The organism is Dokdonella sp., from assembly GCF_017744955.1.
Lineage (GTDB): Bacteria > Pseudomonadota > Gammaproteobacteria > Xanthomonadales > Rhodanobacteraceae > Dokdonella_A.
Genome location: NZ_JAGIAG010000009.1, coordinates 55910 through 112313, shown reverse-complemented (window position 1 = coordinate 112313; position 56404 = coordinate 55910). Strand labels below are relative to the sequence as shown.

Here is a 56404-nt window from a genome sequence, read left to right as displayed (position 1 = left end):
CCGCGGCTCGTGGCTGTCGACCGCCTTGCGCCGCTCGCTCGCATTCGCTCGGCATCTCACGCGTGAGCACGAGCTCTTCGTCGGATACGGCTTTCCGGCGGGATTGGCACTGTTGCTGCTCGCCGCCGGAGCCTTGTCGTTGGCCGGTCTCGGTAATTTCATCGCGGGCGAGGTGCGTGTCGTCGGCTTCGCGGTCTACGCCGTCGTTGTCGCGCCGCTCGCGCACATCGTGCTGGTGAACCGTACGCTGCGCGCGCTGCTTGCGGACGCGCGCGTGGCGCGGCGGCGCGAAACGTCTCCTTCCGTGCCGGCGGCCGCCGAGGACGCTTCCGATGCCGCGCTGTTACCGCCTGGCATCAGTCGCGCGGAACTGGACGCGACCCTGCTCTGCGCCGCGCACTCTTCGCAGGTCGATCTGGCAATGGCCGCGCTCGAACGCGGCGCCGACCCGAACGCCGTACCGGGCGTCGATCTGCGCGACCAGCGCAGCGCGCTGATGGTCGCGGCGACCCTGCCGGATCTCCGTCTGCTGCGTACGCTGATCGCCAAGGGCGTCGACGTCAATCGCGCCCAGGGCGGCATCACGCCGCTGCTCGCGGTCACGCGCGACAGCTACCAGGGTCGCCCCGACGCAGTCATGACCCTGCTTGCCAACGGCGCCGACGCACGCATGGCTGACGCGGCCGGCAATACACCGCTGCATCACGCCGCACGCTGCGCCGAACCGGGTATCGCGGCCCTGCTGCTCGACGCAGCAGCCGACGTCGACGCCGTCAACGCGGAAGGCACCACGGCGCTCGCGATCGCCTGCGGCAATGCGAACTGGAAAGTCGCGGCGTTCCTGCTCGAGCGCGGCGCCAAGCCGGATGTCGAACGGGCGCAGCCGGCCCTGCTGCTGGCCGCCGGCATCGCCGAGGATGATCCTGCCGGCGTCAAGCTGCTGTTGAAACAACGTGCGAATCCCGACGCGCGCGGCGCCTTCGAACGGACGCCGCTGATGGCGGCCGCGCTGGCCGGCCATGCACGCATCGTCGAAGCGCTGCTCGCCGGGAATGCCAGCCCCGATTTGGCCGACCAGCGCGGCACGACCGCGCTGATGGAAGCCGCGCGATCCGGTACGGTCGCGGCGATCTACGCGCTCGGCAAACGCAAGGCGAATCCGGACGCCGTCGACGGCAGCGGCCGCTCGGCTCTGATCGTCGCCTGCCAGTCGCGCCACGCCAGTGAGGAAACCGTGCGCGCGCTGCTTTCGCTCGGCGCCGATCGCGCGCTCGCCGGCGCGGACGGCAAGCGCGCCCTCGATCATGCGGCAGCTGCCGGTCGCTGGCACGTGGTCGCGCTGCTGGACCCGGCCTACCCGTTGCCCAGCAGCCTCGGCGTCGGCGCACCGCCGGCGCACGGCGCCAGCGCCGACCATCTGCTCGATGCGTTGCGCTTCGGACACTGGAACGTCGCCGCCGAATTCACCGGCGTGCTGACCGAATGGCCGACGTCCGCGTTGGCCGATCTCTACTTCGATCTGGCCGATCCCGAACATGCCGACGCGCGCGCCTGGCTGCTGAATCGCGGCCTCGGCGGCGATGCGGCGACCGGCGAAGGGCGCCCGCTCGTCGACGCGCTGGTCGATGCGCTGCCCAACTCCGCCGCGGCGCTGGCGCAGTGGCTGCAGCACGGTGCGCCGACCGGCGGCGCCGGTCTCTTCGCGCGGGTGCTCGCGCAAGCGCCGCTCGGCGCGGAAGGCGAGGAGATGCGCGCGCTGGCCGCATCACTGATCGAACGTGGTGCCGACTGGTGCGGTCGCGCCGGTGGGCAGCGCAGCGCGCTGCATCTGGCGGCGGCGCAGGGCGATCTCGCGCTGACCGGGCGCCTGCTCGAACGCGGTGCCGACCCCAATGCGCGCGACGCCCAAGGACGTACACCGCTGCACGCCGTGTTGAAACTCGACGCCGAGCGCGCACTGCCGTTGCTGCAGCGCCTGCTGGTCGCCGGCGCCGATCCGGAAATCGCCACCGCGAACGGCGAAACACCGCTCGGTCTCGCGCTCGCGCGCGAAGAGCGCACGTTCGTGCGCTGGCTGAGCTGGACGCAATGGCGTCTGCCGGGAAGGCCGCTGCGCGCCGACGATTTGCCCGCGGCGGCGGCGATCGGCGACCTCGACGCGGTCGAACGCCTGCTGGCGCTCGGTCTTCCGCTCGAAGCCGAGGACGCGAAAGGCGCGACGGCGCTGATCCGCGCCGCCGGCAACGGCCACGCCGCTTTGGCCGTGCGTCTGCTCGAATCCGGCGCCGATCCCGCGCATGTTTCGCGTTCCGGCATGCATTGCCTCGCCGCCGCCGTCGCGGCGCAGCGCGAGTCGATCGTGCGTACCCTGCTCAGTCACGGCGTCGCGTCGGATACGCGCCTGGCCGGAGGCGGCACCGCGCTGATGATCGCCGCGGCGATCGGTCAACGCAGCATCGTCGAAGCCCTGCTAGAGGCCGGCGCGAACGCGAATGCGGCCGACGATCAAGGCGCGACGGCGCTGCACGCGGCCGCGCAGTACGCGTTCGACCACGGCGACACGGCCGCCGCGCACGCCTTGCTCGACCGCCTGCTGCGCGCCGGCGCGCAGCTCGACGCGCGCAACCACGCAGGTCAGGATGCGCTGCTGATCCTGCTCGGCTCGCGTTCGGCTCCCGGTTCGTCCTGCGACGCCGAACACCTGGCGCGCCTCACCGAATTGCTGTTGGGTTACGGCGCCAAGCTCGACACGCAGGACCAGCGCGGCGTCGGCGCCCTGCACGCCTGCGCGCTGCACGGCCTGCTCGGCTGCGCGCGCATGCTGAAAGTGCACGGCGCATCGCTCGATCTCGTCGACGGATTCGGGCGGACCGCCGCCGACGTCGCCAGCCTGCTCGGCTACACCGAAGTCGCCGCCGAACTCGGTGCCGCGCATCTGCCGTTGCCGAGCGCGCGCCAGACCCTGCGCCGTCCCGCGCGCACTCCGGATTGATCGGAGTGCCTGCGATCGGGTCGGCGGTTCGCCGAATCCCGGTCGCCGGTACGGCTTTCTATCCCTTCATCCGCCGGTACAGGAACCACGGCAGCATGCGCACGATCAGTGCGATCAGCTCGAATTTCTCCGGCAGATAGCGCAGCGAGGACTTGCCGCGCAGGCGTTTGACGACCGCTCTCGCGATCACCGCCGGCTCGGCCGGTGCCGTCGGCAGGCGCATGCCGTGGGTCAGATTGGTGGCGAGAAAGCCGAGCTGGTAGAGCTGCACGCGCAGCTCCTCCGGGCGATAGCGCTGGCGCAGGCTCTCGTAGAACGAGACCAGGCCGCGCTTCGCGCTGGCGTAGACGACGTTGCGCCCGCGCCCGCGCACCGCGGCGATGCTGCCGAACAGGACCACGCTGCCGCGCGACTCGAGCAGACGCGGCAGCAACGCATGCGCGATCGCCAGCGGCGCGTGCAGATTGATCGCCAGCAGCTGGCCGATCGCGGCGGGATCGAGCGAAAGCTCGTCGTCGTCGCGCGACATCCCGATCGGCAACAGCAGGGCGTCCGGTGCCGACAGGCCGTCGAGCGCCGCCAGGATGGCGGCGCCGGGATCGGGCTCGCGACCGAGGTCGAGCGCGAGTGTGCGCACCGCGACGTCGTGGCGCAGATTGAGGTCGGCGGCGAGCGCTTCGAGGTCGCGCGGATCGGAAGCGACCAGCAGCAAGTCGTGTTTCTGCGCGGCGAGTTCGCCGGCGAGTGCGCGTCCGAGCCCGCTCGACGCGCCGATGACGATCGCGCTCACAGGCCGATCCTCCGCGCCAGTTCGGACGTGTGCAGCCCGCCGGGATTGTGCGCGGCGAGGCGCGCCCGCGCGGCGTCGAAGCCGGTCAGCGCGCGACGTACGGTGTTCGCGTCCAGCGTCGACTCCTTTATCAGATTCGGGCGTCCGCCGTGGGCGAGCGCGAGTTCCGCCAGCGCTTCGAGAAACGCGCGCTGCGACGCCTGCGCCGGGGCCGGAACCTGGATTGCCAGCGAAATGCCGTTGCCGTCGAAGCAGAAGCCGTCCGGCGCCCCGGCGAACAGCTTGCTCGCGATCAGCGCGATGCGCGGGCGCGTGCGTTCGACCAGCTCGCGCAGCGCGCCGGCGAAGGCGTCGAAACGCACGTGGGGCAGCAGCCACTGCGCTTCGGCCATGCCGGCCTTGCCGTAGCCGGCGAAATAGGTGCGCGCGTCGTTGAGCGGGAACAACGCCTCGGCCAGCGCCATCGGCGACTGTCCGGGCTTGCACCAGCGCATCGTCAGCCAGGTATTCGCGGCGGCGATGCCGGCGCGGTTCCACAAGGCGATCGGCAGCGGCTTCGGCGCCGCCGGCAGGTCGCGTGTCGCGTCCGGCAGCTTCGTCGTCCGCGCCGGCTCGTCGCCGACGAGTCCGATGCGGACCACGCCACGGCCGAACCGGCCGGGTCGGCCGTCGTGCCAGCCGTACAGCACCGGTGCATTGGCGGCGTCGCGCAGCACCTTCGCCGCTTCGGCCAGATCGCGGACCGGGACGCGTCGCAGCACCAGGGCGTTCGGCGGGCGCGCCAGGCGCAAGGTGGCGCGCGTGATCGTGCCAGTCAGGCCGAAGCCGGCGAACGTGGCGGCGAACAGTTCCGCGTTCTGGCGCTCGCTCGCGATCGCGTACGAGCGCGCCGGCGACTGCAATTCGATCGCCTCGACCCAGGCCCGGAACGTACCGTCGCGCGCCGGATTCTTGCCGTGCACGTCGGCCGCGATGCAGCCGCCGACGCTGGCCTTCGGATGCCCCGGCGTGACCGGCAGATACCAGCCGTGCGCGAGTGCGAAGCGCTGCAGGTCGCCGACGCGCGCGCCGGCCTCGACGGTGAGCAGGCCGCGTTCGGCGTCGAACGCGAGCAGGCGGTCGAAGGCGCCGAGCTCCTGGCTGATCGCGCCGTTGCCGAAACTCGCGCCGACGTAGGAGACGCCGCCGCCGCGGGCGACGCGCGGCGCATCCGCCGGCAGCGCCTCGAGCAGGCGGTAGCGGTCCGGCCGCTGCACGCGGCAGCGCTCGTGGAACTGCCGATCGAAACTGGTCAACTCGCTTTCGGCGAGTGCGTAACCTCGCATCTTCAGGGGGTGTCCTCTTGTTCGGTATCCGCGCGGAACAGACGTTCCAGATCCGCGCGTGCCTCCTTCGCCGACTGCAGCAAGGCAGCCTCGTCATCGTAGATCGGATACTGGTTCGCCAGCACGCGCTCGTCGTGCTGGCGGAACCGTTGCACGTAGTCGTCCGCGCCGGCCTTGTCGTAGCCGAGCGCCTCGAACACCCCGCGTGCGATTTCCAGGCTGGAGAAGAAGGTGTCGCGCACGATGCTGTCGAGGTTCAAGTCCATGAGCTTGAACACGTGCTGGCGGTTGCGCGCGCGCGCGAACACCTTCAGATGCGGGAAGTGGCGCTTGAGCAGGCGCGCGGTGCGCAGGTTGGCGTCCGGGTCCTCGGTCGCGATGACGAAGATCTCGGCCTTGTCGGCCTGCGCTGCGCGCAGGACTTCCAGTCGCGAAGCGTCGCCGAAGAACACCATGTTGCCGAAGTGGCGCATGAAGTCGACCTGCTCCGGATCGACTTCGAGCGCGGTGAACGGGATCTTGTTCGCGTTCAGCATGCGCGCGACGATCTGGCCGACGCGCCCCATGCCGGCGATGATCACGCGCGGCGTGGCGATGTCGAGACGATCGAACTCGCGCACCGGCTTGGGTTTGCCGGTCGGCGCGAACTCGGCGCGCAGGCGCACCAGCAGCGGCGTCGCCGCCATCGACAGGGTGATGACGAGCGCGAGCATGTTTCTCTGATCGGCCGAGATCAGGCCGTTCGAGGCGGCCAGCGTGAACACGACGAAGGCGAATTCGCCGCCTTGCGCGAGCAGCGCCGCCAGCGCCACCGACTGCTGCTGGTCTTCGCCGGCGGCGAAGCGCGACACCGAATACAGCACCAGCGCCTTCAGCGCGATCAGCGCGGCGAGCAGGGTCGCGACCAGCTGCGGCTGCGCCAGCGCCATCTGCATGTCGAGCGACATGCCGATGCTTACGAAGAAGAGCCCGAGCAGCAGGCCGCGGAACGGCTCGATCTGCGCCTCGATCTCGTGGCGGTATTCCGAGTCGGCCAGCAGCACGCCGGCGAGGAACGCGCCGAGCGACATCGAGATGCCGCCGAGCTGCATCAGCCAGGCGGTGCCGATCACGACCAGCAGCGTCGCCGCCGTGAACACCTCCGGTGTGCCGACCTTGGCCACCGAGCGGAACAGCGGTCGCAGCAGGTAACGGCCGCCCACCACCACGGCGGCAATGGTCAGGATCACGCGCAGCGCGGCGAGGACGTCGGCGCTGCCGTGTGGACTGTCGTGGCCGGCGCCGAGGATCGGGATCAGGGCGAGGATCGGGATCGCCGCGACGTCCTGGAACAGCAGGATCGCGAAGCCGAGGCGTCCGTGCGCGCTGGTCAGCTCCTTGCGTTCGGCGAGCAGCTGCAGATCGATCGCGGTCGAGGACAGCGCGAGGCCGAGGCCGATCACCATGGCGCTCTTCCAGCCGAGCCCGAAGCAGTAGACCACGCCGCCGATCAGCGCCGCAGTCGCCAGCACCTGCAGGCTGCCGTGGCCGAACACGCTGCGGCGCATGACCCACAGGCGCTGCGGCGACAGCTCCATGCCGATCACGAACAGCATCAGCACCACGCCGAGCTCGGACGCTTCCTTGATCTGCTCGGTATTGTCGATCAGGCGCAGCCCGGACGGGCCGATCAGCGCGCCGGCGCCGAGATAGCCGAGCACGGCGCCGAGCTGCCAGCGCTTGGCCAGCGGCACGGCGACGACGGCGGCCAGCAGCAGCACGACCGCGTATTGAAGGAAGCCGTGGTCCTGCACGTGCGCTCCGTCGATGAGGCCGGAATTATGGCACGCGCGAATCGCTCCGCAGCCCGACGCCGCCGGACGTCGCAGTCGCTGAGATCGACGAGTCGCAAGCTCCCGTCAACGCCATTGCTGGAGCCCGCCGATGCTGCTGTCGCCGCTGACCCTGCCGGAATCCGTGTCCCGCCGTCGCCGCGAGGGAGTTGAACGCCAATCGGCGTGCCCGCACCGGCCTGCTGCGCCGTCGCAGGACAGTGCTTCAACCGTGAAAGCAGTACTGATCGCCTGGCTCGCACTCGGCACGATCGTCCTGCTGTGGGTGCCGGCGGCGCGCGGCGGCGGACTGCTCGGCGCGAGCGTGCCGTTCTGGCTGGTCGGCGCGCCGCTGATCGATCTCACGTGGATCCTGCGCCGCCGCTGGATGCCGGCCTTGCGCATCACCGTCGGCTCGTTGCTGCGGCGGCCAAGCCAGCGAGGAAACCGCTCGCTGCGGCCGGTGCGGCGCAGCGGCACTGCAACGATTTCGCGCTGACGCTGCATCAGCGCGAGGCGAGCCGCACAGGAGTCGGGCTCGCCTGAGAGGCCAGCGCAGACCGCATGGATGCGGCCTGCGCTGTACTAGAATGCCCGCCGTTTCGCCGGCAGCATCCGGGGCGTCGTACGGCCCGTTGAGGCCCGCGCGTTCCCCGAATCTGCCCGGGAGGCGGAATGGCCTTGCTCCGAAGGCTGGCATTCGCAGCGCGTCTGGTCGCGCTCATGGCAGCCGTCGTCATCCTCTTCGACGCGCTGGTATTCCGCAGCAGTTTCTACCTGCGCTGGCTCGAACCGCAGTCGGTCGCGGGGTCCACGCGCAACGCCGTGCATCGCGTCGAGGCGACGATTTCGCCGGGACGCCGCAACGTCCTCGTGATGGGCAACTCGAAGATCGGCGAGGGACTGTCGACCGCACTCGCGGATGCGACCACGGAGGGCAGCGGTCTGCACTTCGTCAGCGGATTCATCCCCGGATCGGCGTTGCGGATCTGGTACTACCTATTGCGCGAAATCGATCCGCAGGCGAATCGCTTCGCGGCCATCGTTCTGGCGATCCCGCTCTCCGCCGACGAAGATCTCGGGACCATGGCCGAGCGCGTCGCCGACATCAGCTATCTGGCGCCGTTGCTGCGCCTGCAGGATCTGGCGACGTTCTCCTCCTCGTTCGACAGCCCGGCGCTGCGCGACCAGGCTCGCCGCGCGATCCTGTTTCCCGCGCAGGCGCTGCGACGGGACATCGCCGCCTTCCTGGGCTCGCCGAGACATCGGTACGAGAAGGTGCGCCGGACCGAGGAGAGATCGGTGGCGGAATTCCTGAGCTACCGAGGAAACGGCGTGGCGCTTCCGGATCTGCCGATCGATCCGGCGACCCGTCTTCCGGTGCACTGGAACGGCGTGGACGAGCGCACGAAGCGCGGACTCACCGAGCACTATTTCCGCTGGCTGCACGCCGTGCCGTCGCCGGCGGTGGCCGCCAGCAACGAGCGCTACTACCGCGAATGGCTGACGCGGATCGTCGAGCGCTATCGCGCCAGCGGGACGCCGATCATCCTGATCGAGGTGCCGCGCGGCCCCTGGCACGGCACGGAAGCGCCGGTTCCGCGGCCGACCGGCGCCGTGGCCGAGCTGATCGCTGCGGGCGCCGTTTCCGCGCTGCCTGGCGATACCTTCGTCGACATCGAGCGGCCGCGCAACTTCTTCGATCTGGAGCACATGAACAAGTCCGGCCGCGAGCAGTTCACCGTGCGCCTGGCGCGACGCGTCGCGGCGCTGCTGCACTGAAGCGCCATGCTGTTCGACACGCTCGCCTACTGGCTTTTCTTCGGTTTCGTCCTCGTCCTGTGCGCGGCATCGAGCGCCGCGCGCGCGCGCATCGTGCTGGTCATCGCCAGCTACGTGTTCTACGCGTTCTGGGACGTGCGGTTCGTCCTGCTGCTCGGCGGCGCGACGCTGGCGAACTACCTGTTCGGTCTGTGGATCGACGCGCGCGCGGGAGCTGCGCGCCGCGCGGCGGTCACGCTCGCGATCGTCGCCAATCTGCTCGTCCTGGGATTCTTCAAGTACTTCAACTTCTTCGTCGAATCGTTCGCGGCGCTGTTCGGGCTCGCCGCGGACAGCCTGACCTTGCGTATCGTGCTGCCGGTCGGCATCAGCTTCATCACGTTCGAAGGCATCGCCTACGTCGTCGACGTCTACCGGCGCGACCTGCGCGCGATGCGCAACCCGCTCGACTTCGCCTTGTTCGTTTCCTTCTTCCCACACCTGGTAGCCGGCCCGATCATCCGCCCGACCGATTTTCTGCCGCAGGTCGGACAGCCGTTCTCCCTGCCGGACACGGCGGCGCGCTGGGGGCTGCGCGAGATTCTGAAGGGCTTGTTCAAGAAGGTCGTGCTGGCGAACTACCTAGCGCCGATCGCCGACGCCTATTTTTCCGGCAAACCCTACGACGGCGCGGCCGTGCCGGCCTGGATCGGCGTGCTCGCGTTCTCGCTGCAGATCTACTTCGACTTCTCCGGCTACACCGACATCGCGCGCGGCTGCGCGCGCTGGCTGGGCTTCCGTTTCCCGCCGAACTTCGAGCGGCCGTATCTCGCCACCAGCATCACCGACTTCTGGCGGCACTGGCACATCTCGCTGTCGACCTGGCTGCGCGACTACCTGTACATCCCGCTCGGCGGCAATCGCGGCGGTCCGGCGCGCACCTACGTGAACCTGCTGATCGTGATGGGGCTCGGCGGACTCTGGCACGGCGCGAGCTGGAACTTCGTCGTCTGGGGTCTCTACCACGGCGCCCTGCTCGGCCTGCATCGTTTCGCGCGGCGCCTCGCCGACGGCAGCGCCTGGGCCGCCGCCCTCGACGCGCCCGCGCTGGCGCCGCTGTGGATCGGGCTGACCTTCGTGCTGGTGACGCTCGGCTGGGTACCGTTCCGCGCACCGGACTTCCCGTCCACGTTGGCGACGCTGAAAGCGCTGTGCGCGTGGCCCGATCTCGGCTTCGTCGCCGCTCACCCGGGTGTGCTGATCATCGCCTCGGGCAGCCTCGCCTGGTGCCTGCTCGACCGCTCGCGGCGCCTGCAAGATTGGCTGGTCGAGCGCGCACCGTGGCAGCTGGCGGCGCTCGGCGCGGGCGTGGTCTGTCTCGCGATGGAATTCTGCGCGAACGTGGACATCCAGATCCCGTTCGTCTACTTCCAGTTCTAGCCGATCGAACAGCCGATCGGCTCAACTGCGCAGGCCGAGCCGCTTGCGCTCCATCCGGCGCAGGAACTCGTCCATGATGCGGCGGTACAGATCCTCGCCGAGATAGGCGTCCTCGACGCCGGCGTCGATCGACGGGTTGTCGTTGACCTCGATCACCGCGATGCGCTCGCCCGCCTGCTTGATGTCCACGCCGTACAGGCCGTCGCCGATCGGCGCGGTCGCCTTCAGCGCGAGCTTGAGCACCTCGGCCGGCACCGCGCGCACCGGCATCGTCTCGAAGCCACCGGATTTCGCCGCGCCCTTCGCGCCGTGGTTGTAGATCTGCCAGTGCCCGCGCGACATGAAGTACTTGCACGCGTACAGCGGCTCGCGGTCGAGGATGCCGATGCGCCAGTCGAACTCGGTGAACATGAACTCCTGCGCCAGCACCAGGGCGGTGTGCTGGAACAGGTCGTCGGCGGCGGCCTTCAGGCGCTCGACATTCTCGACCTTGACGATGCCGCGCGAGAACGAGCCGTCCGGGATCTTCAGCACGATCGGGAAACCCAGCAGATCCGGCAGCTCGGCCAGCTTCTTCGGCTCGTCGCGGTACAGGATCTCGGTGCGCGGCGTCGGCAGCTTACGCGAGCGCAGCAGGTCGTGCAGGTAGATCTTGTTGGTGCACTTCAGGATCGAGCTCGGGTCGTCGATGACGACCATGTCTTCTTTCTCCGCCTTGTTGGCGAAGCGGTAGGTGTGGTTGTCGAGCGCCGTGGTCTCGCGGATGAACAGGCCGTCGTACTCGGCCAGCTTGGTGTAGTCGTTCTTGGTGATCGTGTCGACCTCGATGCCGAGTTCGGCGCCGGCCTCGACGAAGGCTTTCAGTGCGCGCTTGTTCGACGGCGGCATCGGATCGCCCGGGTCGGCCAGCATCGCCAGGTCGAAGCGGAACTTCTTGCGCGCGCGCGGCTTGCGCCAGAGCTTCTTGGAGAACTTGTCGAGCGCCTGCGCGAAGGCGTCTTCCTGCGGATCGGACAGCGTGTGCAGTCCGGTCGGCTTGATCGCGGCGATCTGCCAGACGCGCTCGCGCTCGAACTCGATGCGCAGGATCGGGCACGGGAACAATTCGAACACCTGCCGCGCGATGTCCTCGAGGCTCTCCGAGGCGGTCTGGCCGAAATAGACCAGCACGCCGAAGTCGGTCGTGTCGCGGCCGCCGTCGGGCAGGAACTTCGACAGCTTCAGGTTCAGGTCGTCGATGTCCAGGCCGTACAGCGAGCGCCGGCGCAGATCGTTGATCGCGCGCACCGACGGAATCACCTTGTGTCCGCGCGCCTCGGCCAGCAGCGAGACGTAGTAGCCGGTGCCGAGGTACTTGTAGCTGCGGCAGAGATTGATGACCTGCGTGCGCTCGTCGTCGGCGCCGATCGGTTCCTTCAGATAATCCTGCGCGGTGACGACGTTGTCGGACGGATAGTACGAGCCCCAGTCCGAGGCTTTCTCTACGACGATGACGAGCCGGCTCATGCGGGAGGCTTGGCTGCGGAGTTCGGGGCCGTGCCGCGGCGCTGCTGCGCAGGGAGGCGCGTGGCGGAACGGCTGCGGAGCGGTTGGAGGCACATGCGAGGGCGCGCAGTGTGACACAGCCGCAGGCGTGCGTGCAGTGCGCCGTTGCGGACTGTCGTGCACTGGCCTAGGCTGCGCGCCGTGCCGGTGCCGCCCCCCGAAAACCCGCCTTTCGCAGCCGCGACGAACGATCTGCGCGTACGGCGCGCGACGGTCGACGATCTCGCCGCCGTGGTCGAGCTCGAGAACGCCAGTTTCGCCGTCGAGCGCATGAGCGCGCGGCAGCTGCGCCGGCATCTGGACAGCGCGAGCGCGCTGATCATGGTCGCGACCGCGCAGCGGCGCCTGCTCGGCGCGGCGGTGCTGTTCCTGCGCTCGCGCAGCCGCGTCGGACGCCTGTACTCGATCGCGGTCGCCGCCGGCGCGCGCGGCCGCGGCATCGGCGAAGCCTTGCTGCAGGCCGTCGAGCGGGCGGCGGCGAAGCGCGGCTGCGATCGCCTGCGGCTCGAGGTACGCGTCGACAATGCGGGCGCGCAGCGCCTGTATGAGCGTCACGGTTACCACCGCTTCGGCCTGCGCCGCGGCTACTACGAGGACGGCCACGACGCGCTGCGTTACGAGAAGCCGCTGGCCTAGAGCGTGGACAGCTTCTCGCGCGTGGCCTCATCGGCCGGCCGCGCGACCAGGCCGCCGGCGGCCGCCAGCGTGACCGTGTAGTGTCCGCCGTCGACCAGCGGCAGGTAGGCCGCGCTGCCGTAGTCCGCGTCGATCCACGGCAGCCAGCGCGGGTAGCGCTGCTTGAGCTGCCACAGGTCGAGCGCCGGCAGCGGCGCCAGGGCGACGACGCTTCTCGGCGCTTCGCGCTCCTGCGCGATGTCGCGATAGCGTCCGCCGATGCGGTCGAGCTGGTACAGCGGCGGCGCGCCGAGCGCGACCGCGGCCGCTCGCCACTTGATCACGCGCGCGTCGATCTGCCAGTCGTCGCCGGCCAGTTCGATCCGGCGCCGGCTGCCGTCCGCCGTGGTCACCGAAACGGCGAAGCGCTGCGGCGCGATCCGCGTCGCCTCGACCGTGGCGACCGGCGCCTCGGCCGTCAGGCGGCGGTAGCCGAGCAGGCTGGTCGCGGCGAGCGCGGCGAGCAGGGCCAGCGCGACGCAGACCAGGCTCCACAGCGTCCGATGAGTCGCCGCGAAACGGCGCCGCTCGCGCCAATGCCGCCGCGCGCGCCGGAGGTGTGCCAGCGCGAGCAGCGCGCAGGCGGCGGCGAAGACGAGCAGTGCGACCAGATACGGCGTCAGCGACATGCGAGGCAGCATAGCGCGCAGCGCTATACTGCGGGCGGTTTTCGCAGGATTCCGCCATGTCTCGCATTCTCGTTCGCATCGTTCCGTTCGCGCTGGTCGCGCTGCTCCTGGCCGGCTGCGGCAACAAGGGCGACCTGGTCAAGCCGACGCCGCCGAAGCCGGCCGAGTCCGCGCAGCAGGCGCAGGACGCCGGCCAGCGCTGACATGCGCTTCAGCAAGATGCACGGCCTCGGCAACGACTTCGTCGTCGTCGATTGCCGCACGCAGCCGCTGCCGCTCGACGCCGCCGCGATCCGCCGCTTCGGCGACCGCCATTTCGGCGTCGGCTTCGACCAGCTGCTGACGATCGAAGCCGCGCGCGACCCGGGTTGCGCATTCGCCTACGGCATCTGGAACACCGACGGAACGACGTCCGGCCAATGCGGCAACGGCCTGCGTTGCGTCGCGCGCTGGCTCGCGCGCGCCGGTGCGCTCGGCGAAGGCGCGGCGCGGCTGGAAAGCCCGTCCGGCCCGGTCGCGGTCGAGCTGCTCGCCGACGGCGAGGTGCGCGCCGACATGGGCGAGCCGCGCTTCGCTCCCGAGCGGATTCCGTTCCTCGCCGAAGAACAAGCCGAGCGCTACGCGATCGACGTCGTCGGTCGCGAAGTCGAGATCGGCGCGGTCTCGATGGGCAATCCGCACGCGGTCGTCGAAGTCGACCGCGTCGATACGGCGCCGGTCGCCGTGCTCGGGCCGCAGATCGAGCACGTGCCTGAGTTCCCGCAGGGCTGCAATGTCGGCTTCGCCGAAGTCGTCGCGCGCGACGCGATTCGCCTGCGCGTGTGGGAGCGCGGCGTCGGCGAAACCCTGGCGTGCGGCAGCGGTGCCTGCGCCGCCGTTGCAGTGCTGCGTCGACGTGGCTTGGTCGACGCCGAGGTTCGCGTCACGCTGCCGGGTGGCGAGCTGACCATCCGTTGGGACGGCCCCGGCAGCACGTTGTGGATGACCGGCCCTGCCGCGTTCGTGTTCGAAGGCGAGTATTGCGTTTAGGATGGCCGGAATCGTCCGGTGCGATGCACATCCGGACTGAAAGCGCCGGGTCCGCGAGCATCGAACTCGCGAAACGGCTGCGCATGAGGCAAGACGAGGAAACCATGAGCGAACTCAGCGTCAAGGAAGGTCTGACCGCGATGGAAGTCGCGAGCTATCTGCGCCGCCATCCGGAATTCCTCAACGAATTTCCGGACCTGGCCATGGCCCTGGTGCTGCCGCGTGAGCAGGGCTCGGCGGCCTCGCTGGCGAGCTATCAGCTCGAAGTGCTGCGCGACAAGAACCGCGAGCTGAACCGGCGTTTGCAGGAGCTGATCGAGGTCGCGCACGAGAACGAGACGCTGATGGTGCGCGTGCACACGCTGACCTTGGCGTTGATGCGCGCGAAGACCCTGCCGGAAACCGCGAACGCGATCGTCGCCGCGCTGACCGAGGACTTCCACACGGATCTGGTGCGGCTGGTCCTGTTCCGCGCCGACCCTGACCTGCCGGCGGCCGAGTGGCTGATCTGCGAGCAGGCCGGCGTCGCTGGGATGCCGGCCTTCGCCGAGTTCTTCAAGCGCGCCGAGCCGCTGTGCGGTCGCGTGCAGCAGGACAAGCTCGACGCGCTGTTCGGCGACAAGGCCGGCGAGGTGCACTCGACCGTCCTGCTGCCGATCGATTCGCTCGGCCTGCTGGCGATCGGCAGCCACGACGAGAACCGCTTCCATCCCGGCATGGGCACGGTATTCCTGAAGCTGATCGCCGAGGCGGTGGCGACGGCGATCGGGCGCTTCAAGAACTGACATGAACGCGGCTCTGGCCAGCCGCGTCGACGGCTTCCTGGCCTATCTTCGCGACGAGCGCCGTTATTCGCCGAGCACGATCGAGCACTACGCGGTCGGCCTGGCGCGTCTGGCCGACTACGCCGACGAGCGCGGCATCGCGCGCTGGCGCGACCTGCAGGCCGATCAGGTGCAGTCCCTGCTCGCGCACGAGCATCGTGCGCGCGGCTATTCGCCCTCGACGCTGCGCGGCCTCGCATCGGCCTGGCGCAGTTTCTTCCGCTACCTCGCGCGCGAAGGCGAGGTGACGACGAATCCGGCGCTCGGCCTGCGCGCGCCGAAGCTCAAGCGCAAGCTGCCCGAGGTGCTCGACGCGGACGAGATGACCCAGCTGGTCGAAGTGCCCGGCGGCGACCCGGAAGCCGTGCGCGACCGCGCCCTGCTGGAGCTCCTGTACTCCAGCGGCCTGCGCGTGGCCGAGCTGTGCGGCGTGCGCTGGCGCGACTTCGACGCCGACGGCGCGATGCTGCGCGTGACCGGCAAGGGCTCGAAGACGCGTCTGGTGCCGGTCGGCACGAAGGCACGCGAAGCGCTCGCCGCGTTGCGCGAGCAGGATCGCTGCGGCGACGAGGATCCGCTGGTGCGCGGCGCGCGCGGCCGGCCGATCACGCCGAACGGCGTGCGCGCACGGCTGAAGCGCCGTGCGCAGGAGCAGGGCGTGTGGAAGCGCGTCTATCCGCACCTGCTGCGCCATTCCTGCGCCAGCCACCTGCTCGAATCCTCCGGCGATCTGCGCGCCGTGCAGGAATTGCTCGGCCATGCCGACATCGGTACCACGCAGATCTACACGCACCTGGATTTCCAGCACCTGGCCAAGGTCTACGACGCGGCGCATCCGCGCGCGCGGCGGAAAGCCGGGGCGGGGGAGTAGCTGGAAGGGGTGCGCAAGAGCGGTGCTCTCGCAGAGGCGCAGAGAACGCCGAGAAAAGAAAGCGAAACGGGTTTTCCTCTGCGTTCTCTGCGCCTTTGCGAGAAATCCTTCTTCTCCGGCCCCAGTCTTGCAAAGCCAGGGCGCGATCCCTACCTCGTTTCCCTCGACGAACAGAGCCGATCATGGAAAGTTTCCACGCCACCACCATCGTTTCCGTCCGCCGCGGCGACAAGGTCGTCATCGGCGGCGACGGCCAGGTCACGCTCGGCAACACCGTGATGAAGGCGAACGCGCGCAAGATCCGTCGCCTCGGCAAGGGCGACGTGCTGGCCGGCTTCGCCGGTGCGACGGCGGACGCGTTCACCCTGTTCGAGCTGTTCGAACAGAAGCTCGACAAGCACGGCGGCAACCTGACCCGCGCCGCGGTCGAACTGGCCAAGGACTGGCGCACCGACCGCCGCCTCGGCCGGCTCGAAGCGATGCTCGCGGTCGCCGACAAGTCGACCTCGCTGCTGATCTCCGGCAACGGCGACGTACTCGAACCGGAGCAGGGCATCATCGCGATCGGTTCCGGCGGTCCGTTCGCGCTGGCCGCGGCGAAGGCGCTGTTCGAGAACACCGAGATGGAGCCGCGCGCGATCGTCGAGAAGGCGTTGAACATCGCCGGCGACATCTGCATCTATACCAATCACAACGTCACGATCGAAGAGCTGTGAGCGGGTAGCGGTGAGCGGTCAGCGGAAAAGGCAAAAGCCTGTCACGCTCTTCGCGCTCACCGCTCACCGCTCACCGCTCACCGCTCACCGCTCACCGCTCACCGCTCACCGCTCACCGCCGACCCACGACATGTCCGAACTCACTCCCCGCGAAATCGTCAACGAACTCGACCGCTACATCATCGGCCAGAAGGCGGCCAAGCGCGCGGTCGCGATCGCGCTGCGCAACCGCTGGCGGCGCATGCAGCTCGATCCGTCGCTGCGCGACGAGGTGACGCCGAAGAACATCCTGATGATCGGTCCGACCGGCGTCGGCAAGACGGAGATCGCGCGCCGCCTGGCGGCGCTGGCGAACGCGCCGTTCATCAAGGTCGAGGCGACCAAGTTCACCGAGGTCGGCTACGTCGGCAAGGACGTCGAGCAGATCGTGCGCGATCTCGCCGACGCGGCGGTCAAGATGGCGCGCGAGCACGCCAAGACGCGCGTGCGCTCGCAGGCCGAGGACCGTGCCGAGGACCGCATCCTCGATGCGCTGCTGCCGCGCCGTCAGGGCGTCGGCTTCGCCAACGAGCCGCAGCCGGTCGACACGCGCGACGCCGAAACGCGCCAGAAGCTGCGCAAGCAGCTGCGCGAGGGCGCGCTCGACGATCGCGAGATCGAGCTGGATTTCGCCGTGAACGTCGGCGTCGAGATCATGGCGCCGCCGGGCATGGAAGACATGACCAACCAGCTGCGCGGCATGTTCCAGTCGCTGGCCGGGCAGAAGACGCAGTCGCGCAAGCTGTCGATCGCGCAGGCGCGGCCGCTGCTGATCGAGGAGGAGGCCGGCCGGCTGGTCAACGACGAGGAGATCAAGACGCAGGCGATCACCAACTGCGAACAGAACGGCATCGTCTTCATCGACGAGATCGACAAGGTCGCCCAGCGCGGCGAATGGAGCGGCGCCGGCGTCTCGCGCGAGGGCGTGCAGCGCGACCTGCTGCCGCTGGTCGAAGGCTCGGCGGTGTCGACCAAGTACGGCATCGTCAAGACCGACCACATCCTGTTCATCGCCTCCGGCGCGTTCTCGCTGGCCAAGCCGTCGGATCTCGTTCCGGAGCTGCAGGGTCGCTTCCCGATCCGCGTCGAACTCGCCGCGCTCAGCGCGGAGGATTTCAAGCGCATCCTGTCCGAACCGCATCACGCGTTGACCAAGCAGTACACGGCGCTGCTCGGCACCGAGGGCGTGACGATCGAGTTCACCGACGACGGCATCGCGCGACTCGCCGAGATCGCCTTCCAGGTTAACGAACGCACCGAGAACATCGGCGCGCGCCGCCTGCATACCGTGCTCGAGCGCCTGCTCGACGAGGTGTCCTACGAGGCGTCGGACAAGGGCGGCCAGCGCTATCGCATCGACGCCGCCTACGTCGACGCACACCTGGGCAACCTGGTTAAGGACGAGGACCTGTCGCGTTACATCCTGTGAGGCCGGAAACAGGGGCTTTTGGAGACGTGAAGCCCCGGATTCCCCGTCACGGCGCAGGCCGCCATCGCGCTCGTGCGCGGGCGGGCCGGGACGTCGGACTCCGCTCCGCAGGATGACGCCGAAGAGCCGCCTTTCCCGCACCAGCTTGCACCGACTGCCCCGCTGCCCGACCATATCGCCATGACCACCGTCGTTCCGTTCAAAGCCCGCGGCGCCCGCGCCGATCTTCGCGAAGCGCTGGAACAGCGCATTCCCATGCGCATCCAGCGCGAACGGTTGCAGCCGGGCGTGATCCACGGCTACGTGGTCGGTCTGTCGCGCGACTTCTGCCTGATCGCCGAAGTCGGCGACGCGATGCGCTTCGACGGCTACGTCGTGATCGCGGTGGCCGACATCAGCTCGCTCGAGGCGGATCCGTCGCGCGAGTTCGTCGACAGGGCGCTGGCCCTGCGCGGCGAGCAGCTGGTCGTTCCGGAAGGTTTCCGCCTCGACGACTGGGTCGCGATCGCGCAGTCCGCCGCCGCCTGCGCGCCGTTGATCTCGATCAACATGATCGAGGACGACGAGGGCGAGATTAGCTACGTCGGCCAGCTCGCCAGCGTCGAGCACGACGCGCTGGTGCTGCGCGAGCTCGATCCGAACGCGCAGTGGTATCCCGATACCGGTGCCTACGAATTCGAGGCGATCGGCTCGATCGGCTTCGGCAGCGGCTATCTCGACGCGCTGTGGCAGGTGGCCGGGTCGCCGGGTGATCCGCAGCGGCCGCGCGCGCCGCTTTCCGATACGGTGCACTAGTGCGCTCGTCCTTGAGCGCTGCTTCGTGAGGCGGAGTGGGGCTTCGGGGGTGTGTGCTTTCTTGTGAGTCCAGAGCGGCCATCCATGGCCGCACTTTTCATGAACAGCTTGCCTTCGGTGAAGGTTCCTGCGGCGTCGATCGGAACAGCGCTCAGTATCGAGCTGATGTCATGCTCGCGAATGCGGGCATCCACTGAATACCGCGCGACGGACGACCGATGAACTCCCCGATTCCGACCACTCTCACCTTGCACCGCGCCTCGCATGCGCTCGAAGTCGCGTTCGACAGCGGCGAGACGTTCCGCCTGCCCGCCGAATACCTACGCGTGAATTCGCCGAGCGCGGAAGTGCAGGGTCACGGTCCGGGGCAGAAGGTGCTCGTCGCCGGCAAGGCGCGGGTGAACATCACCGCCGTCGAGCCGGTTGGCAACTACGCCGTGCTGCTGCGCTTCGATGACGGTCACGCCAGCGGCATCTACTCCTGGGACGTACTGTACGCGCTCGGTCGCGACCAGGCGCGCAACTGGCAGGAGTACCTCGATGCGCTCGCGGCGGGCGGACTCGCGCGCTGAGCGCGATCACCAGCCGCCGCCGCCACCGCCCCCTCCGCCGCCGCCGGACGAACCGCCTCCACCACCGCCCGACGACGAGCCCGGCGCGCTCGACGAGGACGAGATCGCGCTTCCGAACGAGGCGCCGAGATCGCTCGCGAAGCCGCTGAAGTCGCCGCCCGACGCACCGTGGTACCAGCCGGCGCCGGCCACCGCCGCGGCCGCTGCGGCTGGGCCTACGGCGGCGGCGAAGCGATTGGTCCAGTTTTCTTCGACGTCGAGCGCGAGCGCGTACGGCAGCAGCCGATGGAACTCCTCGGCGTTCACCGGCGGCGCCTTCTGCGCGGCGAGTTCGTCGCGTTCGGCGACGCCGAGATAGAGCCGCAGGCCGTCGATGCGGTCGAGCAGGTCGCGTCCGGTCGCCGTCGGCGCCCTCATCAGCCAGGCGAACAGCAGGTTCGTCGCGATCAGCGCGACGATCGCGATCGCGAATCCGACACCAGCGAGCATCACGAGCATGCCGATGCCGAACAGCTCGCCGGCGACGAACGGCAGCGCGAACACGGTAATGAAGATCGCGCCGATGGTCGCCGCGGCCCGCTTGCCGAGCGATCCGCGGCGCACCGTGCGCCACGCGCTGACGACCTTCGAGCACAGCGCGAACACGCCGACGCTCCAGCCGCCGAGCCAGATCAGCATGAATGCGGCGCCGGCGGTCCGCCCGGCGTCGCCGACGAGCAGCGCCGCGCCGACGACCGCGGCGAGGGTGATCAGCACGCCGATGACGACGAGGCCGGTGTTGGTGCGGAAATGGCTGTCGGCATAGGCCGTCTTCAGCGCCTTGCGATGCGCGTCGAGCGCTTTGGCGACGCGCGCGTGCTGCGATTGCTCGAAGGTGAATGCGTGGGCGCCGGCGAGCAGGTCGGCGACCAGGCGCGATTCGACCGGCGGCAGCGCGGCGTCGCCGACGCGCTCGATGCGATAGTCGCCATCGTCGTCCGCGATGCGGATCGTGCCGCGCACGGCGGCGTCGACGAGGTCGGCGGCGACGCAGCGGTTGTCCCAGCCCATGCGCTCGACGTAGCGCAGCGCGCCCGGCGTGTGCCCGGCCGGCGGCTCGTACTGCGGGATGATCGTGCCGGGTTTCGGATCGCGACCGACACGCGACCACTGCGCGAGATAGTAGGCGAGCACCAGCAGCAGCCCGGCGGCGAGCGCGAGCACGCCGGCGTTGTCGCCGAGGAACCAGGCGACGCGCTGGCGCTCGCCCGGCGCGGCGACGAGGCCCTTGGGAAAGCTCACCGCGATCGTCAGTCCTTCGCGCGGATCGAGCGGCCGCGTGGTCGCGAACACCGCGCGCGAATCGCCGTCGGCGCGTGCGGTCCAGTCTGCGCCCCTCGCGCCGTCGGGACCGGTGTAGGCGTCCAGGCGCAGGTCCGATCGCGCGACGGCGCCGGGCAGCGCGACGATCGCGACCGCCTCGTCGATCGGAAAATCCCAGCCGTTGCCGGTGACGTTCCAGTACAGCTCGTCGTGGTCGGCGAAGAAGCCGAGCTGCCGGTTCGTGTGGTAGCCGAACGACCAGGTGTACTCGCCGGGCGCGAGCGTGGTGTCCTTCGATCCGAAGTAGACGCGCACGCCGTTGAATTGCCGCTCGACGTGGAACGGCTCCGTCCGGCCGTCGCGCGTCAGCGCGCGCGGCTCGAACGCGACGCGCACGGCGTTGCCGAAGCGGTCGCGATAGTCGGTCGGGAAATCGCGGTAGATGCCGTGGCGGATGTTCCGTCCTTCTGCGCGCACGCGCACCGTCTCGGTCACGTCCATGCCGCCGTCGGCGGCGACGTCGATTGCGCTGTGGAACGACAGGATGCGCTCGTCGGCCATCGCCGCGAGCGGCCAGGCGAGCAGCGCGACGAGCCATCCGAGGACCAGGGGTCCGGCGCGCGTCATCGCGGCCTCTCGGGCTGGCGGAAGAACTCCGCCGGGCGGAAGTTCGCCGCGCGCGCGACCAGCAGCGAAGGAAACGTCCCGATCCGGTCGTCGAGGTCGCGCACCGCGCCGTTGTAGAAGCGGCGCGCGTACTGCAGATGGTCCTCGATCGCGACGAGGTCGCGCTGCAGCGCGATGAAGTTCTCGCTCGCCTTCAGGTCCGGATAGCTCTCCTGCAACGCGAGGATGCGCTGCACCTGGTCGGCGAGCTCGCCTTCCAGTTGCGCCTTCTCGCCCAGCGACGCCGCCGCCATCGCCCGCGCGCGCAGCTCGGCGGCCAGCGTCAGCGTCGCGCGCTCGTGGCCGGCGTAGCCCTGCACCGCCGCGACGAGCTGCGGCACCAGGTCGTGCCGGCGCGTGAGCTGCACGTCGATGTCGCTCCAGGCGGCGCGCACCTGGTTGCGCGCGGCGACGAGCCTGTTGAACAGCACGATCGCCGCCGCCGCCACGAGCAGCCCCGCGGCGCTCACCCACCAGACCAGCATGTCGACACTCCCCGGACCCGCGGCGGATCGCCGCGCGCTCGCGCTCGCGGCGGGCCGCCAGAGCGCATTATGCGAGCGGCGCGCTCCCGCGCAACGCGGGCCGGCGGCGCCTGCGGTAGGATGCGCGCCATGATCGAATCGACCGACGACCAGGCCGGCGTCACCCATTTCGGCTACCGCGACGTGCCCGAGGCCGACAAGGCGCGCCTCGTCGGCGAGGTGTTCACCTCGGTGGCGAAGAAATACGACGTCATGAACGACCTGATGTCGTTCGGCGTGCATCGCCTGTGGAAACGCTACTTCGTCGCCACCAGCGGCGTGCGCGCGGGCGACCGCGTGCTCGACCTCGCCGGCGGCACCGGCGACATCGCCGCCTTGCTGCTGCCGAAGGTCGGCGAGCGCGGCAGCGTGGTGGTCGGCGACATCAACGGCGACATGCTGCGCGTCGGCCGCGACCGCCTGCTCGACCGCGGCATGTCGCGCGGGCTGGACTGGTCGCAGATGAACGCCGAGGCGCTGCCGTTCCCGGACCGCAGCTTCGACTGCGTCACGATGGCGTTCGGCCTGCGCAACGTCACGCGCAAGGAACGCGCGCTGGCCGAGATCCACCGCGTGCTGAAGATCGGCGGCCGCGCCCTGGTGCTGGAGTTCTCCGCGGTACGCGCGGAATTCCTCAAGCCCCTGTACGACTTCCATTCCTTCCAGGTGCTGCCGCGCATCGGCCGGCTGATCGCCGGCGACGAGGCGAGCTATCGCTATCTCGCCGAGTCGATCCGCAAGCATCCGGACCAGGAAACGCTGAAGGCGATGATGGAAACGGCCGGCCTCGCGCGCGTCGACGTGCGCAACCTGTCCGCCGGCATCGTCGCGATTCACCGCGGCTATCGCGTTTGAGCGCCGGACGATGAATCGCGAGGTCGTTCCGTCGATCTTCGACGAATGGCTGTCGCGCTGGAACCTGCACCCGGACGGTGCGTCGATCTCGACCCATTGCAGCGATCTGCTGCCGGTGCGGTACGCCGGCGCGCCGGCGATGCTGAAGATCGCGCGCGAGCCGGACACGCGCTGGGCCTGGCTGCTGATGGAATACTGGGGCGGCGAGGGCGCTGCGCGCGTGTTCGCGCACGAGGGCGACGCGCTCCTGCTCGAGCGCGCGATGGGCACCCGTTCGCTGGCGCGGATGACGCTCGAAGGCCGGGACGGCGAAGCGATCCGCATTCTCTGCGCCGCCGCCGCGCGCCTGCACGCCCCGCGCGCGCGGCCGCTGCCGGAACAGTTGCTGCCGTTGCGGGATTGGTTCGCCCCGCTGGCTCCCGTCGCGCGTACGCACGGCGGCATCCTCGCACGCGCCGCCGCAATCGCGGACGAGCTGTTCGCCGCGCCGCGCGAGATCGTCACCCTGCACGGCGACCTGCATCACGACAACGTGCTCGACGGCGCCGAACGCGGCTGGCTGGCGATCGATCCGATGCGCCTTCACGGCGAGCGCGGCTTCGACTTCGTCAACATGATGCGCAATCCGGACCCGCACGAGGACGTCGATCTGAAGCGCGAGCTGTTCGCCGGTCGCGTCGATCTCATCGTCGAAGCCGCCGGGATCGACCGCGAACGGCTGCTGCAATGGACGCTCGCCTTCGCCTGCCTGTCCGCCGCCTGGATCATCGGCGACGGCGACGAGCCGGAGGCCGATCTGGCGGTTGCTGAAATGGCGTTGGCGGAGCTCGGGTGAATCCAGACGGCGGGGGTGTCGTCGGAACGGAACGCGCCTCTCCGCGAGTCCTCCTGGTCGGCGCGCACGGCTTCATCGGCTCGGCGATCGACGCGGCGTTGCGCGTGCACGGTTGCGAAGTGGTCCGCTGTGTCCGTCACGCTCGCATGGGTGCACCAGCGGCAGACCAGTCCGTCGTCGTCTGCGACATGGCTGAGGACGTGGACGAGGCCGTCTGGTCGCAGCGACTGGACGGAATCGACGCTGTTGTGAACGCGGCTGGCATCCTGCGCCCGCGTGGTGCCGACACGTTCGAGGCGGTGCACGTGGAAGCGCCGTTGGCCTTGTTTAGCGCTTGTTCCAAGGCCGGCGTGCGGCGCGTCGTCCAGATCTCCGCGCTCGGCGACCCTGCGGACGGCGAGTTCGTCGCGTCCAAGCATCGCTGCGACACGGACCTCTTGCGCCTCGATCTCGATGCGCTGGTGCTGCGGCCATCGGTAGTCTGCAGTCCGCGTGGTTCCTACGGCGGGACTTCCCTGTTGCGTGCGCTGGCCGCGTTGCCGGGGATGCTGCTGCTGCCGAGCGGCGGAGCTCAACGCTTGCAACCGGTGTTGCTGGAAGACCTCGGCCGGATCGTTGCTGCGGCAATCGTGCGAAAGGAGCCGCAGTGCGGAGTCATGGAGATCGGTGGCCCGCAGGTCGTGACGCTGGCCGAATATTTGCGCATCTGGCGACGTTGGCTCGGCTTTCCGGCTGCGCGTGAGTGGCGGATTCCTGTCGGCTTGGTCCGGGTCGGCACGCGTATCGGCGAGCATTGTTTCCGTGGGCCGCTCGGCCTGACGATGCAGCGCATGCTCGAGCGCGGCAATGTCGCTGCACCGGATGCATGGACGCAGGTGCGCGACCGCCTGGGTGTCAGCGCGCGTGCGCTGGAGGTCGCCTTGGCGGAGGTTCCGGCACAGACGCAGGATCGCCTGGCTGCAAGGCTGTACTTTGGGTTGCCGTTATTGCGTATCGCCTTGGCGTTGCTGTGGATCGGTTCCGGAGTGGTCGGCTTGACGTCTTCTGCCGCCGATGTCGCCGCGGCGATCGGAGGGCCGGCCAGCGCATCGGTACTGTGGCTGGCGCGAGCGAGCGGTGCGGCCGACCTGCTGCTGGGTGGACTGTGTCTAGCGCGCTGGCGACCGCGCTGGGTACTCGGCGCGATGCTGACGATGCTCGCCGGCTACACGGTCGTGATCGGCTTCCTCTGGCCGAAGAGCTGGCTCGATCCGTTCGGCGGCCTACTGAAGAATCTCCCTCTGTTCGCCGCGCTGGTCCTGTTGCTGGCGACGGAGGAGCGCCGATGAATACCTATGCCTTGCTGAAGACGCTTCACATCGTCTCGGCCGCCCTGTTGTTCGGGACCGGGCTCGGCACGGCGTTCTTCCAGTGGTTCACGTATCGCAGCGGCGATGTCGCCGCGATCGCGCGCGTGGCGCGGCTGACCGTTCGAGCCGATTGGTGGTTCACGACGCCGGCGGTGATCGTGCAGCCGCTGAGCGGCTTCGCGCTCGCGCATCTGGCCGGTTTCGATCTCAGTTCCTTCTGGATCGTCGCGACGCTGGCGCTCTATCTCGTCGCCGGTGCATGCTGGATTCCGGTCGTCGTGCTGCAGTTCCGGCTGCGCGATCTCGCGGTTGCCGCCGTGCGCGAAGGTGGTCCGTTGCCGCCGGAATACCACCTCACCATGCGACGCTGGTTTCTGCTCGGGTGGCCTGCCTTCATCGCGGTCGTTGCGAGCTATTGGCTGATGGTGGCGAAGCCGAGCCTGTGAACGCGCGCACGCATTCAGAGTGAAATCATCTGCAACGCGATCGCCCGCGCCGCCGCCTGGCGGCGGCCGAACACGCCGAACTTGCGGGCGGCGTTCTCGAGATGGAACACGACGGTGCGCTCTGAGATGCCGAGCACCTGGCTGATCTCCCAACCGGTCTTGCCGCCGGCGGTCCAGCGCAGGCATTCGCGTTCGCGTTCGGTCAGGCGAACGTGCTCGCTCTCGATCGCGTTGGCGAGACGATGGCCGGCCTCGTGCACGAAGGTGGCGAACAGCTGCGCGTCGGCGAGGCGGCGCATCGCCGTGCGCGGCGGCGCCTGCGAGCTGGCCAGCGCGAGCACGCCCCATTGGCAGCCGAAACCGTGGATCGGCACGCTGACGCCGTAGCGCAGGCCGATGTCGGCGGCGTCCCGGAAGAAGACCGGGCAGTCGGGATCCTCGTCGTCCCGGACGTTCTCGACGTTCCAGATCAGCGGCGTCAGATGACGCCGGCAGTGCGCGAACACCGGATCGGCCGCACCGTGGCCGTGCTTGAAATGGTCGGAGTACCAGGTCGAGGGCAGGGAGCCGCACAGATACGGCACCTCCGCTCCGCCGGCCGGCATCATCGCGTACACCCAGGCGTCGTAGCCGAGCCTGCGAGCGCACTCGCTGCCGCTGTGATGGAGTTGCTCGTGCGAATCGCACACGAGCAGGGTCTGCATGAGTTGAAGAGTCGATGCCATGGCTCTGCGCAACGTTTCGGCTCTGCGCGCCCCCGCGCGCCTTCCTACCTTGAAAGGACGTGCGTGATCCGCGCGTGAAAAATTCGGAAACCGGCGATCTTTTTTGTTTCGCGAAAATCACCGATGCGAAATTTTCCAGTTTTGCAATTCGTGGAACCGGGCTGCCTTCGTCATTCGCAGCCGGGCATTGCAAACAAGTGTCGCGCCGGCCCGGGATCGCGGCGAAAAAGCGCCGGTCGCGCAGCCGCCGCCGGACGCGGCAGGCGGTCGGCCTGCGCGGCCGGCGGCTTTCGGCGACAATGCGCGGACCTCGCGACGCCGAGCGCGTCGCCGTTCTCCCGCATCGACTACGAGGAATGTCCGTGTCCTGCCTGCGTCTCGCTTTCTTCTCGGTCCTGGCCGTCGCCGCCACGGCCGTCCACGCCGCCGATCCCCACAGCTACGCCAACGTCGACGCGGTGCGCACGCGTTCGCTCGCGCTCGACCTGGACGTCGACTTCAAGCGCCGCGAGCTTTCCGGCAGCGCGGAACTGCAACTGGAATGGAAGGACCCGGCGGCGCGCACGCTGGTGCTCGACACGCGCGACCTGACGATCGAACGCGTCGAGGCACTCGACGCGAAAGGCGAGGCGCACGCCGCGCGCTACACGCTCGACAAGCGCGATGCGGTGCTCGGCTCGGCCTTGCGCATCGCGCTGGACGAGCAGGCGCCGCGCGTGCGCGTGCACTACCGCAGCGCGCCGACCGCATCGGGCCTGCAGTGGATGACGCCGGCGCAGACGGCGGGCAAGAAGCATCCGTTCATGTACTCGCAGTCGCAGTCGATCCATGCGCGCAGCTGGGTGCCGCTGCAGGACACCCCGGCAGTGCGCTTCACCTATACCGCGCACGTGCGCGGCCCGAAGGAACTGCGCGTGGTGATGAGCGCGAACAACGACGTCAAGCACGCGCTCGACGGCGACTTCCGCTTCGCGATGGAGCAGCCGATCCCGTCGTACCTGCTCGCCATCGCGGCCGGCGACATCGCCGTGCGCGAGACCGGACCGCGCAGCGCGGTCTACGCCGAACCGTCGGTGGTCGAGGCGGCGGCGAAGGAGTTCTCCGACACCGAGAAGATGATCGAGACGACCGAGAAGCTGTACGGACCGTACCGCTGGGGCCGCTACGACATCCTCGTGCTGCCGCCGAGTTTCCCGTTCGGCGGCATGGAAAATCCGCGCCTGACCTTCGCCACGCCGACGGTGATCGTCGGCGACAAGAGCCTGGTCTCGCTGGTCGCGCACGAGCTGGCGCATTCCTGGTCGGGCAACCTCGTCACCAATGCGAGCTGGAAGCACATGTGGCTCAACGAGGGCTTCACTACCTACGTCGAGAACCGCATCGTCGAAGCCGTCTACGGCAAGGCGCCGGCCGATGAGGAATTCATCACCGCCGCCGACGCCCTGCGCCGCGAGATGAAGGAAACCCCGCCGGCGCAGCAGCGCCTGGTTTCCGACGTCGACGACGCCGACGACGCGGCGTCGAACTACGCCTACGTCAAGGGCGCCTGGCTGCTGCGCACGCTGGAAGCGCGTTTCGGCCGCGAGGTGTTCGATCCGTACCTGCGCGACTATTTCGACCACTTCGCGTTCCAGAGCATCACCACCGAACAGATGCTCGAATACCTGCAGGCGAACCTCATCGACAAGCATCCGGGCAAGATGAGCCTGGACGAGGTCAAGCAGTGGATCTACCAGCCGGGCGTGCCGGACGACGCGCCGGTGCCGACCTCGCAGCGCCTGGAGGCGATCGCCGCCGCGCGCAAGGAGTGGCTGGCCGGGACGCGCAAGGCCGCCGATCTCGGCGCGAAGGACTGGAACACGCACGAGTGGATGTACTTCCTCGACGGCCTGCCGGAGAAACTGACGACCGAACAGCTCGCCGCGCTCGACCAGGCCTGGCATCTCAACGGGTCGCCGAACGCCGAGATCGCGCGGCGCTGGTATCTCGCCGCGATCGGCGGCGACTACCGGCCGGCGCGCGCGGAAATGGCCAAGTACATGACGTGCATCGGCCGTCGCTACCTGGTGGTGCCGTTGTACGAGGCGCTGGTGAAGACGCCGGACGGCAAGGCGTTCGCCAAGCAGGTCTACGCCAAGGCCAAGCCGGGCTACCACCCGATGACCCAGGCCAGCATCGAGAAGGCGCTGGAGAAGAAGTAAGGCGCCTGCGAGGAATAGCGGCTCGCCGTCCTGCGTCAGCGGACGGCGAGCCGGATGCCGGAAATCAGGGCTGGTTGCCGGAGAACTTCTGCACCGTCGCGCCCTTCACCGCGCCGATCGTCGCGCTGTCGCTGACGAACAATTCCACTTCCCGTTCGAATTCGAGCGTGCCCTGCACGGTCGCGTGCGGGCCGATCACGATGCGCGGCTTGCGCTGCGTACCCCAGGACCAGCCGCTCGGCTTCTTGACCAGGATGCCGCCTTCGACGCGCGAGTCGGCACCGACCTCGATGTCGCCGCCGACCGTCTGGATGCCGCCGCCGATGTGCGCGGCTTCGAGCGCGATGCGGCCGTTGACGGTCTCGGCGCGGCCACCGACGTCGGCGCTCTTGCCGAGGCGGATGCCGCCGTTGACGGTCTCGACGCCCTCTTTCACCTGCGCGCCCTCGTCGAGGTTGATGCCGCCGTTGACGGTCTGCACGGAGGCAGCGCGAGCCTGCTCGCCGAGCCGCACGCCGCCGTTGACGGTGGTCACCTTGGCGGCGCTGCCGGAAGCGGCGATGCGCACGCCGCCGTTGACCGTGCTCAGATTGCCGGCTCGCTCGCCGTTCTTCACGTCGATGGCGCCGTTGACCTTGTCGACGTCGTCTTGCGCGAACGCGCCGGTGGTGCAGGTCAGGGCCAGCAGGGCGATGGCGATGGGCAGGCGTTTCATGCGGATTCTCCGTTGTCGGGTGTGCGGGCGTTTGGATGCGCCCGGTTGCGCGAAGGTTTAGGGCTCGTCGTGCATGCCTCGGCCGGTGCGCGCAGTGTGCCCCGAAGCGCGGCCGCGAATGGCCGCGGATGGACCGTCCGGACGCAATCCCCGAAGCGAATCCGACGGGCTTTCCCGGCCGCCGCGATCGTGGACGATCGCGCCTGGTATTGGGGTTCGGCTAGGATGCTCCTTTCCTTGGCGTAGCGGAAATCCGGGCGTGACCAGACCCAAACCGATCCTGCTGCTGATCCTCGATGGCTGGGGCCATCGCGAAGCGACCGCGCACAACGCGATCGCGCAGGCGAACTGCCCGAACTGGCGGCGCCTGCTGGCCGAATGCCCGCACACGCTGGTCGACACGCACGGCGAGTTCGTCGGCCTGCCGGACGGGCAGATGGGCAACTCCGAAGTCGGCCACATGAACATCGGTTCGGGGCGCATCGTCTACCAGGACCTGACGCGCATCGACGCCGCCATCGCCGACGGCTCGTTCTTCGACAACGCGGCGCTGGTCGGCGCCTGCGAAGCGGCGAAGGCGAACGGCGGCACGCTGCACGTGCTCGGCCTGCTCAGTCCCGGCGGCGTGCACAGCCAGGAACAGCACATCCACGCCCTGCTCGATCTGGCGGCGAAGCGCGGCGTCGCGAAGGTCGCCGTGCACGCCTTCCTCGACGGCCGCGACACGCCGCCGCGCAGTGCGACGCCAAGCCTGCGCGCGCTGGCGGAAAAATGCGCCGTGCTCGGCAACGCGACGATCGCGACGGTCAGCGGGCGCTACTACGCGATGGACCGCGACCAACGCTGGGATCGGGTGAAGCTGGCCTACGATGCGATCGCCGAGGCCCGCGCCGAATTCCGCGCCGGCGACGCGGCGCTCGCGCTGCAGGACGCCTACGCGCGCGGCGAGAATGACGAGTTCGTCAAGCCGACCGTGATCGCGGACGGCGCCCGGATCGGCGACGGCGACGCGATCGTGTTCATGAACTTCCGCGCCGACCGCGCACGCGAGCTGTCGCACGCCTTCGTCGATGCGGATTTCACCGGCTTCGCGCGCGAGCGCGCGATCCGCTTGTCGGCCTTCGTCACGCTGACCGAGTACGAGCAGGGCCTCGCCGCGACGGCGATCGCCTATCCGCCGCAGTCGATGCGCGACACGCTCGGCGAATACCTCGCTTCGCTCGGCCTGGCGCAGCTGCGCATCGCCGAGACCGAAAAGTACGCGCACGTGACATTCTTCTTCTCCGGCGGCCGCGAAGCTCCGTTCGCCGGCGAGGAACGCATCCTGGTGCCGAGTCCGAAGGTCGCGACCTACGACCTGCAGCCGGAAATGAGCTGCCCGGAACTCACCGACAAGCTGGTCGCGGCGATCGAGTCGAACCGGTTCGATTTCATCGTCTGCAACATCGCCAATCCCGACATGGTCGGCCACACTGGCATCGAAGCCGCCGCGATCAAGGCGGTCGAAGCCGTCGACGTCGCGCTCGGTCGCCTGGCCGGCGCGATCCGCGCGGCCGGCGGCGAGATGCTGATCAGCGCCGATCACGGCAATCTCGAACAGATGCTCGACGAGAACGGCGTGCCGCACACCCAGCACACGGTCGGGCCGGTGCCGCTGGTCTACCTTGGCCGCCCGGCGCGACTGCATCACGGTGCGCTGCGCGACCTGGCGCCGACCGTGCTCGCCTTGATGGGCCTGCCGCAGCCGAGCGAGATGACCGGGCGCAGTCTGGTCGAGTTCGTCCGCTGATGCGGATGGCGGAAGAGCGCCTCGGCGATTTGTCGCGTCGGCGGATCCGAGCGGAAGAGCGCCTCGGCGATTTGTCGCGTCGGCGGATCCGAGCGGAAGAGCGCCTCGGCGATTTGTCGCGTCGGCGGATCCGAAATGCATTCGGGCTCGTCCGCGCCGTCGCGCGCCCGATGCTTGCGCGCATCGCGGACATCCGAACGTGATTCGAGGCGCCTCGATTGGCCGCCTTGCGCTCGCGCTGGCGCTGCTCGCACCCGTCGCGGCGCCGGCGCAGGAACTCGACCAGGCGCAGCGCACCGCGCAGGAGCGCGCCATACAGGAGCGCGAGGCCAAGCAGAAACTCGACGCCGTGCGCGCCGAGATCAAGGCGCTGACCGAGCAGCAGCGGGCGACCACCGGCGAACGCGGCGAGGCCGCGCGCGCGCTGCGCGAAAAGGAACTGGGCCTGGCGGCGGTGGCCAAGGACGTCCACGCGCTGGACGGCAAGATCGCCGCGCAGCAGGACAAGCTCGACCAGCTCGACACGCAGCGCGCCGGGCTCGAAAGCGCGTTGAAGTCGCAGCGTGAAGCGCTCGCCGAGCTGCTGCGCTCGGCCTACGCGCTCGGCAACCACGAGGAATTGAAGCTGCTGCTGCAGCAGGACGACGTCGCCGCGATCTCGCGCGTGCTCGCCTATCACCGCTACTTCCAGCGCGCCCAGGTCGACCACATCGACCGCCTGCGCGGCGATCTGCGCGAGCTGGCCGAGGTGCAGGACTCGATCGAGGCGACCACCGCCGAGCTCGACCACAGCCGCGTCGCGCGCACGGCCGAGGGCGAGAAGCTCGAAGCCGAGCGCGCGGGGCATGTGAAGCTCGTCGCCGAGATCGACGCCAAGCTGAAGGATCAGGGCGCGCGCATCGCCGCGCTCGGCAAGGACGAGGCCGCGCTGACCGACCTGCTGGAGAAACTGCGCGACGTGTTCGCCGACATTCCCAAGCAGCTCGAAGGCGCCGAACCGTTCGCCGCCGCACGCGGCCGACTGGCCTGGCCGTTGCAGGGCAAGGTCGTGACCGCGTTCGGCACCGCGGACGATTCCGGCCGGCGCAGCAGCGGCATGCTGATCGCCGCGAAGAGCGGCACCGCCGTGCACGCGGTCTCGCACGGGCGCGTCGCCTTCGCCGACTGGCTGCGCGGCTACGGCCTGATGATCATCGTCGACCACGGCGACGGCTACATGAGCCTGTACGGCGGCAACGAGACCCTGCTCAAGGACGTCGGCGACTGGGTCGACGCCGGCACCGCGATCGCCAGCAGCGGCGCCAGCGGCGGCCAGAAGACGCCGGGCCTGTACTTCGAGCTGCGCGCGAAGGGCCAGGCCGTCGATCCGCGCAGCTGGCTGCGCTGAGCGCCCTTGCAAAGCGGCCGCCGGCACGGCATCTCGATATCGGCGGCATGATCCGGTCGCCGGCATTACACTGGCCGCATTCCCGTGAGGTGTGTTCGATGTCTCCGCGTCTTCCGCTCGCATTCCTGTTCGCCCTGATCTGCGCACCGGCCTTCGCCGCCGAGCCGCCGCCGGCCGCTGCCGGCGACGTGCCCGACGTCGAGGACGCTCCGGCGGCCGAACCGGCACCGCCGCCGCACGCGGAGAAGTCCGCCTCGAAGAAGTCGGTCGATCTGCAGGACATCCGTGCGTTCACCGCGGTCTACAACTTGGTCAAGCAGGCCTACGTCGAGGACGTCGACGATCATCGCCTGATGCAGCAGGCGATCCGCGGTCTGCTGTCCGGACTCGATCCGCACAGCGAGTATCTCGGCAAGGAGCAGATCGAGAACCTGACCGAGGACACCACCGGCAGCTACGACGGCCTCGGTATCGAGGTGGTGCAGGTCGACGGCGTGCTGCGCGTGATCGCGCCGATCGACGATTCGCCGGCCGAACGCGCCGGCATCAAGGCCGGCGACACGATCGTGCAGATCGACGGCAAGCCGGTGCAGTCCGACGATCTCGACGGCGCCATCGCGCACCTGCGCGGCAAGCCCGGCACCGAGATCACGCTGAACGTGCTGCACGAGAAGCAGAGCACGCCGGTCGACATCAAGCTCAGGCGCGAGGCGATCAAGGTCGCCAGCGTCCGCGCACGTCTGCTCGAGCCGGGCTATGCGTACCTGCGCATCAGCCAGTTCCAGGCCGACACCGGCGTCCAGCTGCGCAAGCGCATCGAGCGCATGCAGGCGGACAACAAGGCGCCCTTGCGCGGTGCGATCCTCGATCTGCGCAGCAACCCGGGCGGCCTGGTGACCTCGGCGGTCGAGGTCAGCGACGCGTTCCTCGACGACGGCGTGATCGTCACCACCAAGGGGCGCCTGAAGGACTCCGACCTCAGCTTCCGCGCCACCCCGGGCGACCTGCTCAAGGGCGCGCCGCTGGTCGTGCTGGTCGACAATGGCACCGCCTCGGCGGCCGAGATCGTCGCCGGCGCGCTGAAGGACAACCATCGCGCCCTGCTGATGGGGCGGCGCACCTTCGGCAAGGGGTCGGTGCAGACCGTGCTGCCGCTCGACGCCGAGCACGCGGTCAAGCTCACCACCGCGCGCTACTACACGCCGAGCGGCATCTCGATCCAGGCCGCCGGCATCCAGCCCGACATCGCGCTGGCCGATCTCGCCCTGACCCAGCGCGACAGCGCGCCGACGCCGGCGATCGGCGAGCGCGATCTGCGCAATCACCTCAAGGGCGCGGACGAAGGCGACGGCAGCGTGGTCACGCCGAGCGCGGCCGATCGCGATGTCGAGAAGGACTATGCGTTGAACGAGGCGCTGAATGCGCTGAAGGCGCTGGCGCTGCGGAACAAACCGGCGGCGGCGCCGGTCGAGAGCAAAGGCTGAGGGCCGATCGTCGGCCGGGGAGGCGTGCGATGCGGAACTGGCTGCGCGACAACAGGCACTTCTTCGCGATCCTGCTGCTGTTCGGCTTCGTGCGCACGGCCGTCGCCGACTGGAATCCGGTGCCGAGCGGCTCGATGCGTCCGACCATCCTCGAAGGCGACGTCGTCTTCGTCAATCGACTCGCCTACGACCTCAAGCTGCCATTGACCGATCGCATCCTTGCGCATCTCGGCGAGCCGCGGCGCGGTGACATCATCACGTTCTCCTCGCCCGCGGACGGCACGCGGCTGATCAAGCGCATCGCCGCGGTGCCCGGCGACACGATCGCGATGCGCGGCAATCGCCTGACCATCAACGGCGCGGCGATCGACTACGCGCCGCTCGGCGAAGTCGTCGAAACGCTGGGCGGCAGTCGCCAGGTGCGCGCGGAACGCGCGCGCGAAACGTTCGGCGCGGATGCGCACACGGTGCAATGGCTGCAGGGCGCGCGCTCGCGCTCGAGCTTCGCGCCGCTGACGATTCCGCCGGACCACTACCTGATGCTCGGCGACAATCGCGACGACAGCGAGGATTCGCGCTACTTCGGCCTGGTTCCGCGCGAGCGCCTGATCGGCCGCGCCGAACGCATCCTCGTCTCGGCCGACATCGAGGATCGTTGGCAGCTGCGCTTCGACCGTTTCGGCAGGCGCTTCGACGACTGAGGCGGTGCCGGTCGGGTCGCGCGACTACAGGTTCGTCTTCGGCGGCGCGATCGGAAACGGCATGATCTTGTCGCCGCTGGTGGCGTCGCGGATCGCGAGCGTGCCGCGCTTGACCACTTCCTCGACGCGCAGGATCGTCTGGATCGGCAGGTGCAGGATCCTGGTGTCCTTGAACTCCTCGCGCAGGCGTTCCTCGGTCGGATCGACGACCAGGCCCTCGCCCGGCGGATCGAACACCAGATCGCCGATCTCCGTGAAACCCCACAGCGCGCTCGAAGCCACGTGGCGCGCGTAGAGCTCGATGCTCTTGCCCTGCGAGAGGAACGTGACTTTGTAGAGTCGGGTCGATTTGGGCATTGGGGGCGGTGATTCGTGATTCGTGACTGGTGATTCGAAAAAAGCTTACCGCAGTGGCGAATCGGTGATGGGCGAACGCGCCGGCTTTTCTTCAGCCAATCGCCCATCCCGAATCACCAATCGCGGCTCCTCAATTCCTGAGCCGCCGTGCCACCGCCGGCTTCGACAGCAGCGCCAGCACGACGCCGATCGCGAAGCCGGACACGTGCGTCCACCAGGCGACCGCGCCGAAGGCCGGGCCGACGTAGGTGAACAGGAGTTGCAGCATGGCCCAGAAGCCGATCAGCAGCGGCGCCGGGATGCGCACGAATTCGAGGAACACGCCGAGCGGCAGCACCAGACCGAGGCGCGCGCGCGGGAACAGGGCGAGGTAGGCGCCGACCACCGCCGAGACCGCGCCGCTGGATCCGACGATCGGCGCGCTGGTGCCGGCCAGGGTGAACGCGCCGACCAGATTGGCCAGCGCGCCGCCGAGCACGAACATGGCGAGGAACCGCGCCGAGCCGAGCGCGCGTTCGGCGGAGACGCCGAACACGACCAGGAACAGCATGTTGCCGGTCAGGTGCAGCCAGTCGGCGTGGATGAAGATCGCGGTGACCAGCCGCGCCGCGCGCAGCTCGATCAGCTGCTGCAGCCACGGCGCGTTCGGATCGAGCAGGGTCGACGGCACCGTGCCCCAGCGCGCCAGCACCGCCAGGCGCTGCGGCACCGGCATCGAGGCGAGCCAGACGAAGACGACGACGCAGGCCGCGACGATCAGCAGGGTCGCCCACGGCGGTCGCGGCTTGCGTCGGCTCGGCAGGTGGACGAACACCTCGCCGCCCGCCTCAGCGCCCGTCGCGCGGATAGATGAAGCGCTGGCCCTTGAACTCGAGCACCATGCCGTCGGCGCGGATTTCCTTCAGCACCAGGCCCTCGCCGAGTTCGTCGCCTTCGACGTGGCGGTCGCCCTTGATGACGACGAAGCGCTCGCTCGGCTCGCTGGCGAACACGTGCATGGTCAGTGCGAGTTCGGGCAGATCCTTGCGCGTCGCGTACGGCAGATCCCACACCGACGGCAGGGCCGGTTGCGCTGGTGCCGGCTTCGCCGCGGGGGCGGCGGCCGCATTCGGGGTCGCGGGCTTGGCGTCGACGGATTTCGCCGTCGCCGCATCGTGCGCGGCGGACGGAGTGGTCGTCGCCACCGGGTTCGTCGCCGGCTTGGCCGGCGATGAGGCCGGAGCCGGCGCGGGCGGCGCCGGATTCCGGGTGGCCGGTGCGGCGGCGGGCGGAGTTTGCGTCGCCGTCGCCGCGGCGACCGGCGGCTTCGTCGGAGCGGTTGCGGCGGGAGCGGGCGCCGACGGCGCCGGGGTGCGGTTCGCCGCGGGCGGGGCGTTCGTCGCAGTAGTCGCGTTCGTCGTCGGCGGTTGCCGCGTCGCGGCGGCCGGCGGCGCCGCGCGCTGCGCCGCGGGCGCGGCTGGGTGCGTGGCCTGCGCCGCCGGCGCGGGCGCCTTGGCGACGGTCTCCGGCTTCGGCGCGCTCGACTCGTCGGTCGCCGGCGTGCGGCTCAGCCACCAGCCGGCCGCGAGGGCGGCGAGGATCGCCACAGCGAACACGGGCAGCAGGTTGCGTCGCTTGCGCGCGACGAGCACTGGCGAGCCCAGCGTCGGCGCCTCGCCGAGGCGGCGCTGCTGTTCGGATTTCTTCAGGGCTTCGAGGATCAACGACATTGCAATTCCTGGTTCATTCGCCGGACCTCGAGCTTCCTGCCGCGGTCCGCGGAAAACGGTCGCGGCCACGCCGCGCCACGTTTCTTTCGCATCGGCACCGGTGCTCGATGCGGCGGCACATTCTAAGTGCCGGAGCGGCCGCGCCGGCCGCTCCTTGGGTGTGTCGAACCGCTTACTCGACCGTGCGCGCCAGATGCGGCCCGGCGTCGTCGAGCGCCGACAGCGCGAACAGCGTTTCCGGGCCGATGATGCCATCGGCCTTGATGCCGTAGGCCTGCTGCAGTTTGCGGATGCGTTCTTCCAGTTCGGTGTCGAACGCGACGTTGCGCGACTTGGCGGTGGCGCCGTCGTCGAAGGTAGCGACGCGATCGACCACCCAGGCGACCGCCTCGCCGCTGTCGCCGCGCTTCAGCGTCGCCGGCAGCTCGGCCGGCAGGCGCCACAGCGCGACGAAGTCGCCGTTCCAGAACTTCGACAGCGACGAACGCGCAAGTTCATAGCGGTCGCCGGCCAAGTCCATGCGCACGCGCTCGCGTCCGACGCCCTGCAACAGGGCGTAGGCGGGGCGGTCGTCCTGCTGCTGCGGGTCCGGATCGAGCTTCAGGATCAGCGGGCGATCGAAACGCGCGACCTGCTCCAGCGTCGCGTGCCCGCGCAGGCAGGCGAGGCCCGGTGCGGCCAGGGCCGGACAGCGGCTCGCCTCGCGCACGGAAACCTCGTTGGAATCGACCTGCCAGCGCGCGAGCAGCTGGGTGAACGCGGTCAGCTCGGTCTCCGGCGGATTTTTCAGATGCGCGGCGAGCCGGTCGGCCTCGCCGTCGACCGGCGCCGGGGCAACTGGCGCGGGCGTCGGCGCGGCCTGCGCCGGGGCGGTCTGCCGATAGCGCTGCAGCCAGACCGTGCCGGAGCCCACGCTGAACAGCAGCAGCGCGGCCGCGGCCCAGACGCCGTAGCGGCGCATCCAGTAGCGCGCGTGGCCGGGCAGGGTCTCGTCGGCGGCGCGGTCGACCAGGCGCTCGCCGATGCTGTCCTGCTCGCGCGCGTAGGCCGCCATCAGGGCGCGGTCGGCGACGATGTTGACCAGGCGCGGAACGCCGCCGGAGCGCTGGTACAGCGCCTTCAGGCCGAGCCGCGAGAACGGCATGCGCTTGCAGCCGGCGACCGCCATGCGATGGCGCACGTAGGCTTCGGTCTCGGCTGCGTCGAGCGGCGTCAGGTGGTAGCGAGCCGTGATGCGCTGGGCGAGCTGGCGCAATTCCGGCCGGTCGAGCAGTTCGCGCAGCTCCGGCTGGCCGAGCAGGATGATCTGCAGCAGCTTCTGCGTCGGCGTCTCGAGGTTGGTCAGCAGGCGCACCTGCTCCAGCGATTCGATCGACAGGTTCTGCGCCTCGTCGACGATCAGCACCACGCGCAGGCCCTGCGCGTAGGCGTCGAGCAGGAACGCGTTGAGCGTGTCGGTCAGCGCCTTGAGGCTGCCGCGCTTGCCCTCGATCGGCAGCTTCAGCTCCTCGCAGACGGTCTCCACCAGCTCGACCGGCGACAGTTTGGGATTGAGCACCAGCGCGACGCGGGTGTTCTCCGGCAGCTGCTCCAGCAGCAGGCGGCACAGCGTGGTCTTGCCGGTGCCGACCTCGCCGGTCAGCTGCACGAAACCGCCGCTGCCGCCCTTGCCGATGCCGTACAACAGGTGCGCCAAGGCGTCCCGGTGCCGTTCGGACAGGAAGACGTAGCGCGGGTCCGGCGTGATCGAAAACGGCGGCTCGCGCAGGCCGAAATACTCCAGATACATACGGCTACTTTACCCGACGTGATGGAAAGCCTGGTGGCGCCGCCGTTCGCGCCGGCGCCCAGGCCGGCAGCGGCAATCCTTTCTGGAGCGTGCAAAACGTGATTTGGTTCACAAAACCCCGGGGGCGAGGTGCATAATCGGCAGCCCACGAACAGGGAGCTCGCGATGGACGCTTCGTTGCGCAAGGCCGCGATGGCGCTGGGTCTGTGTCTTTCGATCGGCATGGCTTCGGCCCAGTCTTTGCCGGCGGGCTTCAATCTCGACAACCGCCTCAGCAACCGCAACGCGCCGACCGGCGTCTACTTCGCGCACGACGGACGCGTTTTCGTGACCGAGAAAGGCGGCACGATCTACGTCTACCAGAACCTCCTCGATCCGGCACCGCAGTTGCTGGTCGACCTCAGCAGCCAGGTGCACGATTTCTGGGATCGCGGCCTGCTCGGCTTCGCGCTCGATCCGCGCTTTCCCGAACAGCCCTACGTGTACGTCCAGTACGCCTACAACGGCGGCCTGTTTCCGGCCAGCGACCCGACGCCGTGGGCGCCGCGCTGGCCGTCGACGGATTGCCCGAGCCCGCCGGGCTCGACCTCGAGCGGCGGCGGCTGCGTGATCAGCGGGCGCATCTCGCGCCTGACCGTCACCGGCAACACCGCCGCCGACGAGCAGGTGCTGATCGAGGACTGGTACCAGCAGTATCCCAGCCATTCGATCGGCACGATCCTGTTCGGTCCGGACGGCTACCTGTATGCCGGCGGCGGCGACGGCGCCAGCTTCAACTGGGGCGACTACGGCCAGACCGGCAATGCGACCTGGCCGGACCAGCGCTCGCCGTTGAACGCGGCCAACCCGAACAGCCAGGCCACCAACCACGGCGGCTCGCTGCGCTCGCAGGGCCTGGAAGTGGAGTCGCAGTACGTCGGCCAGCAGGTCTGGCTCAACGGTTCGATCATCCGCATCAATCCGGCCGACGGCAGCCATGCACCGGGCAACCCGCTGGCCACGGCCGGGTTGTCGGAGAACGCCAAGCGGATCGTCGCCTACGGCCTGCGCAACCCGTTCCGCTTCACCGTGCGGCCGAACACCGGCGAGATCTGGGTCGGCGACGTCGGCGACACCGCCTGGGAAGAGATCAACCGCATTCCGGCCGTTCCGACCGACGGCAGCGCGACGCTGCTCAACTTCGGCTGGCCTTGCTACGAAGGGCGCGGCCATCACGGCAACTTCATCGGCCCGATCTGCACCGCGCTGTATTCGGGCGGCGACACGGGCGGGCGCACGCCGCAGACGCAGCCCTGGTACACCTACCAGCACGTCGGCAGTTCCGACACGACGGGCCTGGCGTTCTACGAAGGCAGCAGTTACCCGGCGCAGTACCACAACTCGCTGTTCGCGGCCGACAACAGCCGCCAGATCATCTTCAACATCCCGTTCGTCGACGCCAACGGCGACGGTGTGCCCGACGCGCCTCCGGACAGCTCGGCCAGCGCGTTCTTCGGCGGCAGCCTGGCGACCGCGGTGCAGCTGATTTCCGGGCCCGGCGGTGATCTCTTCTATCCGAACATCAATACCGGAAAGGTCTCGCGCCTGTGGTACTGCGGCGGCGGCTGCACCAACCAGGCGCCGTCGGCCGCGATCGCGCTCGACGCTACCTCGAGCGCCGACGGCGTGCCGCGCACGATTGGTTTCAGCGCCGCCAACAGCGTCGATCCGAACAGCGGCGACACGCTCGGCTACGACTGGGATCTCGACGGCGACGGCAACTTCGGCGATGCCAGCGGCGCGACCGCGTCGCGCGTGTACGGGGCGCCCGGCAGCTATCGCGTCGCCGTGCGCGTCAGCGACGGCGCCGGCGCGAGCGACGTGCAGAGCATGCTGGTCACCGTGCGCGAGGCGGTCGCCGACCTCGGCGTCGTGTTCGACGACGGCGTCACCTCGGCGCGCCCCGGCGACACGCTGCACTACGTGCTGACGGTGACCAACCAGGGGCCCGATGCCGTGTTCGGCGCGGTCGTGGCGACGACGCTGTCGACGCAGCTGACCGGCATCACCTGGATCTGCACTCCGGCCGGCGGTGCGAGCTGCGGAGGCAGCGGCAGTGGCAGCGGCGACGTCGCCGACAGCGCCGATCTGCCGGCGAACGGCAGCGTGACCTACGCGATTACCGCCACCGTCGTCGCGGCGGCGAACGCGCCGATCGACAGCGACGCATCGGTGGCCGCGCCGAGCGGAACCAGCGATCCGAATCCCGCCGACAACCAGGCCTCCGACATCGACGCGCTCGACGACACGATCTTCGCCGACGGGTTCGATCCGACCGGCAGCTGAGACAACGTCCGGCGCTCGCGCGCGAGCGCCGGCGCGTCCGCGCCGGGGTTGAGATCGCGCCGAGCGGTCCCATGAACACTCCTTCGTGCCGCGCGCTTCCCCGTGCGGCGACTCCATTGCCGCCCGCAGCCACCGCCACGCGCGCCGGCGCGCGCGAGGACGTCCATGCGCAGCGATTTCTTCAAGACGGCGGCCGTGCTCGGCCTGCTCACCGCGATCGGTCCCTTCGCGATCGACATGTATCTGCCGGCGCTGCCGTCGATCCGCGCCGGGCTGCACGCCAGCACCGGCGCGGCGCAGGCGAGCCTGATGATGTTCTTCGTCGCGATGGGCCTGGCGCAGCTGATCTACGGTCCGCTGTCGGACATCGTCGGCCGCAAGCCGCTGCTCTACGTCGGACTGGGTCTGTTCGCGCTCGGCAGCGTCGGCTGCGCGCTGGCCGGCAGCATCGAGACGCTGATCGCGTTCCGCGTCGTGCAGGGACTGGGCGCCAGCGCCGGCATGGTGATCGGTCGCGCCGTCGTGCGCGACCTGCACACCGGGCCGGACGCGGCGCAGATGATGTCGCTGCTGATGCTGGTGTTCAGCGTCTCGCCGATCCTCGCGCCGCTGGCCGGCAGCCTGGTGATCGCCTGGGCCGACTGGCGCGGCATCTTCTGGAGCGTGCTGGTCGCCGCGGTGCTCGGCATCGTCCTGCTGACGCTGTTCCTGCGCGAGACCCGCCACGCGCATCTGCGCGCGGGCAGCAGCGTGCGCGGCGCGCTCGCCGCCTACCGCGAACTGCTCGGCGATCCGTCATTCCTCGGCCTCGGCTTCATCTGCGCGTTCGGCACATCGAGCTTCTTCGCCTATCTCGCCAGTTCCTCGTTCGTGCTGATCGAGCACTACGGCCTGACCCCGACGCAGTACAGCCTGTTCTTCTCGATCAACGCCGTCGCCTTCATCGGCGCGGCGCAGTTCAACGGCCTGCTCGCGCGACGCTTCGGCCTGCGCAAGCTCGCCCGCGGCGCGGTGTGCGGCTACGCCTGCGCGATGACGAGTCTGCTGGCGGTATTCGCGCTCGGCGTCGACAGCCTCGCCGTGCTCGCCGTGCTGCTGTTCGTCGGCTACGCGTTCCTCGGCCTGGTGATTCCGAACGTCACCGTGCTCGCGCTGGAGGAACACGGCGCCATCGCCGGCACCGCCTCGGCGCTGATCGGCACCTTGCAGTTCGTCACCGGCGCGGCGGTGATGGCGATCGTCAGCCGCTTCCTCGACGGCACCGCGCTGCCGATGGTCGCCGGGATCGCGATCTGCGCAGCGATCGCCTTCGCGCTGGCGCAGGTCGCGCTGCGGCGCGAGCCGGTGCAGGCGTACGCCGACTGAAGGAAATCTCGAAAGCGCGATCGCCGTCATCCCCGCGAAGGCGGGATGCATCCGGTTGCGGCGCGCGCCGCGCTGAAGGAGTTCGCGCCGGCTCAGCCGCGCAGCCGCGGGCGGCGTGATTTCTTGGCCGGCGCGTCGTCGCCGGAGAACAGCGCGATCGCGGTGCGCGCGACCTGCGCGGTGTCGTAGTACGCGTAGGCGCCGACGCCGAGCGCGCCGACCACCGGCAGCCAGCGCGCGATGCCGCGGCCGGCGAGGCGCTTGGAAACGCCGAGGCCGATCTTCGCCGCGATCTTCTCGATCGCGCGCAGCGGAACGTCCTGGATCAGCAGGCGTGCGCCGACCTGCACGCCGACGTCGCGCACGGCCTGCGCCGCGGCGTGGCGGAACAGGCAGTAGAGCATGTGCGAACGAGTGAGGTCGGCGCTGACGCCGTAGGCGCCGGCGATGTCGGCGACCATCTGGCGCTGGATCTGCCAGATCGCGGCGAGCTCCGGCAGGATCGTCAGCCAGCCGAGCGGGCCGGGTGGCAGCGCCAGCGTGCCGGCGGCGAGCGCGGCTCTGTTGGCCGCCGCCGCGGCGATCGCCCGCGCGCGATCGTGCGGGCCCTTGGCCTTGTGTTCGTCGGTCGCCGGAATGCGGCCGACGAGATCGAGAATCGCGCGGGTCAGGCGTTCGCCCGGGCCGCCCGGTTCGCCATCGACTCTGCGTGCGGGGACGTGTTCGGCCATCGTTCGAGGTGTCCTCTGCGACAGGGGAGGGGAAGCGGCGGCCTCAATCGAAGCCGTCGGCGAACAGCCGGTCGCTGCCGCCGTAGGTGCCGACGATCAGCGCGCGCGCGCCGGGATCCGGCGGCGGCGGATCGAGCGGCGCGATCAAGGCGAGCACGCCGCCGAGCAGGGTATCGGTGCCGTTCCACGTACCGGTCTGCTCGACCAGGGCGCCGGGCAGCGCGCCGGCGAAGAACGCGTCGGCGTCGATCGGATCACCGGCCGGGTCCTCGAACGTCGCGCCGGTGCTGTCGAGGGTCAGGCCGAGCACGGACAGTTGCGGCCGCGCCACGCCGGTGACCGGGCCGCCGGCGCGCGCGTCCGCCGGGTCCGGCGCGCCGCGCAGGCGCGCGCGCGTGGCCCAGCGGTTGCCGAGGCGGTCGAGATAGCCGCGCAGCTCGATCTGGCGTGCCTGCGTGATGCCGTTGAGGTAGACGCCGTCGCGGTCGCGCAGCTGCGCGCTGCGTCGCACCTCGTTGCCGAGCAGCGTCACGCGCCCGTCGGCGCCGGGCTGCACGTCGGCGGGCGTGGCCGGACCTTCGAGGCGGATCGTCGGCGCGTCGAACTGGATACCTTGTGCGGCGAGCGCGAGGTTCTCGCCGAAGACGCCGTCGACTTCCATCGACGCGCCGGTGACGAGATCTTCGGCGCTGCCGAAGCGGAACTCGGTCTTCGCGTCGTACGTGACGGTGTACGGTCCGAAGCGGAACGCGGTCGGCGAGAGGATTTCGCCGACCAGGCCGGTCAACGCGCCGAGCGCGCCCGGCGTGCCGAGCGGCACCGGCTCGACGCAGGTCAGGCGCGTGACGGTGTCGAGCAGAGAATCGGCCTGGAAACCGTCGATCGCCGTCGCGCGGATCTCGACGAAGCGACCGACCGTGAGCGCGTCGCCGCAGTCGACCGGCGCGACGCCGGCGAGGCTGACGCGCTGCGGACCGAGCTGCGCCTCGTCGCCGGCGATCGCGGTGACGTAGCCCGACAGCAGCCAGCGCGGCGTCGGCGAGGGCAGGTATTCGATGAAGGAGGCGAGCAGGCTGGAATTGGTGTCGACGTAGCCGCTGACGTCGAGGTGGTCGCCGAGCTCGACGTTGCCGATCGAGCCGCCGGGCAGGCCGGTCGCGCCGGTGTCGGCGGTCACCGTGACTTCCTGGCCGAGCACGCGCAGCGGCTCGACGGAGGTGACCGCGCCGCGCACGGCGTAGGAGAACACCACCGTCGCCGCCGCCGGAGCGCCGCCGCGCTGCGCGCCGGGAAAGGTCGCCACCGCGCGCAGGCCGCGTTTGGCCGGCGGTGCGGAACCGGGCGGCAGAATTTCGTCGTCGACGATCAGCTGCGTCTGCGCGTCGAGGCGCACCTTGCGGCCCTGGATCTCGATCAGTTCGTCGGCGCCCGCCGGAGCGGCGAAGGCGGTGAACACGGCCGGCAACAAGAGGTGACGCATCGGTATTTCATCCCCAGGATCGAATCGTGACGGATTGCCACCTTCGTGGGTACCGCCTGAACCACAAATGGCTGCGGCCGTGCGGCACCGGGCGCTCAGCGGCGGTATTTCCAGTGCCGCGGCTTGCCTTCGGCCAGCCATTCCAGCGTCGTCGCGAGCCGCGTCGCACGCGTCCCGGCGCGCTTCGCCTCGACGATCCATTCGACGTACTCGCGTCGATGGCTGGAGCTGAAGGCCTCGAACGTCCTGCGCGCCTTGGCGTTCTTCTTCAGCGCGGCGGCGAGATCGTCCGGCACCTCGGCCGGCGGCTTCGCCGGCACGCTCCTGCCACGCGTCGCCGCCGGCACCGCGGCCTCGTTCAGCGCCATCGCCTTCTTGAGGTAGCCGAGGAGGACTTTCTTCGGCGGCAGGTCCGACCGCTTCTCGATGCGACCGAACTGGCCCATCGCCTGTTCCGCGCTGTCCTCGCCGACGACCTGCTTCCACTTCCAGAAGCCGAACGCGCAGTGCTGCTTGAACGCGGCCATGTGGCAGAACATTCCGCGGTAGAGGAAGAACGGCGAGCCCCATTTGATCGTCTCCTCGACCGCGGGGCAGGCCTGGCGCACCAGCGCGCGCAGGTGCGCGAGGATCGGCTGGGCGAATGGCTGCGCCTTGGCGATGTAGGCGTCGATGCGCGGGTCGGTGGAAACCATGGCCGGCTCTCGCTGAGATGGCGCGGCAACGATACGGCCGCGTCGATGCGCTGTCATCCGACACTCTGTCGTTCAAACGATCACGTGCGGCACGAAGCGCGAGGTGTCCTGCGTGATCAGCGAAGCGTCCTCGCGCACGCCCAGGCCACAGGCGCGGTCGGCGACCACCCAGCTGCCGATCAGCGGATAGCCGCCATCGAACTTCGGCAGCGCGTGGAAGGCCTGGCGGATGAGCGGCGCGTCGTCGTAGGGGCCGTCCGAGCGCAGCGTCGCGCCGTCCGCGGCGTGCAGTTCGATGTTGGCGCCTTCGCGCGAGAACAGCGGCTTGCGCACCCAGCCGGGCGGCAGAGCGCCGCGCGGCTCGGCGTCGAAGAACGCCGGCAGCAGGTTCGGGTGATCGGGATGGCGCTCCCACAGCAGCGGCAGGATGCCTTTGTTGCTGAGCACCGCCTTCCACGGCGGCTCGATCAGCGTGCAGCGCGACGTCGGCAATGCGGGACCGAATTCCTCCTCGAACAGGAATTCGAGCGGATACAACTTGAACAGCGCGCGGATGACCTGGTCGTCCGTGTCGGTGTACCAGCCGTCCTTGCTGAGGCCGATGTCCTCGATCGCGATGCGCCGCGTGGCCAGGCCCGCCTGCTCGGCGCAGTCGGCGAGGTAGGCGATCGTGCCCTGGTCCTCGAGCGAGTCGCGCACGGCCGAGAAGTACAAGGGCTTGGGCAGGCGCTTGGCGATCGTCGCGAAGGCTTCGATCAAGGTCTCCTGGATCAGGTTGTACTGGTCGGTGCCTTTCGGCAGCGCACCGCGCTCGATCTGCTGCTCCAGCCATAGCCACTGGAAGAAGGCGGCTTCGTAGAGCGAGGTCGGCGTGTCGTAGTTCAGCTCGTACAGCTTGGCCGGGCCGCTGCCGTCGTAGGCGAAGTCCATGCGGCCGTAGAGGTGCGGCGACGCCTCGCGCCAGGACTGCGCGATCCAGTCCCAGTACGCCGGCGGGATCGCCAGCCGGCGCAGCAGCGACTCCTCGCGCACGACCTCGGCGACCAGATCCATCGCCATCTCGTGCAGCTCGGTAGTCGGCGCTTCGATGTCGCGCTCGATCTCCTCGAGCGTGAACGCGTAGTAGGCGCGCTCGTCCCAGTACGGCGCGCCGTCGATGGTGTGGAAGCGGAAGCCGAGTCCCTCGGCCGTCTGCCGCCAGTCGTCGCGTTCGGCGATCGTGATGCGTTTCATGGGTGGAGATCAGCCGCCGCGCGAACTGCCGCCCCAGCCGCTGCGCGCCGCGGCGGCCGAGCCGAAGCCGGAGCGCGACATCGTGACGGCGCGGTTCGGCGCGATGTCGACCGGGCGCATGCGTGTGCCGCTGCCGACGGCGCCGCCGTCGCGGCGATCGCGATACGCCTCGGTGTACTGGCCGGTGCGCGAGCGGTAGATCGGGTTGGCGTCGAGATAGGCGGGCGCGCGGCCCGGCGACAGCATCTGCGACAGCATGAAGCCGGTCATCAGCGGCATCCAGAAACCGCCGCCGGCTTCGCGCTTCTCGGTGCACAGCTCGCCGTACTCGGCGATGCAGTCGGCCTTGCTCTTGTAGCGCGGCGCGTCGTTGGCGCTGGCCGTGTCGGCGGCCTGCGAGGCGCGCCGGCACAGCTCGGCGCTGTTGCCGTCGCGTTCGCAGGCTTCGACGCTGGTGTAGAAGCCCTGCTTGGTCAGCGCCTGCGGCTGCGCGTCCTGCACGCCGCCGCAGCCGACCAGCGCCCACGGCGTCTGCGCGACCGCGAGCAGGGCGAGTTGGCGGGAACGTTTCATCGCGAGGTTCTCCGGTTGATCAGTACGTCATGCACGCGGCGTTGAGCACGCCGACGCCGATCGACAGCGCGGCGACCAGGATCGCGGCGGCGCGCTCGTCGCGTTCGATGCGCGCCGGCAGGTCGGGCAGCAGCAGGCGCACGGCGAAGAAGGTCAGCGCCTGCACCACCAGCGCGACCAGGCCCCACACGGCGCAGTCGATCAGCCCGACCGACTGCGAGATCGCCGAGGCGAGCGGGATCACGAAGCCGAGGAAGGCGCCGCCGAAGGAGATCGCCGCGGCCGGCTTGTCGGCGCGGATCAGTGCCAGTTCCCGATGCGGCGTGATCCAGACGTAGACGACCAGGAACGACACCGCCAGCACGATCGCCAGGGCGAAATAGGCGAGGAAGTTCGGCAGCGTCGCGAGGGAGGGAGCGAGGTCGATGGACATGGGGTTTTCCCGGTCAGGTGATGTCGAATTCGGCGGTCGTCAGCGGCACGCCGAGCGCGAGGCTGACGACGTACTGGTTCGGGCCGGAATCCTCGGCCGCGACCAGCAGCAGTTCGTTGCGGTCGGCGCCGTCGGGTTCGCGTTCGTACAGCATCGAGTACACGGTGAGGTCGTAGTCCTTCGCCGTGGCCGAGGTCTTGTGCACGTTCTCGTCGAAGACGATCGGCGGCGCCCAGCGCTGGTCCGGTCCCTCGCCCCAGACGCGGCGGTATTCGCGATGGGCGACGGTGTAGGTCGACGCGCCGAGCAGCGAGCCCTGCTGCACCCATTGGCGGAACGCGGCCTGGTTGGCCGGATGCACCGAGTCGACGTAGACGAACAGCGCGACGTCGCCGACGCTGCGTTCGCCGCCCGGCGCGCCGCTGGTGGCGATCTGCAGGAACGCGTCGTCGCTCAGGTACAGCCGGTGCAGCTGTGCGCCCTCGCCGAGATCGATTACGCCGATCGCCTCGATGATCTGCGGGCTCGCCGGGCACTCGAAGCCGAACGCCTCGCCGGCGAGGCGGAACGGCAGCGCGTCGATCGTGACGGCGCCTTTGAGGCGCGCGCCGAGCGGGAACGCGCCGGTTGAGTCTGCGTCCTTCGATGCGGAGATGCGGTCGAACCAGTTGCTCATCGTCTCTTCCGTCGCCGCCCGACCGAAGCCGGGGCGGCGTTGTGCGAATGTCAGACCTTCGCGCGCTCGTGCACCGCCGGCAGCGGCGAACCCTCGTCCTGCGGCGCGCCGAGCTGCTCGCGCGGATGCTGCACGACCTCGGTCTTCTGGTAGCGCGCCAGCACCGCGTCGGCGCTGACCTGGCCCGGCGCGACACCCGCCGCCGCGAGGCGCGCTTCGAGATCGCCGTCGCCTTCGGACAGCGCGAGCGCGTCGGCGGCCTCGATCTGCGCGGTGCGTTCGGCCTGCTGCGTCTTCACACGCTCGAGCGAATCGAGCGCGGTGCGCAGCTTCGCGTTCTGGCCGCTGTGGCGCGCCGAGATCGCCGACTGCGCGCGCAGCACGCTCTCGTTCGCCTTCACCTGGTCGACCTGCTGCTGCAGGCTCTCGATGCGGCGGTCGGCGGTCTTGATCGAGCCGTGCAGCTTGTCGACCGCGGCCTTGGTGGCGGTCAGCGCCTTCTCCTCGGCGGCGATCTCGCCTTCGAGCTGCGCCACCTTGGCGGCGACGTCGCGCGCGAGCGTCTGGTCGCCCTGGCCGAGCAGGCGGCCGATGTGGCTCTCGTATTCGGCCTTCTTCGCACGCTTGGCGTCGAGCTTGTCGGAGGCGAGCTTCTGCTGCGCCATCAGCTTGGTCAGGTCCTCCTTCGCGCGCAGGCTGTCGCCCTGGGCGTCGCGGATCTCCTGGTCGAGGATGCGCGTGGCGTTGCGGTCGATCACCGCCTGGCCGGCTTCGGTGGCGGCGCCGCGGAACAGGGTCAGGATTTTTTCGAGAATGCTCATCGCGCGCCTCCGTTCAAATACCCGCGCAGGGCCTCGGCGGCCTCCAGGGTGTTCTGCGCCAGCACCTCGATTTCCTCGACGATGTTGGCCAGCGGCGAACGCGTCGACAGCTCGCCGAACACGACGTAGACGTCCTCGCCGTCGAGCGCCTGCAGGCCGATGTTCGACAGCGGGTTGATCGGATTCAGGCGCAGGCAGGCGTCGTTGAACGCGGCGCGGTCGGCGACCTGCGAGCCGAGGCACAGCGGCGTGGAGACGAACAGCTGCTCGCCCGAGGCGGCCAGGTGGATCATCAGGTCGCCGTGCTCCGGCAGCGAGATCGCGATGGTCGGGTCGGCGCCGTGTTCGAGCGTGAGTCGGAACGGGAGTCGTTCGCGCAGCACGTGCTCGGCGAGCGCCTCGTGCAGCGCAGGGGTGGTCCAGGCTTGGGTCATGGCGGAATACGCCTCCAGGTGGCGGTAACGGTCGGGAAGCACGGCTTCGCGCAGGGCGAGTTCGACGGTGGCCAGAATCTCGCGGTGTTGTGGCCGGATGAAGACCTGGCGCGCGACCAGGCCCTTCTCGCGCATGCGCTCGCGGAAGGCGCGCTGACTGCGCGCGGAGGCGGACGGGGGGCGGGCGGGCATTCGGCTCATCGGCTGTTACAAGTAACGTTACTTGTGGGGAAACGCAAGGGCCAGTGACATTGGTCATGCTGTTGAATCGCCGCAGGGCTGGCCCGCGATGGGTTACCGATCTGGCTGGAACGACGCCGCGAGCCGGGTCGCTGCCGTCCGGAGCGGCATCTCCGTACGCCGGCTCAGCCTCGCGCCGCCGGCGGCGGCGTCCACTGGTACAGCCAGGTCTCGCTCAGTGGCTGTTTCTTCGCGTCGCGCAGGAACAGGCGCAGGTCGATCGGCTCGGGACTCTTGTCCGGCACGACGTCGAACATCACGCGCCAGCCGCGGATCGAGTCGAGCGGACGCGCCGAGACGGTTTCGACCTTGCCGCGCGAGACCGAGATGACCGGTTCGAGCGTGGCCTCGCGCGGCAGCGTCGCCAGCTCGCCGCCGGCGAAATCGACGACGAACTTCCACGAGAAGTACGTGCGCGTGACGCCGGGCGGGCCGCCGATGCCGGTCCAGGTCATCGCGGCTTCGGCCAGCGGCGAGGCCGCCGGCGTCTTCCCGCCCCAATACAGGCGGTAGGAATACAGCAGTTCCTGGCCCGGCTGCGGCGGCGCTTCCGGCGTCCAGTAGGCGACGATGTTGTCGCGCGTCTCGTCCGGCGCCGGCAGCTCGACCAGCTGCACCGCGCCGGCGCCGAAGCCGGACAGAGGCTCGACCCACAGGCTCGGCCGCCGGTCGTAGAACACGCCGTCGTCCTGGTAGTGGTCGAAGTTGCGGTCGCGCTGCATCAGGCCGAAGCCGCGCGGCGTGCGGTCGAAGAACGAGTTGACGCGCACGTCGGCCGAGTTGACCAGCGGCCGCCAGATCCATTCGCCGACGCCGGTCCACAGCGCCAGGCCGTCCGAATCGTGGATCGCCGGCCGCCAGTCGTCTGCGATGCGGCGATCGTGCGGCGCGACCAGGAACATGCTGGTCAGCGGCGCGATGCCGAGCCGCTCGATCGGCTTGCGCGGATACAGCGCGACGTCGACGCGCATCGTCAGCGGCTCGCCCGGCACGACGTCGAAGCGATAGGCGCCGGCGACGCTCGGGCCGTCGAGCAGCGCGTACAGCACGAGGCTGTCGGTGTCGGGCTTGGGGCGTTCGAGCCAGAAGGTGGTGAAGTCGGGGAATTCCTCCGCGCGCGGCAGGCCGCAGTCGATCGCCACGCCGCGCGCCGACAGGCCGTATTGCAGCGTGCCGCCGACCGCGCGGAAATAGCTCGCACCGAGGAACGCGACGACGTCGCGCGCGAAGTCGCGATGGAAGTTCAGGCGGAAGCCGGCGTAGCCGAGGTCGTGCGGCAGCTTGTCGCCGTCGACGCCGCTCCTGGAGAGGTCGAAGCGCCGCGGATCGTAGTCGACTTCGTGCGCGACGCCGTCGACGACCTCGTAGACGTGCACGGAGCGGCGGAACTGCATGCCGAGGTGGAAGAACTGCGCGCGGAAACGCGCGGCGCGCTCGTCGGCCCACAGCGCATGCTTCGGGTCCGGGCGGATCGCCTGATAGTGGTCCCAGTCCAGCTCGGTGAGCACGCGCGGGATGTCGAGGTTCGGCGCGACGAACGGCCGCTCGGCCAGCGCGCGCGCATGGCCCTTCAGCGCCGCGTAGTCGAAGCGCTGCGGCTCGAACGGCGCGCTGCCGGGCCGCGACGCGGCGCGGCCGAGCAGGGGCAGCGCGGCGAGGAGGTAGGAGGAGGCGGTCAGCAGGTCGCGGCGGTTCATGCGGGCTCCTGGAGGCGTTCGAATGCTTTGTCTCGATGCGCACACGTCGAGTCATGCGGGCTCGTCTCCGCCGCTTGCGGGGGAGGCCGACGCGCGCAGCGCGGCGGACGGGGCAAGTCGGCGCAGTGCGTTCCGTCGCCCCGTCCGCCTTCTCGCGCACACGGGAGAAGGAGCGCCATCACGGCCTCGCCGTTTCGCCCCGCGCCTTGCGCCGCGGCGGCGGCGCCAGCGGCGCCTCGAGCCAGTCCGGGTGCGCCTCGGGCGAGGACCACACCGAGAAATGCAGGCGCGACAACGCCTGCGCGTCGCGCAGCAGGGCGTTACGGTCGTTTTCGTCGAGCGCCGCCGGGCCGTCGCGCAGTGCGCGCGCGACGACCTCCGCATGCGCGCGCTGCACCGCTTCGGAATGCTCGGTGCGAGCGACGTCGGCGGCGCAGGCGATCGCGTTGCGCAGCGGGTCGACCACCGCGTCGACGAAGCGCGGCGTCGACGCGGCGTGCTGCAGGTAGCGGCGCATGCGGCGCAGCACGCGCGGCGGATGCGATTCCTCCGGAATCAGGAACAGGCGCGCCGAACGCGCGCGACGGCCGAGCGTGACGCGGCTGGAGTACACCGAGATCGGGATCGACAGCGCCATCGCTCCGGCGACCGGCAGCAGCCACCACAGGTACGCGGGATTGAGCCAGTACACCAGGCCGAGCCAGGCCAGGCCGAGCACGGTCTGGCCGCCGTGGCGCACGCAGGCTTCGCGCCAGGTGGTCTGCGCGTCGTCGCGCGGCGGCGACTTCCAGTGCACCGCCCAGCCGACCAGCGCCGCGCCGATGAACTTGGTGTGGAACAGCATGCGGATCGGCGCGAGCCACGCGGAGAACACGATCTCCAGCAGCACGCTCGCCGCCAGCCGCAGCGTACCGCCGAACGGCTTGGCGTCCTTCAGCGCGATCAGCGCGACGCTGAGGATCTTCGGCAGGAACAGCAAGGTCGCGGTCGCGCCGAACAGGCCGATCGCGCGCGCCGGATGCCATTCCGGCCAAAGGGGGAATAGCTGGTTCGGCGCGGTGAAGTAGGTCGGTTCGGACAAGGTGTGGATCGCCAGCAGCACGGTCGACAGCAGCAGGAAGCCGAACCACAACGGCGCCGACAGATAGGCCATCACGCCGGTCACGAACACGGCGCGATGCGCGGGGTGCAGGCCCTGCGCGAAGAACAGGCGCGAATTGATCAGGTTGCCCTGGCACCAGCGGCGGTCGCGCTTCAGCTCGTCGAGCAGGTTCGGCGGCATCTCCTCGTAGCTGCCGGACAGCTCGTAGGCGATCCACACCGCCCAGCCGGCGCGGCGCATCAGCGCGGCCTCGACGAAGTCGTGCGAAAGGATCTCGCCGCCGCCGGGTAGGCGGCCGAGCGCGCAGTGACGCATGAACGGCGCGACGCGGATGATCGCGTTGTGGCCCCAATAGTGCGATTCGCCGAGCTGCCAGAAATGCAGGCCGGTGACGAACAGCGGGCCGTACACGCGCGTGGCGAACTGCTGGATGCGCGAGTACAGCGTCTCGCGGCCGGCCGCGCGCGGCGCGGTCTGCACGATGCCGGCGTTCGGGTTCGCTTCCATCAGGCGCACGAGCTCGACCAGGCAGTTGCCGCTCATCACGCTGTCGGCGTCGAGCACGACCATGTAGCGGTAGTCGCGGCCCCAGCGCCGGCAGAAGTCGGCGACGTTGCCGCTCTTGCGCTTGATGCGATGCTGCCGTCGCCGGTAGTAGACGCGGCCGGTCGGCAGCGAGGCTTGCAGGTCGAGCCAGGCCTCGCGTTCGGCGACGCGGATGTCGGCGTCGCTGGAATCGCTGAGCACGAAGAAATCGAAGCGCTCGATCTCGCCGGTCTGCGCCAGCGACGCGCAGGTCGCGCGCAGGCCGGCGAACACGCGCGCGACGTCCTCGTTGCAGATCGGCATCACGATCGCGGTGCGCGCCTCGGGCGGCAGCGGCGCGCCGGCCAGATGCCTGGCCGAGATCGCGTAGCGGTCGTGGCCGCGCACCAGCAGCACGAAGCCGGCCAGCGCGGTCCAGAAGCCCGCCGAGACCCAGCCGATCAGGATCGCGAACAGGACCAGTACCGCCATCTCCATCGGCTTGGTGCCGTGATACGGCAGCACGCCGACCATCGCGCTGGTGGCGAAGTACGACTGCGCCAGCACCATGCCGAGCAGCAGCACGCGGCGCACGGTGGCCGCGCGCTGCCAGTCGGCCGGCGGCGGCACTTCGCCGTCGTCGCGTGGCGATGTCGGCGCACGCCGGCGTCGCAGCCACGACGGCAGCCGGATCAGTCCCGGCGGCGGCCACAGGCCCGGCGTCATCGAGGCGCGATGCAGCGGCGGCGCCGACAGCAGGCGCAGGCCGCGGCGCGGATCGTCGGCGACGACCGCGGCCGGACCTTCGAACGCGCCGGCGAGCTGGAGCCGCGCGTTCAACGACGCCTGCGCCGGATTCGCGTCGATCGCCGCGTCCTCGGCGAGGGCGGCGTGCAGCCGCGCCATCGCATTGTCCGCGTCCCCGGCCTCGGCGCAGACCTGCTGCAGCGATTCGCGCCGCCCCGGCTTCAGGCCGAGGCGGGCGAGATAGCGGCTGCAGACATCCGCGCCGGCGGATGCGCGCCGCTTCAGTTCGGCGGCAGCACGTAGCTCCATGTTTCCGATACCGCCGCGCCGCGCTTGAGATAGGCGCGCAACTCGACCGGCTTGGCGTCGTCGTTGCGCTTCAGGCGCAGGCTGAGGCGCCAGCCTGCGCCGTCCGCGCTCGGCTTCAGGCTGTGCTGCAGCGCCTGCGCGTTGGCGTCCGCACCGACCACCGCCTCGACCTCGCCGTCGCCGTCGCCGTCGAGCGGCCCGGCGAAATCGATCGCGAAGCCGATCGAGTGTTCGTCGTTGCGCGCGCTGCGCGTGCCCTGGCGCGTCTGCACGACGCGGGCGAACGGCGGCTGCGTCTCCTGATCCTTCTGCCAGTGCACGCGATACTTCAGCGCGAGCGGCTGCTGCAGCGCGGGCGTCGTCGCCGGTACCCAGTAGGCGACGATGTTGTCGTTGGTTTCGTCCTGGGCCGGGATCATCACCAGTTCGACGCGCCCTGCGCCCCAGTCGCCGATCGGCTCGACCCATGCGCTCGGATGCAGGTCGTAGCGCGTCTGCAGATCTTCGTAGCGATCGAAGCCGCGCGCGCGCTGCATCAGGCCGAAGCCGCGCGGATGGGTTTGCGCGAAGGAGGTGACCAGCAGGCGCTTGGGATTGAGCAGCGGCCGCCAGATCCACTCGCCGCCGTCGGACTGCACCGACAGTCCGTCGGAATCGTGGACTTCGGGCCGGTAGTCCTCGCCGCTCGGCGTGCGCTGGTTGGCGCCGCGCAGATACATGCTGGTCAGCGGCGCGAGGCCGAGCTTGTCGACCTTGTCGCGCAGGTAGATGCGCGCCTCGACCTCGACCACGGTGTCGACGCCGGGCTGGATCGCGAAGCGGTACGCGCCGCTCGCGCGCGGCGAATCGAGCAGGCCGTAGACGACGAGCTGCCCGGCGTTCGGCTTCGGCCGCTCGATCCAGAATTCGACGAAGCGCGGAAACTCCTCGCCCGAGGCCTGCGCGGTGTCGATCGCCAGCCCGCGCGCGGAAAGGCCGTACAGCTGGCCCTTGCCGATCGCGCGGAAATAGCTCGCGCCGAGGAACGAGACGAATTCGTCGCTCTGTCCCGGCAGGTTCAAGGCGGTGGTCGCGCGGAAGCCGGCGTAGCCGAGGCCCTGTATCGCGGAAGGATCGACCTTCGCCGCGCCGAAGTCGAACTGCGCGGGATCGAAGGCGAGATCGTGCACGCCGCGCGGCGTGATCTCGTGCAGGCCGACCGGCCGGTCGAACGCCCAGCCCTGCGGAAAGAACGCCAGCGTGAACGGCAGCGGCGGCTTGGCGCCGTGCCACAGCGCGGTGTCGGGCTTGAAGGCGATCGCCTGGTAGCGGTCGTGGTCGAGGCGTTGCAGTTCGGGCGGGAGGTTCGCATCCGGATTGGTGAACGCTGCCGCGGCGCGCTGCTTGGCCAATGCGTCGACGTCCTTCAAGCCGAAGCCCGCGGCGCTCGCGTGCAGCGCGCCCGTCGCGCAGAACGCGAACAGCAGGCACAGCAATGCGGGAGACGCAGGACGGGGCGGCATCGGTGCTCGATCACGGGCGGAATCCGGATGCTACGATTCCAGATGTTCACATCGCGCAAAGTGGGCGCGACCGAGTGTGACTCCAGTCAGGAAAACCGCCGGGAAATCGCATGCCGAGGCATCAAGGCGAGGTTCATCGTTCCAATCGCGTCGGCTGGCTGCGCGCCGCCGTGCTCGGTGCCAACGACGGCGTCGTCTCGACCGCCAGCCTGATCGTCGGCTTCGCCGCCGCCGGCTCGGAGCGGCACAGCATCCTGCTCGCCGGCGTTGCCGGGCTGGTCGGCGGCGCGTTGTCGATGGCCGCCGGCGAGTTCGTCTCGGTCAGCTCGCAGGCGGACACGGAGAAGGCGGACCTGGCGATCGAGCGGCACGAGCTCCGGCAATACCCGGAAGGCGAACTGCGCGAGCTGGCCGGCATCTACGTCAGGCGCGGGCTCGACGCCGAGCTCGCCCATCGCGTCGCCGAGCAGTTGACCGCGCACGATGCGCTCGGCGCGCACGCGCGCGACGAGCTCGGCATCACGCACGAGCTGCGCGCTCGTCCGCTGCAGGCCGCCGGCGCTTCGGCGGCGGCATTCGCCAGCGGCGCCGCGTTGCCGCTGCTGGTCGTCGCGCTGGCACCGCTGCAGGGCCTCGCCGTGACGGTGATGGCTGCGTGCCTGGTCGCGCTGGCCGCGCTCGGCGCCACCGCCGCGCGCGCGGGCGGCGCGCCGATGCTGCCCGGCGCACTGCGCGTGGTCTTCTGGAGCGCGCTGGCGATGGCGGCCACCGCCGTCATCGGCCGGCTGTTCGAAGCCTGACGCTATTCCGACGTGGTCGGATCGATCACCGCGCGCACGCGTGCGACGCTGTTCGCCGGAAAGCCGCCCTGCGCCGCGTGCTCGCGCACGCTGGCTTCGTCCGGCGCGATGTAGACGCAGTAGATCTTGTCGTCGGTGACGTAGCTCTGCAGCCACTGCACCTGCGGGCCCATGTCGCGCAGCACGCCGCAGGACTTCTGCGAAATCGCTTGCAGCTCCTGCGCCGTCAGGCGGCCCGCGCCGGGGATGTCGCGTTCGATCACGTACTTCGGCATGACGCACCTCGCGATCCGGAGGGGAGGGCATTGTCCGCCCGATCCGGCGCGAACACCAATGCCGCGCGCGTCCGGGCGGCCGTGCCCGGCGCCGTGCGCCGTGACCGTTTGTTGCGTTGTTCACGCACGCTTGCCGCGCGCTCGACGTAGGATGCGGCGCACGCGGCAGCCGCCAGGGGCGGGCGCCGCCGCGTCGCTTGCGTTCCTAACTGATCAACGGGAGATGAGACGATGTCGATGGGCAAACGATTGGGTGCGGAATTCTTCGGTACGTTCTGGCTCGTGCTCGGCGGCTGCGGCAGCGCCGTGCTGGCGGCAGCGGTGCCGACGCTCGGCATCGGCTTCGCCGGCGTCGCGCTCGCCT

52 protein-coding genes (2 of these 52 cut by a window edge) are annotated in these 56404 nt (G+C 69.8%); 26 read left to right on the top strand and 26 right to left on the bottom strand.

The annotated features are described in order from the left end of the window. A protein-coding gene (locus J7520_RS16395; protein ID WP_291190504.1) for an ankyrin repeat domain-containing protein crosses the window boundary here: on the top strand, positions 1-2992 show its 3' portion. 425 nt of this gene lie to the left of the window's left edge; 2992 of the gene's 3417 nt are visible here — the last part of the coding sequence; the start codon falls outside the window, past its left edge; it ends in the stop codon at positions 2990-2992. 58 nt (positions 2993-3050) lie between these two features. Here the strand turns inward: J7520_RS16395 and J7520_RS16390 are convergent, their stop codons facing one another. From J7520_RS16390 to J7520_RS16380, 3 genes are read right to left on the bottom strand one after another with little or no spacing between them, the layout of a single operon-like run. Next, positions 3051-3782, bottom strand: coding sequence for an SDR family NAD(P)-dependent oxidoreductase (locus J7520_RS16390; protein WP_291190501.1), 732 nt, complete (start codon positions 3780-3782; stop codon positions 3051-3053). Then, positions 3779-5107 carry an FAD-binding oxidoreductase gene (locus tag J7520_RS16385; RefSeq protein WP_291190498.1) on the bottom strand — a complete coding sequence of 443 codons (1329 nt, stop codon included), beginning with the start codon at positions 5105-5107 and terminating at the stop codon, positions 3779-3781. The genes J7520_RS16390 and J7520_RS16385 overlap by 4 nt, the downstream gene beginning before the upstream one ends. 2 nt (positions 5108-5109) lie before the next feature. Continuing rightward, positions 5110-6900 carry a monovalent cation:proton antiporter-2 (CPA2) family protein gene (locus J7520_RS16380; RefSeq protein ID WP_291190495.1) on the bottom strand — a complete coding sequence of 597 codons (1791 nt, stop codon included), beginning with the start codon at positions 6898-6900 and terminating at the stop codon, positions 5110-5112. 130 nt (positions 6901-7030) lie between these two features. On the opposite strand from J7520_RS16380, the gene J7520_RS16375 reads away from it, so the two are divergent. From J7520_RS16375 to J7520_RS16365, 3 genes are all read left to right on the top strand, one after another. Next, a complete protein-coding gene (locus J7520_RS16375) occupies positions 7031-7417 on the top strand; it encodes a hypothetical protein (RefSeq protein ID WP_291190492.1) in 387 nt (128 codons plus the stop codon). Between the two features lie 224 nt (positions 7418-7641). Then, entirely contained in the window at positions 7642-8700 is a 1059-nt protein-coding gene (locus tag J7520_RS16370) for a hypothetical protein (protein ID WP_291190490.1), read from the top strand. Between the two features lie 6 nt (positions 8701-8706). After that, complete coding sequence (locus J7520_RS16365) at positions 8707-10119, top strand: MBOAT family O-acyltransferase (protein ID WP_291190486.1); 1413 nt, start codon at positions 8707-8709, stop codon at positions 10117-10119. A 21-nt stretch (positions 10120-10140) separates the two neighbouring features. Here the strand turns inward: J7520_RS16365 and J7520_RS16360 are convergent, their stop codons facing one another. Then, the gene (locus J7520_RS16360; protein WP_291190484.1) at positions 10141-11625 is read right to left on the bottom strand and encodes a RimK family protein; all 1485 of its coding nucleotides are present in this window, start codon (positions 11623-11625) and stop codon (positions 10141-10143) included. A 156-nt stretch (positions 11626-11781) separates the two neighbouring features. Here J7520_RS16360 and rimI point away from each other — a divergent pair, with 156 nt between their 5' ends. Then, the gene (gene rimI / locus J7520_RS16355; protein WP_291190481.1) at positions 11782-12300 is read left to right on the top strand and encodes a ribosomal protein S18-alanine N-acetyltransferase; all 519 of its coding nucleotides are present in this window, start codon (positions 11782-11784) and stop codon (positions 12298-12300) included. On the opposite strand, the gene J7520_RS16350 is transcribed toward rimI, so the two are convergent. Continuing rightward, positions 12297-12968 carry a hypothetical protein gene (locus J7520_RS16350; RefSeq protein ID WP_291190478.1) on the bottom strand — a complete coding sequence of 224 codons (672 nt, stop codon included), beginning with the start codon at positions 12966-12968 and terminating at the stop codon, positions 12297-12299. The genes rimI and J7520_RS16350 overlap by 4 nt on opposite strands. A 56-nt stretch (positions 12969-13024) precedes the next feature. Between J7520_RS16350 and J7520_RS16345 the strand changes: the two genes are divergently transcribed. From J7520_RS16345 to J7520_RS16310, 8 genes are all read left to right on the top strand, one after another. Continuing rightward, on the top strand, positions 13025-13171 hold the full coding sequence (locus J7520_RS16345) for a lipoprotein (RefSeq protein WP_291190475.1): 147 nt from the start codon (positions 13025-13027) through the stop codon (positions 13169-13171). A gap of 1 nt (position 13172) precedes the next feature. Beyond that, the gene (gene dapF / locus J7520_RS16340; RefSeq protein ID WP_291190472.1) at positions 13173-13997 is read left to right on the top strand and encodes a diaminopimelate epimerase; all 825 of its coding nucleotides are present in this window, start codon (positions 13173-13175) and stop codon (positions 13995-13997) included. 104 nt (positions 13998-14101) lie between these two features. Next, entirely contained in the window at positions 14102-14782 is a 681-nt protein-coding gene (locus J7520_RS16335) for a DUF484 family protein (RefSeq protein ID WP_291190469.1), read from the top strand. 1 nt (position 14783) lies between these two features. Further along, on the top strand, positions 14784-15692 hold the full coding sequence (locus J7520_RS16330) for a tyrosine recombinase XerC (RefSeq protein WP_291190466.1): 909 nt from the start codon (positions 14784-14786) through the stop codon (positions 15690-15692). Positions 15693-15874: 182 nt separating this feature from the next. Beyond that, complete coding sequence (hslV, locus tag J7520_RS16325; protein ID WP_291190463.1) at positions 15875-16408, top strand: ATP-dependent protease subunit HslV; 534 nt, start codon at positions 15875-15877, stop codon at positions 16406-16408. A 130-nt stretch (positions 16409-16538) separates the two neighbouring features. Continuing rightward, on the top strand, positions 16539-17876 hold the full coding sequence (gene hslU, locus J7520_RS16320; protein ID WP_291190460.1) for an ATP-dependent protease ATPase subunit HslU: 1338 nt from the start codon (positions 16539-16541) through the stop codon (positions 17874-17876). Positions 17877-18056: 180 nt separating this feature from the next. Next, complete coding sequence (locus J7520_RS16315; protein ID WP_291190457.1) at positions 18057-18671, top strand: hypothetical protein; 615 nt, start codon at positions 18057-18059, stop codon at positions 18669-18671. Between the two features lie 218 nt (positions 18672-18889). Beyond that, positions 18890-19243 (top strand): DUF971 domain-containing protein, encoded by a 354-nt coding sequence (locus tag J7520_RS16310; RefSeq protein ID WP_291190454.1) that lies wholly within the window; start codon positions 18890-18892, stop codon positions 19241-19243. Positions 19244-19249: 6 nt separating this feature from the next. On the opposite strand, the gene J7520_RS16305 is transcribed toward J7520_RS16310, so the two are convergent. Together J7520_RS16305 and J7520_RS16300 are read right to left on the bottom strand one after the other, a co-directional pair. After that, a complete protein-coding gene (locus J7520_RS16305; RefSeq protein WP_291190451.1) occupies positions 19250-21172 on the bottom strand; it encodes a DUF2207 domain-containing protein in 1923 nt (640 codons plus the stop codon). Beyond that, the gene (locus tag J7520_RS16300) at positions 21169-21696 is read right to left on the bottom strand and encodes a LemA family protein (RefSeq protein ID WP_291190449.1); all 528 of its coding nucleotides are present in this window, start codon (positions 21694-21696) and stop codon (positions 21169-21171) included. Before J7520_RS16300 ends, J7520_RS16305 begins: the two co-directional genes overlap by 4 nt. 129 nt (positions 21697-21825) lie before the next feature. Between J7520_RS16300 and ubiE the strand changes: the two genes are divergently transcribed. From ubiE to J7520_RS16280, 4 genes are read left to right on the top strand one after another with little or no spacing between them, the layout of a single operon-like run. Next, positions 21826-22590, top strand: a complete 765-nt coding sequence (gene ubiE / locus J7520_RS16295; protein WP_291190446.1) for a bifunctional demethylmenaquinone methyltransferase/2-methoxy-6-polyprenyl-1,4-benzoquinol methylase UbiE — start codon at positions 21826-21828, stop codon at positions 22588-22590. Between the two features lie 10 nt (positions 22591-22600). Further along, entirely contained in the window at positions 22601-23425 is an 825-nt protein-coding gene (locus J7520_RS16290; RefSeq protein WP_291190443.1) for an aminoglycoside phosphotransferase family protein, read from the top strand. Beyond that, positions 23422-24753, top strand: coding sequence for an SDR family oxidoreductase (locus J7520_RS16285; RefSeq protein WP_291190440.1), 1332 nt, complete (start codon positions 23422-23424; stop codon positions 24751-24753). Before J7520_RS16290 ends, J7520_RS16285 begins: the two co-directional genes overlap by 4 nt. Beyond that, complete coding sequence (locus J7520_RS16280; RefSeq protein WP_291190437.1) at positions 24750-25220, top strand: DUF2269 domain-containing protein; 471 nt, start codon at positions 24750-24752, stop codon at positions 25218-25220. The genes J7520_RS16285 and J7520_RS16280 overlap by 4 nt, the downstream gene beginning before the upstream one ends. Positions 25221-25234: 14 nt before the next feature. On the opposite strand, the gene J7520_RS16275 is transcribed toward J7520_RS16280, so the two are convergent. Then, positions 25235-25924 (bottom strand): LuxR family transcriptional regulator, encoded by a 690-nt coding sequence (locus J7520_RS16275; RefSeq protein WP_291190434.1) that lies wholly within the window; start codon positions 25922-25924, stop codon positions 25235-25237. A gap of 383 nt (positions 25925-26307) precedes the next feature. Here J7520_RS16275 and J7520_RS16270 point away from each other — a divergent pair, with 383 nt between their 5' ends. Next, complete coding sequence (locus J7520_RS16270) at positions 26308-28146, top strand: M1 family metallopeptidase (RefSeq protein ID WP_291190431.1); 1839 nt, start codon at positions 26308-26310, stop codon at positions 28144-28146. A 64-nt stretch (positions 28147-28210) separates the two neighbouring features. Here J7520_RS16270 and J7520_RS16265 read toward each other — a convergent pair whose 3' ends face one another. Next, positions 28211-28861 carry a hypothetical protein gene (locus J7520_RS16265; protein ID WP_291190428.1) on the bottom strand — a complete coding sequence of 217 codons (651 nt, stop codon included), beginning with the start codon at positions 28859-28861 and terminating at the stop codon, positions 28211-28213. Positions 28862-29120: 259 nt separating this feature from the next. Here J7520_RS16265 and gpmI point away from each other — a divergent pair, with 259 nt between their 5' ends. The 4 genes from gpmI (at position 29121) to lepB (ending at position 34222) form a co-directional block, all read left to right on the top strand. Then, complete coding sequence (gene gpmI, locus J7520_RS16260) at positions 29121-30650, top strand: 2,3-bisphosphoglycerate-independent phosphoglycerate mutase (protein ID WP_291190425.1); 1530 nt, start codon at positions 29121-29123, stop codon at positions 30648-30650. 199 nt (positions 30651-30849) lie between these two features. Next, entirely contained in the window at positions 30850-32037 is a 1188-nt protein-coding gene (locus J7520_RS16255; RefSeq protein WP_291190423.1) for a peptidoglycan DD-metalloendopeptidase family protein, read from the top strand. Between the two features lie 98 nt (positions 32038-32135). Next, positions 32136-33521, top strand: a complete 1386-nt coding sequence (locus tag J7520_RS16250; RefSeq protein WP_291190420.1) for a S41 family peptidase — start codon at positions 32136-32138, stop codon at positions 33519-33521. Positions 33522-33550: 29 nt separating this feature from the next. Next, positions 33551-34222, top strand: a complete 672-nt coding sequence (lepB, locus tag J7520_RS16245; RefSeq protein WP_291190418.1) for a signal peptidase I — start codon at positions 33551-33553, stop codon at positions 34220-34222. Between the two features lie 24 nt (positions 34223-34246). Here lepB and J7520_RS16240 read toward each other — a convergent pair whose 3' ends face one another. The 4 genes from J7520_RS16240 to J7520_RS16225 all read right to left on the bottom strand — a co-directional run bounded on the left by J7520_RS16240 (position 34247) and on the right by J7520_RS16225 (position 38077). After that, positions 34247-34579, bottom strand: coding sequence for a DUF1820 family protein (locus J7520_RS16240; RefSeq protein ID WP_291190415.1), 333 nt, complete (start codon positions 34577-34579; stop codon positions 34247-34249). Positions 34580-34709: 130 nt separating this feature from the next. Next, a complete protein-coding gene (locus J7520_RS16235) occupies positions 34710-35393 on the bottom strand; it encodes a rhomboid family intramembrane serine protease (protein ID WP_291190412.1) in 684 nt (227 codons plus the stop codon). A gap of 13 nt (positions 35394-35406) precedes the next feature. Then, complete coding sequence (locus J7520_RS16230; RefSeq protein ID WP_291190409.1) at positions 35407-36288, bottom strand: general secretion pathway protein GspB; 882 nt, start codon at positions 36286-36288, stop codon at positions 35407-35409. Positions 36289-36460: 172 nt separating this feature from the next. Beyond that, positions 36461-38077 (bottom strand): AAA family ATPase, encoded by a 1617-nt coding sequence (locus J7520_RS16225; protein ID WP_291190407.1) that lies wholly within the window; start codon positions 38075-38077, stop codon positions 36461-36463. 165 nt (positions 38078-38242) lie between these two features. Between J7520_RS16225 and J7520_RS16220 the strand changes: the two genes are divergently transcribed. Next, positions 38243-40402: a PQQ-dependent sugar dehydrogenase gene (locus J7520_RS16220; protein ID WP_291190404.1), complete on the top strand. Its 2160-nt coding sequence runs from the start codon at positions 38243-38245 to the stop codon at positions 40400-40402. Positions 40403-40567: 165 nt separating this feature from the next. Next, complete coding sequence (locus J7520_RS16215; protein WP_291190401.1) at positions 40568-41767, top strand: multidrug effflux MFS transporter; 1200 nt, start codon at positions 40568-40570, stop codon at positions 41765-41767. Between the two features lie 92 nt (positions 41768-41859). On the opposite strand, the gene J7520_RS16210 is transcribed toward J7520_RS16215, so the two are convergent. The 12 genes from J7520_RS16210 to J7520_RS16155 form a co-directional block, all read right to left on the bottom strand. Then, a complete protein-coding gene (locus tag J7520_RS16210; RefSeq protein ID WP_291190398.1) occupies positions 41860-42498 on the bottom strand; it encodes a hypothetical protein in 639 nt (212 codons plus the stop codon). Positions 42499-42541: 43 nt separating this feature from the next. Next, positions 42542-43978, bottom strand: coding sequence for a DUF5666 domain-containing protein (locus J7520_RS16205; RefSeq protein WP_291190395.1), 1437 nt, complete (start codon positions 43976-43978; stop codon positions 42542-42544). A gap of 95 nt (positions 43979-44073) precedes the next feature. Next, complete coding sequence (locus J7520_RS16200; RefSeq protein ID WP_291190392.1) at positions 44074-44673, bottom strand: YdeI/OmpD-associated family protein; 600 nt, start codon at positions 44671-44673, stop codon at positions 44074-44076. Positions 44674-44745: 72 nt separating this feature from the next. Next, on the bottom strand, positions 44746-45906 hold the full coding sequence (locus tag J7520_RS16195; protein ID WP_291190389.1) for a glutathionylspermidine synthase family protein: 1161 nt from the start codon (positions 45904-45906) through the stop codon (positions 44746-44748). 9 nt (positions 45907-45915) lie between these two features. After that, positions 45916-46479 (bottom strand): DUF1190 domain-containing protein, encoded by a 564-nt coding sequence (locus tag J7520_RS16190; RefSeq protein WP_291190387.1) that lies wholly within the window; start codon positions 46477-46479, stop codon positions 45916-45918. Between the two features lie 19 nt (positions 46480-46498). Continuing rightward, positions 46499-46912: a DUF350 domain-containing protein gene (locus J7520_RS16185; protein WP_291190384.1), complete on the bottom strand. Its 414-nt coding sequence runs from the start codon at positions 46910-46912 to the stop codon at positions 46499-46501. 13 nt (positions 46913-46925) lie between these two features. After that, positions 46926-47588: a DUF2491 family protein gene (locus J7520_RS16180; RefSeq protein ID WP_291190381.1), complete on the bottom strand. Its 663-nt coding sequence runs from the start codon at positions 47586-47588 to the stop codon at positions 46926-46928. Positions 47589-47638: 50 nt separating this feature from the next. After that, positions 47639-48409, bottom strand: a complete 771-nt coding sequence (locus J7520_RS16175; RefSeq protein WP_291190379.1) for a PspA/IM30 family protein — start codon at positions 48407-48409, stop codon at positions 47639-47641. Next, positions 48406-49035 carry a YjfI family protein gene (locus J7520_RS16170; protein ID WP_291190376.1) on the bottom strand — a complete coding sequence of 210 codons (630 nt, stop codon included), beginning with the start codon at positions 49033-49035 and terminating at the stop codon, positions 48406-48408. The genes J7520_RS16175 and J7520_RS16170 overlap by 4 nt, the downstream gene beginning before the upstream one ends. A 173-nt stretch (positions 49036-49208) precedes the next feature. Continuing rightward, positions 49209-50780, bottom strand: coding sequence for a glucan biosynthesis protein D (locus J7520_RS16165; protein ID WP_291190373.1), 1572 nt, complete (start codon positions 50778-50780; stop codon positions 49209-49211). 178 nt (positions 50781-50958) lie between these two features. Continuing rightward, positions 50959-53463, bottom strand: a complete 2505-nt coding sequence (gene mdoH / locus J7520_RS16160; RefSeq protein WP_291190370.1) for a glucans biosynthesis glucosyltransferase MdoH — start codon at positions 53461-53463, stop codon at positions 50959-50961. Then, complete coding sequence (locus tag J7520_RS16155; RefSeq protein WP_291190367.1) at positions 53436-54965, bottom strand: glucan biosynthesis protein G; 1530 nt, start codon at positions 54963-54965, stop codon at positions 53436-53438. The genes mdoH and J7520_RS16155 overlap by 28 nt, the downstream gene beginning before the upstream one ends. A gap of 110 nt (positions 54966-55075) precedes the next feature. Between J7520_RS16155 and J7520_RS16150 the strand changes: the two genes are divergently transcribed. After that, positions 55076-55765, top strand: a complete 690-nt coding sequence (locus tag J7520_RS16150; protein ID WP_291190365.1) for a VIT family protein — start codon at positions 55076-55078, stop codon at positions 55763-55765. 2 nt (positions 55766-55767) lie between these two features. Here J7520_RS16150 and J7520_RS16145 read toward each other — a convergent pair whose 3' ends face one another. Next, positions 55768-56040 carry a DUF4242 domain-containing protein gene (locus tag J7520_RS16145; protein WP_291190362.1) on the bottom strand — a complete coding sequence of 91 codons (273 nt, stop codon included), beginning with the start codon at positions 56038-56040 and terminating at the stop codon, positions 55768-55770. Positions 56041-56271: 231 nt separating this feature from the next. On the opposite strand from J7520_RS16145, the gene aqpZ reads away from it, so the two are divergent. Next, on the top strand, positions 56272-56404 hold the beginning of the coding sequence (aqpZ, locus tag J7520_RS16140) for an aquaporin Z (RefSeq protein WP_291190359.1). It continues 569 nt past the right edge of the window; the window shows 133 of its 702 coding nt (coding positions 1-133); the start codon lies at positions 56272-56274; its stop codon lies beyond the right edge, outside the window.

Coding starts and splice junctions, on each gene's coding strand:
- J7520_RS16180 (WP_291190381.1), bottom strand. CDS start 47,588: ATGAGCAACTGGTTCGACCGCATCTCCGCATCGAAGGACGCAGACTCA.
- hslV (WP_291190463.1), top strand. CDS start 15,875: ATGGAAAGTTTCCACGCCACCACCATCGTTTCCGTCCGCCGCGGCGAC.
- J7520_RS16200 (WP_291190392.1), bottom strand. CDS start 44,673: ATGGTTTCCACCGACCCGCGCATCGACGCCTACATCGCCAAGGCGCAG.
- lepB (WP_291190418.1), top strand. CDS start 33,551: ATGCGGAACTGGCTGCGCGACAACAGGCACTTCTTCGCGATCCTGCTG.
- J7520_RS16290 (WP_291190443.1), top strand. CDS start 22,601: ATGAATCGCGAGGTCGTTCCGTCGATCTTCGACGAATGGCTGTCGCGC.
- J7520_RS16375 (WP_291190492.1), top strand. CDS start 7,031: ATGCTGCTGTCGCCGCTGACCCTGCCGGAATCCGTGTCCCGCCGTCGC.
- ubiE (WP_291190446.1), top strand. CDS start 21,826: ATGATCGAATCGACCGACGACCAGGCCGGCGTCACCCATTTCGGCTAC.
- J7520_RS16195 (WP_291190389.1), bottom strand. CDS start 45,906: ATGAAACGCATCACGATCGCCGAACGCGACGACTGGCGGCAGACGGCC.
- J7520_RS16280 (WP_291190437.1), top strand. CDS start 24,750: ATGAATACCTATGCCTTGCTGAAGACGCTTCACATCGTCTCGGCCGCC.
- J7520_RS16210 (WP_291190398.1), bottom strand. CDS start 42,498: ATGGCCGAACACGTCCCCGCACGCAGAGTCGATGGCGAACCGGGCGGC.
- J7520_RS16205 (WP_291190395.1), bottom strand. CDS start 43,978: ATGCGTCACCTCTTGTTGCCGGCCGTGTTCACCGCCTTCGCCGCTCCG.
- J7520_RS16310 (WP_291190454.1), top strand. CDS start 18,890: ATGAACTCCCCGATTCCGACCACTCTCACCTTGCACCGCGCCTCGCAT.
- J7520_RS16185 (WP_291190384.1), bottom strand. CDS start 46,912: ATGTCCATCGACCTCGCTCCCTCCCTCGCGACGCTGCCGAACTTCCTC.
- J7520_RS16170 (WP_291190376.1), bottom strand. CDS start 49,035: ATGCCCGCCCGCCCCCCGTCCGCCTCCGCGCGCAGTCAGCGCGCCTTC.
- J7520_RS16265 (WP_291190428.1), bottom strand. CDS start 28,861: ATGAAACGCCTGCCCATCGCCATCGCCCTGCTGGCCCTGACCTGCACC.
- hslU (WP_291190460.1), top strand. CDS start 16,539: ATGTCCGAACTCACTCCCCGCGAAATCGTCAACGAACTCGACCGCTAC.
- J7520_RS16330 (WP_291190466.1), top strand. CDS start 14,784: ATGAACGCGGCTCTGGCCAGCCGCGTCGACGGCTTCCTGGCCTATCTT.
- J7520_RS16230 (WP_291190409.1), bottom strand. CDS start 36,288: ATGTCGTTGATCCTCGAAGCCCTGAAGAAATCCGAACAGCAGCGCCGC.
- J7520_RS16240 (WP_291190415.1), bottom strand. CDS start 34,579: ATGCCCAAATCGACCCGACTCTACAAAGTCACGTTCCTCTCGCAGGGC.
- J7520_RS16360 (WP_291190484.1), bottom strand. CDS start 11,625: ATGAGCCGGCTCGTCATCGTCGTAGAGAAAGCCTCGGACTGGGGCTCG.
- J7520_RS16370 (WP_291190490.1), top strand. CDS start 7,642: ATGGCAGCCGTCGTCATCCTCTTCGACGCGCTGGTATTCCGCAGCAGT.
- J7520_RS16275 (WP_291190434.1), bottom strand. CDS start 25,924: ATGCAGACCCTGCTCGTGTGCGATTCGCACGAGCAACTCCATCACAGC.
- mdoH (WP_291190370.1), bottom strand. CDS start 53,463: ATGGAGCTACGTGCTGCCGCCGAACTGAAGCGGCGCGCATCCGCCGGC.
- J7520_RS16345 (WP_291190475.1), top strand. CDS start 13,025: ATGTCTCGCATTCTCGTTCGCATCGTTCCGTTCGCGCTGGTCGCGCTG.
- J7520_RS16225 (WP_291190407.1), bottom strand. CDS start 38,077: ATGTATCTGGAGTATTTCGGCCTGCGCGAGCCGCCGTTTTCGATCACG.
- J7520_RS16145 (WP_291190362.1), bottom strand. CDS start 56,040: ATGCCGAAGTACGTGATCGAACGCGACATCCCCGGCGCGGGCCGCCTG.
- J7520_RS16155 (WP_291190367.1), bottom strand. CDS start 54,965: ATGCCGCCCCGTCCTGCGTCTCCCGCATTGCTGTGCCTGCTGTTCGCG.
- J7520_RS16350 (WP_291190478.1), bottom strand. CDS start 12,968: ATGTCGCTGACGCCGTATCTGGTCGCACTGCTCGTCTTCGCCGCCGCC.
- J7520_RS16175 (WP_291190379.1), bottom strand. CDS start 48,409: ATGAGCATTCTCGAAAAAATCCTGACCCTGTTCCGCGGCGCCGCCACC.
- J7520_RS16250 (WP_291190420.1), top strand. CDS start 32,136: ATGTCTCCGCGTCTTCCGCTCGCATTCCTGTTCGCCCTGATCTGCGCA.
- J7520_RS16335 (WP_291190469.1), top strand. CDS start 14,102: ATGAGCGAACTCAGCGTCAAGGAAGGTCTGACCGCGATGGAAGTCGCG.
- J7520_RS16215 (WP_291190401.1), top strand. CDS start 40,568: ATGCGCAGCGATTTCTTCAAGACGGCGGCCGTGCTCGGCCTGCTCACC.
- J7520_RS16315 (WP_291190457.1), top strand. CDS start 18,057: ATGACCACCGTCGTTCCGTTCAAAGCCCGCGGCGCCCGCGCCGATCTT.
- J7520_RS16300 (WP_291190449.1), bottom strand. CDS start 21,696: ATGCTGGTCTGGTGGGTGAGCGCCGCGGGGCTGCTCGTGGCGGCGGCG.
- J7520_RS16165 (WP_291190373.1), bottom strand. CDS start 50,780: ATGAACCGCCGCGACCTGCTGACCGCCTCCTCCTACCTCCTCGCCGCG.
- J7520_RS16150 (WP_291190365.1), top strand. CDS start 55,076: ATGCCGAGGCATCAAGGCGAGGTTCATCGTTCCAATCGCGTCGGCTGG.
- dapF (WP_291190472.1), top strand. CDS start 13,173: ATGCGCTTCAGCAAGATGCACGGCCTCGGCAACGACTTCGTCGTCGTC.
- J7520_RS16365 (WP_291190486.1), top strand. CDS start 8,707: ATGCTGTTCGACACGCTCGCCTACTGGCTTTTCTTCGGTTTCGTCCTC.
- J7520_RS16190 (WP_291190387.1), bottom strand. CDS start 46,479: ATGAAACGTTCCCGCCAACTCGCCCTGCTCGCGGTCGCGCAGACGCCG.
- J7520_RS16385 (WP_291190498.1), bottom strand. CDS start 5,107: ATGCGAGGTTACGCACTCGCCGAAAGCGAGTTGACCAGTTTCGATCGG.
- J7520_RS16305 (WP_291190451.1), bottom strand. CDS start 21,172: ATGACGCGCGCCGGACCCCTGGTCCTCGGATGGCTCGTCGCGCTGCTC.
- J7520_RS16220 (WP_291190404.1), top strand. CDS start 38,243: ATGGACGCTTCGTTGCGCAAGGCCGCGATGGCGCTGGGTCTGTGTCTT.